The sequence below is a fragment of the Sunxiuqinia sp. sy24 genome (assembly GCF_052677165.1).
Map to the genome: position 1 here is coordinate 57,672 of NZ_JBQYLH010000019.1, position 55,488 is coordinate 113,159.

General features: G+C 44.0%; 55 protein-coding genes (1 of these 55 cut by a window edge). 13 read left to right on the forward strand and 42 right to left on the reverse strand.

From position 1 onward, the window contains the following. The 6 genes in view from ACUNWA_RS15820 to ACUNWA_RS15845 are tightly spaced (at most 20 nt apart) and all read left to right on the forward strand, a layout consistent with a single transcriptional unit that may run on beyond the window. Positions 1 to 1,382: the end of a 4Fe-4S dicluster domain-containing protein gene (locus ACUNWA_RS15820; protein WP_445592896.1), read on the forward strand. Its footprint begins 1,594 nt before the window's first position; only the last 1,382 of its 2,976 coding nucleotides appear in the window; its start codon lies beyond the left edge, outside the window; the stop codon is at positions 1,380 to 1,382. 16 nt (positions 1,383 to 1,398) lie between these two features. Further along, on the forward strand, positions 1,399 to 2,769 hold the full coding sequence (gene nrfD, locus ACUNWA_RS15825; protein ID WP_445592897.1) for an NrfD/PsrC family molybdoenzyme membrane anchor subunit: 1,371 nt from the start codon (positions 1,399 to 1,401) through the stop codon (positions 2,767 to 2,769). After that, positions 2,762 to 3,280: a DUF3341 domain-containing protein gene (locus ACUNWA_RS15830; protein WP_445592898.1), complete on the forward strand. Its 519-nt coding sequence runs from the start codon at positions 2,762 to 2,764 to the stop codon at positions 3,278 to 3,280. Before nrfD ends, ACUNWA_RS15830 begins: the two co-directional genes overlap by 8 nt. A 7-nt stretch (positions 3,281 to 3,287) precedes the next feature. Beyond that, positions 3,288 to 4,466, forward strand: a complete 1,179-nt coding sequence (locus ACUNWA_RS15835; protein WP_445592899.1) for a hypothetical protein — start codon at positions 3,288 to 3,290, stop codon at positions 4,464 to 4,466. Between the two features lie 2 nt (positions 4,467 to 4,468). Beyond that, positions 4,469 to 5,059, forward strand: coding sequence for a c-type cytochrome (locus ACUNWA_RS15840; protein ID WP_445592900.1), 591 nt, complete (start codon positions 4,469 to 4,471; stop codon positions 5,057 to 5,059). A gap of 20 nt (positions 5,060 to 5,079) precedes the next feature. Continuing rightward, positions 5,080 to 5,553, forward strand: coding sequence for an FKBP-type peptidyl-prolyl cis-trans isomerase (locus ACUNWA_RS15845; RefSeq protein WP_445592901.1), 474 nt, complete (start codon positions 5,080 to 5,082; stop codon positions 5,551 to 5,553). A gap of 73 nt (positions 5,554 to 5,626) precedes the next feature. On the opposite strand, the gene ACUNWA_RS15850 is transcribed toward ACUNWA_RS15845, so the two are convergent. The 17 genes from ACUNWA_RS15850 to ACUNWA_RS15930 form a co-directional block, all read right to left on the reverse strand. Next, positions 5,627 to 6,019: a carboxypeptidase-like regulatory domain-containing protein gene (locus ACUNWA_RS15850; protein ID WP_445592902.1), complete on the reverse strand. Its 393-nt coding sequence runs from the start codon at positions 6,017 to 6,019 to the stop codon at positions 5,627 to 5,629. A 475-nt stretch (positions 6,020 to 6,494) separates the two neighbouring features. After that, positions 6,495 to 6,800, reverse strand: a complete 306-nt coding sequence (locus ACUNWA_RS15855) for a heavy-metal-associated domain-containing protein (protein WP_445592903.1) — start codon at positions 6,798 to 6,800, stop codon at positions 6,495 to 6,497. A 27-nt stretch (positions 6,801 to 6,827) separates the two neighbouring features. After that, a complete protein-coding gene (locus tag ACUNWA_RS15860) occupies positions 6,828 to 7,304 on the reverse strand; it encodes a DUF302 domain-containing protein (RefSeq protein ID WP_445592904.1) in 477 nt (158 codons plus the stop codon). 57 nt (positions 7,305 to 7,361) lie between these two features. After that, on the reverse strand, positions 7,362 to 8,240 hold the full coding sequence (locus tag ACUNWA_RS15865) for a protoheme IX farnesyltransferase (protein ID WP_445592905.1): 879 nt from the start codon (positions 8,238 to 8,240) through the stop codon (positions 7,362 to 7,364). A gap of 1 nt (position 8,241) precedes the next feature. Beyond that, positions 8,242 to 9,186, reverse strand: coding sequence for a cytochrome c oxidase subunit II (gene coxB / locus ACUNWA_RS15870; protein ID WP_445592906.1), 945 nt, complete (start codon positions 9,184 to 9,186; stop codon positions 8,242 to 8,244). 6 nt (positions 9,187 to 9,192) lie between these two features. Continuing rightward, complete coding sequence (locus ACUNWA_RS15875) at positions 9,193 to 9,477, reverse strand: cytochrome C oxidase subunit IV family protein (RefSeq protein WP_445592907.1); 285 nt, start codon at positions 9,475 to 9,477, stop codon at positions 9,193 to 9,195. A 10-nt stretch (positions 9,478 to 9,487) separates the two neighbouring features. Then, the gene (locus ACUNWA_RS15880; RefSeq protein ID WP_445592908.1) at positions 9,488 to 10,102 is read right to left on the reverse strand and encodes a cytochrome c oxidase subunit 3 family protein; all 615 of its coding nucleotides are present in this window, start codon (positions 10,100 to 10,102) and stop codon (positions 9,488 to 9,490) included. An 11-nt stretch (positions 10,103 to 10,113) separates the two neighbouring features. Beyond that, positions 10,114 to 11,730 carry a cytochrome c oxidase subunit I gene (locus tag ACUNWA_RS15885; RefSeq protein ID WP_445592909.1) on the reverse strand — a complete coding sequence of 539 codons (1,617 nt, stop codon included), beginning with the start codon at positions 11,728 to 11,730 and terminating at the stop codon, positions 10,114 to 10,116. Between the two features lie 15 nt (positions 11,731 to 11,745). After that, complete coding sequence (locus tag ACUNWA_RS15890; protein WP_445592910.1) at positions 11,746 to 12,540, reverse strand: SCO family protein; 795 nt, start codon at positions 12,538 to 12,540, stop codon at positions 11,746 to 11,748. A gap of 224 nt (positions 12,541 to 12,764) precedes the next feature. Then, a complete protein-coding gene (locus ACUNWA_RS15895) occupies positions 12,765 to 13,487 on the reverse strand; it encodes a sulfite exporter TauE/SafE family protein (protein ID WP_445592911.1) in 723 nt (240 codons plus the stop codon). Next, positions 13,484 to 13,933: a FixH family protein gene (locus ACUNWA_RS15900; RefSeq protein WP_445592912.1), complete on the reverse strand. Its 450-nt coding sequence runs from the start codon at positions 13,931 to 13,933 to the stop codon at positions 13,484 to 13,486. Before ACUNWA_RS15900 ends, ACUNWA_RS15895 begins: the two co-directional genes overlap by 4 nt. Before the next feature lie 5 nt (positions 13,934 to 13,938). Beyond that, complete coding sequence (gene ccoG / locus ACUNWA_RS15905) at positions 13,939 to 15,354, reverse strand: cytochrome c oxidase accessory protein CcoG (RefSeq protein WP_445592913.1); 1,416 nt, start codon at positions 15,352 to 15,354, stop codon at positions 13,939 to 13,941. A 26-nt stretch (positions 15,355 to 15,380) separates the two neighbouring features. Continuing rightward, positions 15,381 to 16,016 carry a cbb3-type cytochrome c oxidase N-terminal domain-containing protein gene (locus tag ACUNWA_RS15910; RefSeq protein WP_445592914.1) on the reverse strand — a complete coding sequence of 212 codons (636 nt, stop codon included), beginning with the start codon at positions 16,014 to 16,016 and terminating at the stop codon, positions 15,381 to 15,383. Positions 16,017 to 16,033: 17 nt separating this feature from the next. Next, positions 16,034 to 16,213 carry a cbb3-type cytochrome c oxidase subunit 3 gene (locus tag ACUNWA_RS15915; RefSeq protein ID WP_445592915.1) on the reverse strand — a complete coding sequence of 60 codons (180 nt, stop codon included), beginning with the start codon at positions 16,211 to 16,213 and terminating at the stop codon, positions 16,034 to 16,036. A 3-nt stretch (positions 16,214 to 16,216) separates the two neighbouring features. Then, positions 16,217 to 18,373: a cytochrome-c oxidase, cbb3-type subunit I gene (gene ccoN, locus ACUNWA_RS15920; RefSeq protein WP_445592916.1), complete on the reverse strand. Its 2,157-nt coding sequence runs from the start codon at positions 18,371 to 18,373 to the stop codon at positions 16,217 to 16,219. A gap of 4 nt (positions 18,374 to 18,377) precedes the next feature. Next, positions 18,378 to 18,587 (reverse strand): cbb3-type cytochrome oxidase assembly protein CcoS, encoded by a 210-nt coding sequence (gene ccoS / locus ACUNWA_RS15925; RefSeq protein ID WP_445592917.1) that lies wholly within the window; start codon positions 18,585 to 18,587, stop codon positions 18,378 to 18,380. A 149-nt stretch (positions 18,588 to 18,736) separates the two neighbouring features. Continuing rightward, positions 18,737 to 21,136: a heavy metal translocating P-type ATPase gene (locus ACUNWA_RS15930; protein ID WP_445592918.1), complete on the reverse strand. Its 2,400-nt coding sequence runs from the start codon at positions 21,134 to 21,136 to the stop codon at positions 18,737 to 18,739. A gap of 347 nt (positions 21,137 to 21,483) precedes the next feature. On the opposite strand from ACUNWA_RS15930, the gene ACUNWA_RS15935 reads away from it, so the two are divergent. From ACUNWA_RS15935 to ACUNWA_RS15950, 4 genes are all read left to right on the forward strand, one after another. Next, positions 21,484 to 21,708 (forward strand): DUF4492 domain-containing protein, encoded by a 225-nt coding sequence (locus ACUNWA_RS15935; protein ID WP_445592919.1) that lies wholly within the window; start codon positions 21,484 to 21,486, stop codon positions 21,706 to 21,708. A gap of 6 nt (positions 21,709 to 21,714) precedes the next feature. Then, on the forward strand, positions 21,715 to 23,286 hold the full coding sequence (locus tag ACUNWA_RS15940) for a cytochrome ubiquinol oxidase subunit I (protein ID WP_445592920.1): 1,572 nt from the start codon (positions 21,715 to 21,717) through the stop codon (positions 23,284 to 23,286). After that, positions 23,286 to 24,413, forward strand: a complete 1,128-nt coding sequence (locus ACUNWA_RS15945) for a cytochrome d ubiquinol oxidase subunit II (protein ID WP_445592921.1) — start codon at positions 23,286 to 23,288, stop codon at positions 24,411 to 24,413. Before ACUNWA_RS15940 ends, ACUNWA_RS15945 begins: the two co-directional genes overlap by 1 nt. An 814-nt stretch (positions 24,414 to 25,227) precedes the next feature. Further along, positions 25,228 to 26,664 carry a TrkH family potassium uptake protein gene (locus tag ACUNWA_RS15950; RefSeq protein WP_445592922.1) on the forward strand — a complete coding sequence of 479 codons (1,437 nt, stop codon included), beginning with the start codon at positions 25,228 to 25,230 and terminating at the stop codon, positions 26,662 to 26,664. 379 nt (positions 26,665 to 27,043) lie between these two features. Here ACUNWA_RS15950 and ACUNWA_RS15955 read toward each other — a convergent pair whose 3' ends face one another. The 7 genes from ACUNWA_RS15955 to rsfS all read right to left on the reverse strand — a co-directional run bounded on the left by ACUNWA_RS15955 (position 27,044) and on the right by rsfS (position 32,723). Continuing rightward, positions 27,044 to 27,790, reverse strand: coding sequence for a CDP-alcohol phosphatidyltransferase family protein (locus ACUNWA_RS15955; RefSeq protein ID WP_445592923.1), 747 nt, complete (start codon positions 27,788 to 27,790; stop codon positions 27,044 to 27,046). After that, positions 27,790 to 28,446, reverse strand: coding sequence for a phosphatidylserine decarboxylase family protein (locus ACUNWA_RS15960; RefSeq protein WP_445592924.1), 657 nt, complete (start codon positions 28,444 to 28,446; stop codon positions 27,790 to 27,792). Before ACUNWA_RS15960 ends, ACUNWA_RS15955 begins: the two co-directional genes overlap by 1 nt. A gap of 191 nt (positions 28,447 to 28,637) precedes the next feature. After that, positions 28,638 to 29,453 (reverse strand): phosphatidate cytidylyltransferase, encoded by an 816-nt coding sequence (locus ACUNWA_RS15965; protein ID WP_445592925.1) that lies wholly within the window; start codon positions 29,451 to 29,453, stop codon positions 28,638 to 28,640. Next, the gene (locus ACUNWA_RS15970; RefSeq protein ID WP_445592926.1) at positions 29,450 to 29,656 is read right to left on the reverse strand and encodes a putative signal transducing protein; all 207 of its coding nucleotides are present in this window, start codon (positions 29,654 to 29,656) and stop codon (positions 29,450 to 29,452) included. The genes ACUNWA_RS15965 and ACUNWA_RS15970 overlap by 4 nt, the downstream gene beginning before the upstream one ends. Before the next feature lie 9 nt (positions 29,657 to 29,665). After that, positions 29,666 to 30,301 carry a LutC/YkgG family protein gene (locus ACUNWA_RS15975; protein WP_445592927.1) on the reverse strand — a complete coding sequence of 212 codons (636 nt, stop codon included), beginning with the start codon at positions 30,299 to 30,301 and terminating at the stop codon, positions 29,666 to 29,668. An 11-nt stretch (positions 30,302 to 30,312) separates the two neighbouring features. Next, complete coding sequence (gene ftsH / locus ACUNWA_RS15980) at positions 30,313 to 32,340, reverse strand: ATP-dependent zinc metalloprotease FtsH (protein WP_445592928.1); 2,028 nt, start codon at positions 32,338 to 32,340, stop codon at positions 30,313 to 30,315. 5 nt (positions 32,341 to 32,345) lie between these two features. After that, positions 32,346 to 32,723: a ribosome silencing factor gene (gene rsfS / locus ACUNWA_RS15985; protein WP_445592929.1), complete on the reverse strand. Its 378-nt coding sequence runs from the start codon at positions 32,721 to 32,723 to the stop codon at positions 32,346 to 32,348. Positions 32,724 to 33,035: 312 nt separating this feature from the next. On the opposite strand from rsfS, the gene ACUNWA_RS15990 reads away from it, so the two are divergent. Together ACUNWA_RS15990 and ACUNWA_RS15995 are read left to right on the forward strand one after the other, a co-directional pair. Then, entirely contained in the window at positions 33,036 to 33,779 is a 744-nt protein-coding gene (locus tag ACUNWA_RS15990) for a biotin--[acetyl-CoA-carboxylase] ligase (RefSeq protein WP_445592930.1), read from the forward strand. A gap of 55 nt (positions 33,780 to 33,834) precedes the next feature. Then, positions 33,835 to 35,190: a GntT/GntP/DsdX family permease gene (locus ACUNWA_RS15995; protein ID WP_445592931.1), complete on the forward strand. Its 1,356-nt coding sequence runs from the start codon at positions 33,835 to 33,837 to the stop codon at positions 35,188 to 35,190. 87 nt (positions 35,191 to 35,277) lie between these two features. Here the strand turns inward: ACUNWA_RS15995 and ACUNWA_RS16000 are convergent, their stop codons facing one another. The 7 genes from ACUNWA_RS16000 to pyrE all read right to left on the reverse strand — a co-directional run bounded on the left by ACUNWA_RS16000 (position 35,278) and on the right by pyrE (position 40,380). Continuing rightward, complete coding sequence (locus tag ACUNWA_RS16000; RefSeq protein ID WP_445592932.1) at positions 35,278 to 35,949, reverse strand: DUF2490 domain-containing protein; 672 nt, start codon at positions 35,947 to 35,949, stop codon at positions 35,278 to 35,280. Next, entirely contained in the window at positions 35,949 to 36,629 is a 681-nt protein-coding gene (locus ACUNWA_RS16005) for a DUF4956 domain-containing protein (protein ID WP_445592933.1), read from the reverse strand. The genes ACUNWA_RS16000 and ACUNWA_RS16005 overlap by 1 nt, the downstream gene beginning before the upstream one ends. 2 nt (positions 36,630 to 36,631) lie before the next feature. Then, complete coding sequence (locus ACUNWA_RS16010; RefSeq protein WP_445592934.1) at positions 36,632 to 37,378, reverse strand: polyphosphate polymerase domain-containing protein; 747 nt, start codon at positions 37,376 to 37,378, stop codon at positions 36,632 to 36,634. Positions 37,379 to 37,539: 161 nt separating this feature from the next. Then, the gene (locus ACUNWA_RS16015) at positions 37,540 to 38,142 is read right to left on the reverse strand and encodes a response regulator transcription factor (protein ID WP_445592935.1); all 603 of its coding nucleotides are present in this window, start codon (positions 38,140 to 38,142) and stop codon (positions 37,540 to 37,542) included. Beyond that, positions 38,139 to 38,837, reverse strand: coding sequence for a hemerythrin domain-containing protein (locus tag ACUNWA_RS16020; protein WP_445592936.1), 699 nt, complete (start codon positions 38,835 to 38,837; stop codon positions 38,139 to 38,141). Before ACUNWA_RS16020 ends, ACUNWA_RS16015 begins: the two co-directional genes overlap by 4 nt. Positions 38,838 to 39,231: 394 nt before the next feature. Beyond that, positions 39,232 to 39,681 carry a hypothetical protein gene (locus ACUNWA_RS16025; RefSeq protein WP_445592937.1) on the reverse strand — a complete coding sequence of 150 codons (450 nt, stop codon included), beginning with the start codon at positions 39,679 to 39,681 and terminating at the stop codon, positions 39,232 to 39,234. Between the two features lie 66 nt (positions 39,682 to 39,747). Then, positions 39,748 to 40,380 carry an orotate phosphoribosyltransferase gene (gene pyrE, locus ACUNWA_RS16030; protein WP_445592938.1) on the reverse strand — a complete coding sequence of 211 codons (633 nt, stop codon included), beginning with the start codon at positions 40,378 to 40,380 and terminating at the stop codon, positions 39,748 to 39,750. A gap of 33 nt (positions 40,381 to 40,413) precedes the next feature. Here pyrE and ACUNWA_RS16035 point away from each other — a divergent pair, with 33 nt between their 5' ends. After that, positions 40,414 to 41,040, forward strand: a complete 627-nt coding sequence (locus ACUNWA_RS16035) for an NUDIX hydrolase (RefSeq protein ID WP_445592939.1) — start codon at positions 40,414 to 40,416, stop codon at positions 41,038 to 41,040. Here ACUNWA_RS16035 and ACUNWA_RS16040 read toward each other — a convergent pair. The 11 genes from ACUNWA_RS16040 to ACUNWA_RS16090 all read right to left on the reverse strand — a co-directional run bounded on the left by ACUNWA_RS16040 (position 41,028) and on the right by ACUNWA_RS16090 (position 54,842). Further along, complete coding sequence (locus ACUNWA_RS16040) at positions 41,028 to 42,467, reverse strand: peroxiredoxin family protein (protein ID WP_445592940.1); 1,440 nt, start codon at positions 42,465 to 42,467, stop codon at positions 41,028 to 41,030. The genes ACUNWA_RS16035 and ACUNWA_RS16040 overlap by 13 nt on opposite strands. Then, entirely contained in the window at positions 42,442 to 42,924 is a 483-nt protein-coding gene (gene coaD, locus ACUNWA_RS16045) for a pantetheine-phosphate adenylyltransferase (protein WP_445592941.1), read from the reverse strand. The genes ACUNWA_RS16040 and coaD overlap by 26 nt, the downstream gene beginning before the upstream one ends. A 786-nt stretch (positions 42,925 to 43,710) precedes the next feature. Beyond that, positions 43,711 to 44,874, reverse strand: coding sequence for a sigma-54-dependent transcriptional regulator (locus ACUNWA_RS16050; RefSeq protein WP_445592942.1), 1,164 nt, complete (start codon positions 44,872 to 44,874; stop codon positions 43,711 to 43,713). A 31-nt stretch (positions 44,875 to 44,905) separates the two neighbouring features. Continuing rightward, the gene (locus ACUNWA_RS16055; protein ID WP_445592943.1) at positions 44,906 to 45,820 is read right to left on the reverse strand and encodes a Ppx/GppA phosphatase family protein; all 915 of its coding nucleotides are present in this window, start codon (positions 45,818 to 45,820) and stop codon (positions 44,906 to 44,908) included. A 58-nt stretch (positions 45,821 to 45,878) separates the two neighbouring features. Next, entirely contained in the window at positions 45,879 to 46,799 is a 921-nt protein-coding gene (locus ACUNWA_RS16060) for a hypothetical protein (protein WP_445592944.1), read from the reverse strand. 162 nt (positions 46,800 to 46,961) lie between these two features. After that, the gene (locus ACUNWA_RS16065; RefSeq protein ID WP_445592945.1) at positions 46,962 to 48,209 is read right to left on the reverse strand and encodes a methyltransferase domain-containing protein; all 1,248 of its coding nucleotides are present in this window, start codon (positions 48,207 to 48,209) and stop codon (positions 46,962 to 46,964) included. 972 nt (positions 48,210 to 49,181) lie between these two features. Next, positions 49,182 to 50,315 carry a GDP-L-fucose synthase family protein gene (locus ACUNWA_RS16070; RefSeq protein WP_445592946.1) on the reverse strand — a complete coding sequence of 378 codons (1,134 nt, stop codon included), beginning with the start codon at positions 50,313 to 50,315 and terminating at the stop codon, positions 49,182 to 49,184. A gap of 48 nt (positions 50,316 to 50,363) precedes the next feature. Continuing rightward, entirely contained in the window at positions 50,364 to 51,545 is a 1,182-nt protein-coding gene (locus tag ACUNWA_RS16075; RefSeq protein WP_445592947.1) for an adenylyltransferase/cytidyltransferase family protein, read from the reverse strand. A gap of 149 nt (positions 51,546 to 51,694) precedes the next feature. Beyond that, a complete protein-coding gene (gene gmd / locus ACUNWA_RS16080; protein WP_445592948.1) occupies positions 51,695 to 52,882 on the reverse strand; it encodes a GDP-mannose 4,6-dehydratase in 1,188 nt (395 codons plus the stop codon). A gap of 201 nt (positions 52,883 to 53,083) precedes the next feature. Next, positions 53,084 to 53,803 carry a hypothetical protein gene (locus ACUNWA_RS16085; RefSeq protein ID WP_445592949.1) on the reverse strand — a complete coding sequence of 240 codons (720 nt, stop codon included), beginning with the start codon at positions 53,801 to 53,803 and terminating at the stop codon, positions 53,084 to 53,086. A gap of 427 nt (positions 53,804 to 54,230) precedes the next feature. Then, positions 54,231 to 54,842, reverse strand: coding sequence for a hypothetical protein (locus ACUNWA_RS16090; RefSeq protein ID WP_445592950.1), 612 nt, complete (start codon positions 54,840 to 54,842; stop codon positions 54,231 to 54,233). Positions 54,843 to 55,488: the final 646 nt, after the last annotated feature.

The window sequence follows — 55,488 nt, forward strand, 5'->3', positions numbered from 1 at the left end:
ATGGTATCTTCGAAACGGATCAAAAAGAGAACGGTTCACTCTACAATGGGGAACCAGCAACGAAAGCTTTAGCTCAGGTTAAAAGTTCGGGGAATAATGACTCGCTGGAACTTTCTTTGTACACCAATGTGAGCGTGGGAACCGGAAAACAAGCCAACAACCCCTGGTTGCAGGAATTGCCTGATCCGGTATCCAAAGTTTGTTGGGATAATTATGCGGCTGTTTCGCCTAAGTTGGCTAAGGAATTAGAGCTGGAAGATGAGCAGCTGGTCATGATCAATGACTTTGGGCCGATTCCGGTGCTTGTTCAGCCCGGGCAGGAGCATCGAACCATCTCGATTGCGTTAGGCTATGGAAGAGTAAATCTGGGAACTCCGGAAGGAACAGTTGGAAAGAATGCTTACCCGCTTGTTTCATCCCAAAACGGAAGCTTCCGATATACACTGGATCAAGTCAACTTGAAAAAAGTTGAAGGAGAATATCAGCTGGCCAAAACGCAATCGCACCATTCGATGGAAGGCCGTAATTTGGTACGGGAAACCACGCTGGAAGATTATTTGACCAATCCGGCGTCGGGGAATGAAATGCGCGAGAAACTTAAATCGCACCTGAAATCATTGTACGCCCAACGGAAATTCGATGGTTTTCATTGGGGAATGGCCATCGATTTAAACTCCTGTACCGGATGTAATGCCTGTGTGGTGGCTTGTTCAGCGGAAAATAATGTGCCGGTTGTGGGCAAAGAACAGGTCATTATGGCGCGTGAAATGCACTGGATTAGGATTGACCGCTATTACAAAGGAGATCCTGATAATCCGGAACTCGTTCGTCAACCGGTGATGTGCCAGCATTGCGACAATGCGCCTTGTGAAAATGTTTGCCCGGTAGCGGCTACTACCCACAGCAATGAAGGGGTTAACCAAATGGCTTATAACCGTTGTATCGGAACGCGGTATTGCAATAACAACTGTCCGTATAAAGTCCGTCGTTTCAATTTCTTCGATTACACAGGTGCTGATGCCATGCCTGGAAATACAAAGGATGCGGCAGAAATGACCACGGATTTGCGTCGATTGGTGCTGAACCCAGATGTGACGGTTCGTGCGAAGGGAGTTATTGAAAAATGTTCGTTCTGTATTCAACGGATTCAAGAGAAAAAATTAACCGCCAAAAATGAAGGTCGACAATTGGAGGATGGGGAAGTAGTGCCGGCTTGTGCTCAGTCCTGTCCAGCTGATGCCATTGTTTTTGGTGATTTGAATAATAAAGAAAGCCGAATTTCGAATTTTTTTGAAGATGAGCGTAATTACCATTTGCTGGAAGAATTACATACGCTCCCTTCAGTAGGTTATCTAACTAAGGTGAAAAATAAAACCGTCTAACTAAAACGAATAAGGAATGTACACATCTCCGCTAAGAGAACCGTTAATTCGGGGAAATAAGAACTACAAGCAGGTGACCGATGATATTTTGTCGCCGATGGCTGGCAAACCCTCCAAATACTGGTACTTGGGGATAACCCTGGCGGGAATAGCTGCCCTGTTTGGGGGGTGGGCTACCTTCCGAACCGTGTTTTATGGTATCGGGGAATGGGGCCTGAACAAAACCATTGGCTGGGGCTGGGGAATCACCAACTTTGTGTGGTGGGTGGGTATTGGTCATGCCGGAACATTTATCTCCGCCATTCTGCTGCTTTTCCGCCAGAAATGGCGCACCAGTATTAACCGCTCAGCCGAGGCCATGACATTAATAGCCGTGATGTGTGCCGGTTTTTTTCCGCTAATCCATATGGGGCGGCTGTTGCTGGGCTTTTATATCTTTCCGTATCCAAATACCCGGGCTTTGTGGGTAAACTTTAACTCTCCGTTGCTTTGGGACGTTTTTGCCATCTCTACTTATTTTGCTGTTTCGCTGGTTTTCTGGTATGTTGGTCTTATTCCAGATTTGGGAACGGTACGCGACCGGGCAAAAACGAAAATCCGCAAGGCTATTTATGGTTTCCTGAGTTTCGGTTGGACTGGATCGACTAAACATTGGTCGCGTCATGAAACAGTCAGTTTGATTTTAGCCGGGCTGGCAGCACCTCTAGTGCTTTCGGTACATACCATTGTAAGTTTTGACTTTGCTACTTCGGTTATTCCCGGATGGCATACCACTATTTTCCCACCGTATTTTGTCTCCGGAGCGATTTTTTCCGGCTTTGCCATGGTGCTGACCCTGATGATTGTTACGCGAAAGGCTTTGAATCTGGAAGAGTATATTACGATTAACCACATTGAATCGATGAATAAAGTCATCATTCTGACCGGGTCGATTGTGGGAATTGCCTATTTGACTGAGTTTTTTATGGCTTGGTACTCCGGCGTTGAATTTGAAACTTACGCCTTTTTTAACCGGGCTTTTGGTCCGTATGCCTGGGCTTATTGGATTATGATGACTTGTAATGTGATCACACCCCAGCTTTTCTGGTTTAGGAAGTTGCGGCGGAATGTGATGTTTACTTTTGTCATCTCCATTTTTGTGAATATTGGCATGTGGTTCGAACGTTTTGTTATCGTAGTCACTTCCTTGCATCGCGACTTTCTGCCTTCCAGCTGGACGATGTATAAACCAAGTCTTGTTGAGGTGGGACTATATGTCGGCACACTGGGATTATTTTTTACGTTATTCCTGCTGTTTATCCGCGTGTTTCCGGTTATTGCAGTTGCCGAGGTTAAAGGAGTTTTGAAATCATCTGGAGAAAATCAAAAAAATGCTGGCCATGAGTAAATATGTTACCGCTTATTATTTGGATGAGGAAGATTTGCTGAAAGGCATTGGCAAAATAAAGGCAGATGGACTGAAAGTACTGGATGTGCTTACGCCTTTTCCGGTGCATGGTCTTGACAAGGCCTTAAATATTCGGCGCTCGCGCCTGACTCGTGTAGCTTTCATTGGTGGTGCCGTAGGTGCTGTGGTGGGCTTTGGTTTTCAAGCCTGGGTTTTCACCATTGATTACCCATTAAACATTGGCGGTAAACCGTTTTTTGCTGTGCCATCTTTTATGCCTGTCGCCTTCGAGTTGACTGTTCTTTTCTCTGCCTTTGCCATGGTCATTGCTTTTTTTGTGAGTAACAAACTTGGCCCTGGTGCAAAAACAGTGATTCATGATGAACGAGCAACTGATGATCGCTTTTTAGTGATTATTGAAGTAGAAGAGAATAGTCCGGAGGAGCGGATCGGCCAAATAGAACAAGCTCTTGCTGATGCCGGAGCTGAAGGAATAACATTAAAAGTCTAGACGAGTTATGGAGAATCAAAAATTTATATTTCCCCGGAAAATATCCAACATCACTTTAGGGATGATCGGTATTGGTGTTCTTGCTTTGGTGGCCAGCTATTTTATGGGAGTGGGAGCCGAGCGTATTGCTGCTAACCTCTTGCTTAATTCCTATTATTTTATGGCTCTTGGACTGATTGGTTTGTTTTTGGTTACTGTACATACCATTGCGGAATCGGGCTGGCATACCAGCATTCAACGAGTCGCTGAGGCCATGAGCTCTTTTATCCCTGTAGCAGGAGTGCTGCTTTTATTGCTTTTTGCGTTGGGAGGAATGCACCTGCTTTATCATTGGACACACGCTGATCATTTAGATGAAATTTTACTGAAAAAGGTCGCTTACCTCAATACACCTTTCTTTTTTGGGCGTCTGCTTGTTTACTTAATGCTTTGGATTGGTCTAGCTTATTTTATTCGGAAAAATTCTCTTTTGCTTGACCAAACAGGCGATCTGAAGTTTTATCGAAAGTTCAGAACCCTTTCTGCCGTTTTTGTTGTGGTGCTGGCTATAACCAGTGTCACTTCGTCCTGGGATTGGCTCATGTCGATTGATGCCCATTGGTTTAGCACCTTGTACGGATGGTATGTTTTTTCGAGTATGCTGGCTAGTGGAACGGCGGTTCTGATTCTTTTGGTTATTGCTTTAAAGCGAATGGGCTATATGACACATGTGAATCAGGAGCATATTCATGATTTGGGAAAATACCTGTTTGGCTTCAGTATTTTTTGGGCTTACCTGTGGTTTTCCCAGTACATGTTGATTTGGTATGCTAATATCCCGGAGGAGACCATTTATTTTTATGAACGTCACAAGCATTTTAGCGACGTATTCTATGTCAACCTGATTTTGAATTTTGTCGTTCCGTTTTTTGCCTTGATGACCCGAAATTCCAAACGAGGTTCGTTAATTATGGTTCCTGTGGCATTAATTGTTTTTATTGGGCACTGGGTCGATCTTTATCAGTTGATTATGCCTGGAGTCGTTGGTGGTGAAAATTCAGGAATTGGCATCGCCGAAATAGGGATTACAATAGGCTATGCCGGCTTATTCTTGTTTGTTGTTTTTCGCTCACTGGCCAAAGCACCGTTGGTGCCGGAGAATCACCCATTTTATAAAGAAAGTCTTGAATATCATACGCATTATTGATTATGAAACGAACTGTAAAAATATACCTTTTGCTTTTTGTCGTAGGTCTTTCTGTGGCATGTACAAAAAGTAAGAATAAGCCGGGGCATACTTTCTTCCCGGATATGGCCTATTCGCCAGCCTATAAAACCTATTCTGAAAATCCGGTTTTTGAAGATGGGCAAACCATGCGTTTGCCTGCTGAAGGAACCATTCCTCGTGGATTTAAACCCTATCCTTATGAGGGACGGTCGATGGAAGAACAGGTTCGGGCAGGACAGGAACTGGAAAACCCGTTAAAAGCGAGTCCTGAGGTCTTGGCTGAGGGAAAACGTCAGTATGAAATATTTTGTGTTAGTTGTCACGGCGATATGGGGGATGGCAATGGACATCTTTTTACCAGCCGAGTGTTTCCGGCTAAACCTCGTTCGTTGATTGACGATTATTTAAAAGGAAAACCAGATGGTGAAATTTTTCATGTGATTACCAAGGGATCTTTTTCTGGTTTGATGGGGCCGCATGGAGGACAGATTGCACCGGAAAACCGATGGAAGATTGTTCATTATGTCCGTAGCTTAGCCCAAGAGCAAAACATCGCGTTAAGCGAAAATTAACTATTCAATTCACGATAGCTTTGAAGATTAGGAAGAATACCATTGCAACGATTCAATATTCGGTGAGCAATGCAGCCGATGGAAAAGTGCTGCAGAAAGTCTCGGGAGAGGATCAGCAGGAGCTTTTGTTTGGAAACCAGCTACTACTGGAAGTGTTTGAGCAAAATCTGCAAGGGCTTTCAGCGGGCGATGAGTTTCATTTCTATGCGGGGCACAATGACGCTTATGGCCCGGTAGATCGCAAGGCAATCGTTGATTTACCAATCAATGCATTTGCCGAGGAAGATGGCAGGATTGATGATGACGTGGTTCAGATTGGTCATGTTTTTCCGATGGGAGATCAGCAGGGTAACCAGTTTTACGGTAAAATCATCAAGAAAGAGGGAGCGTGGGTCACCATGGATTTTAATCATCCGATGGCAGGGAAAGATCTTAAATTCTCCGGAAGAATTCTGGCCGTAAGAGAAGCTAGTTCGGAGGAAATTCCAGACTAATCCAGCACTGTTTGGTTCTTGAAAAGGGAAATTCTGCCTTTTTTATCACGAATTAAAACTGATGGAAAACTCGTTATTTTCGATGTGCCTTTTTTATCGCTTGTAATTTGGCTGTGGCTTGTTTTAGCTCGCCAGCCGACTGCGGCACCATGTAAATGACGTTTATTTCTTTTGATGTTTGATCAATTGTGCTAAGATCGATAACATAGGTTTCATATCCCTCGCAGCGAATCATAATATTGATAGTGTCTGAAGGCAAATTCCAGAGCCTAAAATCTCCATCCTCATTGGTAATGGTACCAATTCCAAGTTGCTCGTCTTCTGTGCAGACGCTTACGCCGTAAAGTGGTTTTTGAGTCTCTTTATCAACTACACGACCATAAACGTTTGTGTTTTGAATGTTACCTGCTGTTGAAAACAGATAGGATAGCATGACTAAGCTAAATACAATATGTGGTGTTTTCATACGCTAATATTTTCGAGGTACGTATGGAACTCACTTTAATAGTTTCACTTTTGTTTTCGTGTTTTTCTCAACTTATTGAAATGAAATTTTAAAGTTTGTTTCCTTTTTCCTGGCTTGTAATTCGTGTTTCTATTAATTACTACAAATAGGAGGCCTAAGAGTTCTCTGCAGATGTTAAAAAAAATCAAATTTTCAACGATCCTTTGGGCACGCCTGGTATCGTATCAGTTGAGGCAAAATTCCGGTCAACTGGGTATTAATAATGCTATGTGCAGTTTCTAGCTATTTTCTCATTTTGAGAGTAATATCAGTTTGATATCGGCTGAATGATATCTTGTTGATTATTTCTGTGCTGTGAGTATGGATTCTGCAGGAAGCAATTGTATTCAATAGTTTTCAAATTCATTGCATTCATGCAATCAGGTAGCAAGCTTGAAATCTACAATTTCTGATTTTATCGAACCCAGCTCAGCTGCTATTCTACAACAGAATAACCTCTCTTTTCAATAGCTTTTACAATTTCATCTTTGTTTGTTTTGGCCGGATCAAATACAACGCGGGTTGTTGAATCTTCGTGGTTGGCTTCAACCGAGGCTATTCCTTCAAGTTCTTTGACGCCTTTTTGAATCGACATCTCGCAATGATCACAGGTCATTCCTTCAACATGGTATACCAATTCGGTTTTGGCAGCAACTTGTTCGGTTTTTGGTTGCGTGTTTTTTTGAGTACACGTAACGGTAGCCAGATTGAAGAGTAGTAGTAATAAGATGGATGTTTTCATTTGTTGTGATTTATTAAGTTTAAAGTGTTAGTTGAAAAGTGACTGCAGAATTTGTTCGCTACCTTCTTCTGCATCTCCCATAGCTGTTTTTGCATTGCTACCAAGCAGCTTGGATAGTAGGGCGGCATTCATTCGTGCGATGTAAGTTTTTCCGTCACTTTTTTCAAATACAGCGACTCGGCATGGCATCATGGCTGATAGTTGCCGATCAGTATCGCTGGATAGGATTCGCACGGCGATATCGGGCTTACAGATGGAAAAGACCGTTACGGGCTTCACTTCAAATCCATGCTTTGCCAAGGTGCCTTGCAGATTATACTGATGGGGCATGCTCCAGTTATTTTCCTGGATTGATTGTTCGATCTGTTCAAGCGTTTGAGCAAAATTATACTTGCTTTCGTTTACTGTAAATAACATTTTCGGAGCTAAAAGGAAGATCACTAAAACAGTCACAAGAATTCCGGTGACTAATCCGCTTAGAAACATGATTGGTTTTTTTTGCATCGCTAAAATATTTAGAAATCTAGATGTGCTGGTATAACATCTGGTTTTTTTATTTGTTCAAAAGCGATACAAGAGACTATCGATGATCAAGGCAATCATCATAAACAGGTAGAGGAAGTTAAGTTTGAAGAAAGTTGGTCGGACAGGTAAGTTGTGTTGAATGAGTATTTGGCGGGTAGTGGTAAAAAGCAGGTAAAAAATATAAAGCAATAAAACAGCAATAACAATCGGACTGATCATGATTTTTAAGGCGATGATCAGGGCTGCTGCAATGGTCGATAAGATCCAGGTATAGCTTAGCCGTTTGATCTGATTCTCGTTGAAAAGATCATTTAGGCTGGGATAGCCGACCAATTTGTATTGTTCTCCAAAGAGAAGCAACAATAGCCAAAAATGAGGAATCTGTCCGATGAAAAAGAAAATGGCCACCCAAAAGATCGTTGGATCCAGAATATATCCACCAGCAGCAAGCCAACCAATGTATGGGGGTAAGGCGCCAACGAGCGAGCCGGGGACTACGGCAAAAGCCGTGTGCTTTTTTAGTGGGGTGTAAAACCCATTGTAAGAAATGAGAGTAACCATGCTTGCAATCAATGCGATGGGAGCAAAATGTTGGCTAAGAATCAGTGCTCCGGAAGCAAAATGGACTAAAGCCACGATGGCCGCAAATTTTGGGGAAATCTTGCCGGATGGGATTGGACGGTTTTGGGTCCTCGGCATGTGCTTGTCTATCTTGTGTTCTTGCCAATGATTAATGGCGCTTGAGCTACATGACACCAAGAAGACTCCAAGCGCCAGGTAGAATCCTTCAAGGCCAAAGCTTCCTGTTTGCAGCACATAGCCGGTTACCGCTGATAATGAAATGGGCAAAGAAATACGTACTTTGCCCAGTTGAAGAATAACTTTAAGATAGGAGCCTGGTATTTGTGGGCCCATATTATTTCAGTGTTTTCAAGTATTCAATTATATTCGCGATATCATCATCACTTAACTGCCCTTGGTAGCTTTGCATCAGCCCTTTGTTAAATCCATCCACAATATCTGCTTCGGGATCGTATATCGAGCGTTTGATATATTCGTCATCTACCACAAGCGTTCGTTCCTCTCCTTTCGTTTTAACTGTTACTTCATGGCCGTATATTCCTTTAAACGAAGGACCAATAATTTTAGATCCGTCGACCGAGTGGCAGGCAAAACAGCCGATATTGTTCATGATGCGCTTTCCGGTAGCTGCTGGTGACTCAATGGCAGCGCTCGCTACCTGTTGAGTGGTGTCGGCGTACCAGTTGTTAAAATCGTCCTGGGGCATCACCTTCACCCAATTGTACATGTAGGAATGTTGCAGACCACAATATTCGGTACAGAATAGTTCATAAATCCCTTCGTTTTGGGCCGTAAACCACATGAATTTGTCACTACCTGGCACGACGTCCTCTTTCACCCGGAAGGATGGAATGTACAGCGAGTGAATAACATCCATCGATCGCAGATTTAATTTAACAGGTTGGTTTTTGGGGACAAACAGCGTATCGGTTCGACGGCCGTTTTCATATTCAAAAGTAAAGTTCCACATCCGGGCAATCACGGTAATTTCAAAGCTGTCATCTGGGGCTGTTTTCATCGGTTTCCAACCAGCCCATCCATAATAAAACATGATCAAAACCAAGATGGTTGGAATGATCGTCCAAATCAATTCCAGCAAGTTGCTTCCCTTGATTTGAGTGGCTTTGGGATGTCGCTTTTTATTGTATTTAAAAATAAAGTAAATCATAACTGCTGTCAGTGCAATCAAAAAGAAAAAACTTACAGCAAGAATGAATAAGAATGCCCGGTCGACATCGGCAACAAAATTAGAGGCTTGTGTTGATGCTAAAATATACATAGTTTTTTATCTGAAGGAGTAGTCAAAAAATGTAACAATAACCACAGCGATAAATACTGCTAAAACAAATCCGACCATGATGCGAATATAGGGCTGATCAAATTTTAGGTGCATAAAATAGGTAAGCACTAAACTTGATTTTATCGAGGCCAATAGTAAGGCTCCGATAACCGTGTAACTTCCTAATTCGATATCGGTTATGGCTATCGAAAGAAAGGTGAGTAACACTAAAACCAGCAAGATGATGGCGTAAACACGGTACGGTACGATATGATGTTTTTCATTTTCCATAGGTCAGAAGTTAGGTGATTAAGTAAAATAATGGGAAAAGGAAAATCCAGATTAAATCAACCAAGTGCCAGTAAAGTCCTGCATTTTCCAGCAAGGTGGGTCGTTCTGCGTGAACCGTTCCTTTCTGTACACGGGCTAAAGCAAATCCCATGATAACCAATCCGGCTATAATGTGTAAGGCATGTAGGCCGGTCATCACAAAATATAAGCCGAAGAACAAGACTTCACCCTGGCTCATTTCCTCTTTCATGTATTCAGAACCGGGAAAGATGCCATGGTCAAATTTTACTCCCCATTCGAAATACTTGTTTATCAAAAATATGATTGCCAGTATAAAGGTGACTTCCAATAAAACAATGGTTGTTGCTTTTTGCTTTTTCTGGAGTGCTGTGGTTGACATGGCAATGGTCATACTACTTACTAACAGAATAATCGTATTCAGAGCACCAACCGTACCGTTTAGTTCTTCGGCTGCCATGTGGAAAGCATCGTGATTCAAATAGCGGTAAACGGAGTAAATAATGAAAAGCCCACCAAATAGTAGCAGTTCACTGAAAATGAAGAGCCACATCCCGATCTTTGATCCCTCGGGGTCATAGTGCTCATGTTGAATAACTTGTGACATAAGTATAGCGTTTATTGATATTCGTAAGGTCCGTCGTTTTCTTTATATTCAGGAATTTGATCAAAGTTTTCCAATGGAGGTGGCGATGGAACTGTCCACTCCAGCGTTTTCCCTTTCCATGGATCTTTGGGCGCAATGGGGCCACTTTTAGCTGATCGGAATAAGTTGATCAGGATAATAATCAAGCCCAGAGTCATCACCCACGAACCGAGTGTAGAAAGGATGTTGGCGGCATGAAATTCTTCCAGATAATCGTAATACCGACGTGGCATTCCTTGCATTCCGAGATAGAACATGGGCGAATATAAGGCCAGGAAACCGGTGGTGAAGATCAACCAACCAATGTTGGCCCAAGTGGCATCGTACATCCGTCCAAACATTTTGGGGAACCAATAATGGATGGCTCCAAAAAAGGCAAAACCAACGCCTCCAAAAACGATAAAGTGGAAGTGAGCAACCACAAACGCAGTGTCATGCAAATAAACATTGGTCGCCAGTGCGCCAACCACTAAGCCTGACAATCCACCGATCATAAAGACAAAGATAAAGGAGGCTGCCCAGTAAAAGGGGGTTTGTAAGTTGATGGATCCTTTATACATGGTCGAAATCCAGTTGAAAACTTTGATAGCACTAGGAATGGCAACCAGAAAGGTCAGAATAGAAAAGGTGTATTGTGCAGTTCCACTCATCCCTGAGGTAAACATGTGGTGCCCCCATACAAAGTAACCAACAAAGGCAATGGCAAGGGTTGACACCACAATGGCTTTATAACCGAAAATATGTTTTTGTGAGAAGGTCGGAATAATTTCAGAAATGGCTCCCATGGCAGGTAGAATCATCACATAGACAGCCGGATGCGAATAAATCCAGAACAGGTGCTGGTACAAAATCGGGTCACCACCTAAAGCGGGGTCAAATACGCCAATTCCGAAAATACGTTCGAGGGCTACCAGCACCAGGGTAATTCCAACAACAGGCGTTGCCAGCAACTGAATCCAGGCGGTACCATAAAGAGTCCACGGAAACAAGGGCATCTTGGTCCAGGTCATTCCGGGAGCACGCATCCGGTGGATGGTAACAATGAAGTTTAAGCCGGTCAAAATCGACGAAAAACCGAGCACAAAAGCTCCGAATATGGCCGGCAACATGTTTGATCCTGTTTTGAAACTGTAGGGGGCGTAAAAGGTCCATCCGGTGTCGGGCGAGCCATCGCCAAACAAAACGGATGAAATGACCAATATGGCTCCGGCAATGTACACCCACCAGGATAGTAGATTCAACTTGGGAAAAGCCACATCTTTAGCTCCAATCATGATGGGAAGCATAAAGTTTCCAAAAACAGCCGGCAATCCGGGAATCACAATCATAAAGATCATAATCACACCATGAACCGTGAATACTGCATTGTAGTCTTTGGCTTCCATAATGGTTTTACCCGGAGCAATCAGCTCAAGTTTCATGGCTAATCCCAGGGTAACGCCAACTAAAAATAAGGTCATCATCGAATACAGGTACAGCAGGCCGATACGCTTGTGGTCGGTGGACAAAATCCAAGCCCGCAGTCCTTTGTGCTTGCCTTCGTATTCTAAATAACTTACATCATTAGGGGTTTTAGAACTTGCTTGCATAGGAATGTTCGTTTGTTAAACTTCTTTTCGTTTAGGTTTGAGTATCAAAAACAGGAAAACAACAAGTGCAAAAAAGATAATGACCGTTCCGGCAACTTTGGTCACATTTAAGACATAGGTTTGTCCTTGCGGGTCATACGAATAACAGAATTGCAATATTTTATTGATTGTCGGGCCGGATTGCCCTTTGTTGGCTTCGATAATAGCCATTTTAAATTCAAACGGCAGGAAATATATTCCGTTGAGGTAGCGGGTAATTTTTCCATCGGGGCTAATCACCATGACAGAGGCTGCATGTAAAAAATCGTTGCCTGTTTTTTTGTATTGAAAGCCAACGGCTTTTGTGGCTTTGGCAATGCTGGCACTATCGGAAATAAAAAACTTCCATCCGGCAGCAATGGCTTCTTTTTTCTTGACCAGGTTGAGGTAGTTACTCTTCTTGCGTTGCGCCAACTCCAGTGTTTCGGTTGGGTCAAAGCTGATGGTGAGTACCTGATAGTCTTCGTTTGGTTTCAAGTCCGATCGATTCATCACTTCGGCCAGCCCTTCCATCAGCGGACTGCAAATGCCGGGACAGCGGTAGTAAACGAAGTTTAAAACAGTCGGTTTGTCAATTAAATCAGAAAGTAAAACCCGCTGCGAATCCAGTCCGGTAAGGTAAATGCCTTCTGGCAGGTAGTCGTCTAAATGTTCAACCACTCCAATCTCAGGACTGCTCTCAGCTTTTGATACGGGGTTGATTTGCCCAAAGGAATTAAGTTGTAATAAAGCGGCAATAAATAACAGCACTTGTTTAGGAATTAACCTCATATAGTTTAGCCTCTTGATTTTTGATTTTCTACAAGATAGAAAGACCTATTTACTTTATCACCATAAGAAACCCAAAACCACTACCGAATGTTTATGAAAAAAGTGATAAATACATTATTTTCTTCAGATTCTATAAGGTGTTTCAGACTTGTAAATAATATTTTGCTTATTCTGTCCGGTTCAATTTGTTCAACTTCAGGTAGTAGGCGTTGGATGAGCTGAAATCAATGACAGCAGCTATCTTCCATAACCCGTTCTGCAGGAACCAGTTTTTCGGCCTTGGGACTGACATAAGGAATGCCCAGTGACAGGCCACGAAGAATAAAGAGAATTCCCAGCAGGACAATAAAGTAGGGGACAACCCGACGCATGCCAGAACGTAAGCTCGAACTGATCATATTTCCGGTTAGCGATAAAAGCAGCATCATGGGAATGGTGCCCAAGCCAAATAAAACCATAAACAAGGCTCCGGAGAACAGTTGGTTGGTGTTGATGGCTCCGGCGATGGCTACATATACCAGGCCGCAGGGGAGCAGCCCATTGAGCAGGCCAATGCTAAACAATGACTGGAATGAATGATTGGCAAACAGCTGGCGTAATTTTGAAATCAGTCGTCCGGCATAACCTGTAAAAAGGTTGTTCAGACTAATACGTTGTTTAAAAAAATACGGAAAAAGGACGCTTAGAATCATTACAATTCCCAGCAGGATTGACGTCCATTGCTGAAACCCGGCGAGCTGAATGCCCTGTCCGAGCAGTCCAAAGAGCAAGCCTAACACGGCATAGGTTAGCGTGCGCCCCAGGTTATAGATCAGGCTGCCGACAATTTTAGCTACTGGCTTATGGCTTTTTAAGGGCAGTGCAACGGCAATGGGGCCGCACATGCCAATGCAGTGAAAGCTTCCGACTAATCCAATGGTTAAAGGTGTAATGAGCTCAAACATCATGGTAATTGAATTTCCAGTTCTTGAAAATAGGGTTTTTCATTAGCTGTCCAGTCCAGCTTGACAATGTAACGCCCTTTCGGGAGATTTTTCACTGAAACGGATTGACTTAATTTCGCATCCAATTGAATGGGCAGGCTCAGGTCATTTTTCTCGCTCATCGGACTATAGAGGTGAATGGTTCCCTCCAGCAGTTCATCCTGAAAAAGTTGAGGAAAATTGATTTGAATCGCATGGGTGGATTGAACCAGCTTCACGCGTTCGGGCAGCTGGTTGACATTTTGGATCTTGTCAATCTGAGTCTGGTAATTGACTGATTTCTGGTAATAATCTTTTTCTACCAAATAGTAATCTTGTCTAACAGCAATGGATACCAGGTAAAGCATACCCGAAATCATAATCAGAAGGGCGATGACAATACCTGTTCCCCAGTTTATTTTTAGTTTCATATCTGTTATTTGTTATAGTCTAAAGCATTGGGTCCCACAAAGGTTGAGCGAATGGTTTCGATCAGCTCTCCGTTTTCGTAGACACCAATGCTCAAATGGGTATTGGAGCTTTTTACATCCTCTTTTTTCAAAATAATCATCAGATTACGTTTGGCAACTTCGCCTACGTTTACGTTTAGCTCATCTCCCAGTATTTTTAATTCACCTTCAGGCTCTAACAGTTCAAGTTGGAGCCAGGCAGCTTCACTCGTTTTATTCAGCATTTGTAGGTTGTAGAGGTTGCTGTAGGCATCGGCTCCATATTCCTGAAACATGCTGCCTTGCATGCGGGTGATGGTCGTTTCAATGTCGCCCCGGTTGATGAAAGAATAACTTAGCACACTCAGTAAAAGGGCCAAAACCACAGAATAAGCGATGGCCCGTAGATTAAGCGCGTGCTTTTTTCCTTCAGAAATGGAATGTTCCGAGGCATAGCGGATCAGACCTTTGGGTTTGTTGACGGTGTACATCACCGAGTTGCAGGCATCAATACATGCGGTGCAATTGATGCACTCCATTTGCGTTCCATTACGGATATCGATACCGGTAGGGCACACATCAACACAGCGCTTGCAATCAATACAATCGCCTTTATCTTCATTTCGACCCCGCCCACGCGGTTCGCCACGAATGTAATCGTAAGCTACTACAATTGAGTTGTTGTCGAGCATTACGCCTTGTAATCGACCATAAGGACATACCAGGGTGCAAACTTGTTCGCGAAACCAAGCAAACACAAAATAATGCATTCCGGTAAAAGCCAGTACCACGAAAAGAGCAGTAACGTTGGTTACTGGCAGTTTGCTGAAATAGGCATGCACTTCAGGATAACCAACCAAGTATGACCAAAAGGTCAGGATAGTCCAAAAGGAAATGCACAGAAAAAGGGCGTGTTTTACGATTCGTTTGACGAATTTTTCAAGATCCATCTCCTGTTGGGCAAGAACTTGCTGTTTACGGCGGTCGCCGTCGATGATGTATTCAATGGGGCGGTACAAGAACTCCATGAAAACGGTTTGCGGACAGACCCAGCCGCAAAAGATTCGACCATAAACCACGGTGAATAAAATAACAAAGACAAGTAGTGTTATGAACGACAATACCAGCAGATGAAAGTCCTGTGGATAAAACGGGTTCCCAAAAAGAATGAATTTTCGCTGAACGAAATTCAATAGAATAAGAGGCTCACCTTTTCGTGTCAGATAGGGGGCCAGGTAAAAAAACAGTAGTAGCGTGTAGGCAACAATTCGGCGATAATTGTAAAGCGTACCCTTGGGCATTTTGGGGAAAAGCCAAACGCGTTTCCCCTCGGTATCAATGGTTGCCATTTGATCGCGAAAGCTGGCTTGTTGATTGTCAGTGTTTTTTATTTCTGGATCCATTGTTGCTTCTTTTTTAATGAATCAACTTAGCTTGCCGTTTCATCTTCCGATTCCGGAACATATTTTTCGCCCTCCGGTGCTTTTTGGTTGGGAGGGTTGGTGCTTTCTAGGCTTCGAATGTAGGTGATGACATCCTGGATTTGGTTTTCTGTCAGGATATTTTTGTACGAAATCATCCCTTTTTCAATCACTCCGGTAGTGATCACCTCGTGCATGTTTTCTCGCGTTCCACCATGGATCCAGTATTCATCCGTGAAGTTGGGGCCAACCAGCCCTTCTCCGAATTTACCATGACAGACCGAGCAAATCTTGGAGAAGGTGGCTTGTCCGCTGGCCATGATTTCTTCTTCGGTTCGAATGACGGGTACGGCCGTTTCATCCTCTTCGGCAGCTTCTTCTTCCTCCATGAAAGCGGCCATTTCATTTTGATATTCTTTTGCTTGAATCACACTTTCGTCTTCAAATACAAAAACAAGCGTAAGGTAGGACGCTGCAAAAATGATACTGCCATAAAACAAATATTTTAGCCAGGGCGGAAGCTGGTTGTCCAGTTCCCGTATCCCGTCAAATTCGTGACCTTCAAGTAACTTATCATTGGTCAATGCATCATATTCGTGCTGCGACTTTGGTTGATCCTTTTTTTTGTCGTCTATCGTACTCATAAGATTAATAGTTTAGGCTAGTCCTGGTTCGTATTGAATTCATCTTCCAGCGGAATCTCACTTAGCTTTCTGACTCGCATTTTATCCATCCGAATCGTATGAATAGTGATCAGAATGAAAAATACAAAAAAGATCAGAAAGCCGATAATGGCGTAGAGCTCGACTCCAATGATGCTTTGTAAATGTTCTTTTATCATGATTTACTCCTCCTCTTTTGCTGGTTCTTCCTGTGGTTTCATGATGTCGGTTCCCAGGCGTTGCATGTAGGCAATCAGCGCAATAATCTCCTTGGTACTTTCGGTTTCAATACCGGCTTCACGCAGATTTTGGGCAATTGCTTCGGCTTGTTTTAGCAGGTCGTCATTGGCCTGGTGTTCATAGTTTTCGGGGTAGGGAACTCCCAGTTTTTTCATAGCTCTGATTTTGGGAGCTGTCGATTTCAGGTTGATGTCCTTTTCCGCCAACCACGGGTATTTGGGCATGATAGACTCTTCATTCATCTTTTGTGGATCGATGAAGTGGTTGTAATGCCAGGCGTTTGGTTTGTATATTCTGCCGGTTTTAACGCCTTCGCGCGCCAAGTCAGGGCCCGTGCGTTTGGAGCCGAACTGGAAAGGATGATCGTAAATGAACTCACCGGCTTTTGAATATTCGCCGTAGCGCTCGGTTTCCGAACGGAAAGGGCGGATCATCTGCGAGTGACAGTTGTAGCAGCCTTCGCGAACGTAAATGTCGCGTCCCTGTAATTCCAGCGGAGTGTAAGGTTTTACGCTCGATATGATCGGCACATTCGAATTGATCAGGTAGGTTGGGATAATTTCAAACACACCTCCAATGAGAATGGCAATGGTGGCAAAAATCAGAAACCGGATGGGTTTACGTTCCAAAAAGCTATGCCAGCTTTCGGATGATGTTTTAACGGTAGACTGAGTTTGCAGCGCAGGAGCTTGTACCTCTTCCTCTTCAATCAGCTGCCCCTGTTTCGCTGTTTTTGCAATATTGAAAATCAACAGCAACATACCCACTACATACATGCCTCCTCCAAAGGCGCGAATCGCATACATCGGAATTAGCTGGGTAACAGTTTCCAGGAAGTTAGGGTAGGCCAGAAACCCTTCCGGGGTAAATTCTTTCCACATCAATGCCTGGGTGATTCCGCCAATATAAAGTGGCACCGCGTAGAAAATGATAGCTAGCGTGGCAATCCAGAAGTGCACATTGGCCAGTTTGGTAGAGTAGAGCTTGGTATTGTAAAGACGCGGAACCAGCCAGTAAAGCATGCCAAAGGTAAGCATACCGTTCCAACCCAGCGCACCAATATGAACGTGCCCAACAGTCCAGTCGGTAAAGTGACTGATGGCATTCACCGTTTTCAACGACAACATGGGGCCTTCAAAGGTGGCCATACCGTAGGCGGTAATTCCAACGACAAACATTTTCAGAACGGGGTCTCTGCGCACCTTGTCCCATGCACCGCGTAAGGTGAGCAAGCCATTGATCATACCGCCCCAGCTCGGAGCAATCAGCATAATGGAAAAGGAAGTTCCCAGCGCTTGAAGCCAGTCGGGCAAGGAGCTGTATAGTAAGTGGTGTGGTCCGGCCCAGATATAAATGAAAATAAGTGACCAAAAGTGAACAATCGATAATTTATAGGAATAAACAGGGCGGTTAGCGGCTTTGGGGACAAAGTAATACATCAGCCCCAGAAAAGGTGTTGTCAGGAAAAAGGCGACGGCATTGTGTCCGTACCACCACTGTACCAAGGCATCCTGAATACCTGCATAAACCGGATAACTTTTTAAAAGACTGTATGGAATTTCGATGGAATTGATGATGTGAAGCACGGCGACCGTTACCCAAGTTGCAATGTAAAACCAAATGGCTACGTAAATGTGGCTGACCCGGCGTTGGAGAATGGTACCAAACATGTTGATTCCGAAAATCACCCAGATGATCGTGATTGCTAAGTCGATGGGCCATTCTAATTCGGCGTATTCTTTTCCGGAGGTGTAACCGGCAAGCAGGGTAATGGCTCCGGCAACAATAATTAATTGCCATCCCCAAAAATGAATTTTACCCAGTAGCTTGCTGAACATGCTTGTTTTTAGCAAGCGAGGCATCGAATAGTAAACGGCTGTGAAAATGGCATTGCCTACAAAAGCAAAAATGACTGCATTGGTATGCACTGGCCTTGTTCGTCCAAAGGTGGTGTATTCCAGGCTGAAATTCATTTCCGGAATGAAAATTTGCAAGGCTACCAATAAGCCAACTAACATACCTATAACGCCCCACACAATTGTTGCCACAGCAAAATCGCGTGTAATCTTGTTGTCATAGGTGAACTTCTGTAATTCCATATAGCTATGATTTAATAGATTGCTTTTTTTGCGGCTTGTCATTATCCAAGTCGCTATCGGTTTCTTCTTTGGAAACCGGATCATCAAATAAAATGCGAACAGATGGGGTGTATGAATCGTCGAATTGACCGTTTCGGACGGCCCAGATAAAAGCCAGGAGGAAGGCGGATGCCACTAATATTCCAATAATAATCAATACAAATACTACTGACATACCTTTTCAAGTTAACGATTTAGTTTTTTCTTTTGCTTCAGTGCCGCGGGTCACAACACGTATCCACAAATCAATTTCAAACAACAAGCCGAGGTGAACTTTGTTTTCTAAAATAAGCAATTTTTTCCGAAGAGTTTTTAACAATAACGTTAAAGCTCTTTTTTCTTACCCATTAGGTTGACCGAAAACGTGGCGAAAGCTACAACGGTAACCGAACTCAGCGGCATGAGGATGGCTGCAATAATGGGTGATAAGTTACCCTGAACGGCAAACAAAATACCCACAATATTATAAAGGAATGAGATTAAAAACGAAAGCCATACAATGGTCATACTCGTTTTGGTAAACTGAATGAAGCGATGTAGCGAGGCAAATTTATCGGCTTGCAAAATCGCGTCACAGGCCGGCGTAAAATTGTAAATGTTGTCGGCAATAACCAGACCGACCTGGCTTTCGTTGAGTGCGCCGGCATCGTTCAGTCCGTCGCCAATCATCATTGCCGGCTTGCCATTTTGCTGCAGGTTCTGAATGTATTGGAGCTTGTCGGTGGGCGATTGATTAAAGTTGAGGCGGGTGTGATCTTTAAACAGCGGCACCAGGGTTTCACGTTCCGACTCGTTATCGCCACTAATCAAATGCAATTCATAGCTGGATTCCAAATTCGAAATGGTGTCTGGCAGCCCTTCGCGGTAGGTGTTTTCAAACTGGAAGTAACCCAGAATTTTATTTTCAATAAACACCCAAACCTGGGTTTTCAGTTCCTTGTTGCTCGACTGATCACCAGTGACAAAATATTTTGACCCCATGGTGATGGTTTTGTTGTTCACCTTTCCGGTGATTCCCATGGATGGAATTTCTTTGAAGTCTGCAAGCTCGAAAGCTTTGATATTTTTAAACGATTCGTAAATCGTTTTGCTCAAGGGGTGAGTGGAGTGAAACACCAGTGATTTGATCAATTGTCGCTGTTCATCCGATAGTGGTTCTCCCTTAAATTCAATGCGGGAAGACTGGGCGTGGGTGATGGTGCCGGTTTTATCGAAAACAACGGTTTTTATATGGTACAGCTTTTCAATGACCTCTGTATTTTTTAAGTAGAATCCTTTGCGTCCAAATTGGCGCATGGTACTTCCAAAGGTAAACGGAATGGTGAGTGCCAAAGCACAAGGGCAGGCAATAATCAATACCGATGTAAAGGCAAACAGTGCTTTTTGTGGGGCGGCGAAATTCCAGTAAATGGCCGAACTCAGGGCAATGCTAATAATGATGAGCGTAAAATATTGGCTTACTTTATTGATGGTGCTTGCCATGGGAGCTTCCTTGGCGCTCTGTTGCCCTTCCTGGTTCCAAAGTTGGGTGAGGTAGCTCTGTTCCACTTCTTTTTGTATTAGAAGTTCAATGGCGCTGCCTTGTTGCCGTCCTCCAGCAAAAACAAAATCCCCTGGGTTTTTACTTACCGGGATCGATTCGCCGGTAACAAAACTGTAGTCAATGTTGGCATTTCCTTTTTCGATGGTGGCATCGGCCGGAATAAGCTCTTGATTACGAACCAGAATCCGGTCGCCCGCTTTTAGCTCATTCAGCGGAATGGTGGTATTTCCTTCTAAACTTACTTTGGTGACCGCAACGGGGAAATACGATTTGTAGTTACGTTCAAAGGTCAGCGCTTCGTAGGTAATGCTTTGGTACCATTTGCCAATCAGCAGGAAGAAAACCAGGCCGGTTAGCGAATCAAAATAGCCAATCCCTTGGTCGGTAATTAGTTCAATCGAGCTCTGAACAAAAAGTGTAATCAAACCAAGAGCAATGGGCAGGTCGATGCTGATGATTTTTCGACGCAGACTTTTGTAGGCCGACAAAAAATAGTCGCTGGCACAGTAAAAAAGCACGGGCAGACTTAATAGGAAGCTGAGCCAGCCAAATACAATGCGAAATTCGGCTTCCAGACTTTCGCTGCCGGGCAGGTATTGTGGAAAGTGATATAGCATGGCATTCAAAAAACTGAATCCGGCAATCCCGATTTTAACGAGCAGGGTTTTGCTGCTTTTCCCTTTCTCATCTTTTTCCATGCTTTGCTGACTGATTTCGGGCACATAGTGAATCGATGCCAGCAGTTCAACCAGTTGGCGGAGGCTAATGTCTCCATCCCGAAAGGTGATGCTCACTTCTTTTTTCGGGAAATTAACCGACGATTGGATAATGCCCCAGTGAAGGGTATGTAGATTCTCGAGCAACCAAATGCACGAGGCACAATGGATGGAGGGAACGAAAAAACGCACCTTGGAAACCCCGGCATCTGAAAAATCGAGCAAGCGGTCTTGAATTTCCTTTAAGTCGAGGTAGGCGAATTTATCATCGGCGGGCAGTTGGTCGGTCTTTATTTTTATTCCGGGGGCGGTCTGAATTTGATAGTATTGCCCCATCTGCTTGTCATTCAGAAGCTGGTAAACCGTTTGGCAGCCTTGGCAACAAAAGGGCTTGTTGTCCCAAATAATTGGTGCTGGTCCGCAATCTTCTCCGCAGTGGATGCATGCTTGGTGATCTTGTTTCAAGGCAAAAGTTTTTAGTCGTTGATTTTAGTTATCAGTACAACACCGATCGCATTTAAAGGTTGAAAAAAAATAGGACAATCAAGCAGTTTTTTGCCCAGTCAATCATCGGTTTCTATAAAGTAATATAAAGATCATAAGTTCTATTTGTAGTGGAGTTAAGAGAGTTTTTGAAATAAAAGACAATATAACGATGTCGGCTTCAGTGAATTACATAATTGACGACATGGGAGTGTGTATTTTGCTGGTTGGTTTGCTCTGAATGGCTTAAATGAATTGAGTAGGAACTTGTTTGGGTTTTTGGTATTTTCGAGAGGTATTTCATTTGTTGAACAAAATAGGAAGTCGTTATGTCGAAAAACGTGTGGCCCGGATTGTGGCGTTTTTATTACGATGGATTTAAAAATATGAGTGGGTGGGGGAAACAAGTTTGGCTGATCATCCTGATCAAGCTCTTTATCCTGTTTTTTGTGCTGAGGTTGTTTTTCTTTCCCAACTTTCTGAATACCAATTTTGAAACGGATGAGGAGCGGGGGAATCATGTGCTGGAAAATTTAGTAGAACCGATAAAATAAATGATCATGTTAGAAACGATCGACTTATCATTAGTTAACTGGTCGCGGGCGCAATTTGCACTGACAGCCATGTACCATTGGATTTTTGTGCCGCTGACACTGGGATTGGCTGTGATTATTGCCATCATGGAAACCTTGTATGTGAAAACAGGCGATCCGCAGTGGAAGAAAATCACCAAATTTTGGATGACCTTATTTGGAATTAACTTTGCCATTGGCGTGGCCACCGGCATTATTCTGGAATTTGAATTTGGAACCAACTGGTCGAACTATTCCTGGTTTGTGGGCGATATTTTTGGAGCTCCTTTAGCCATCGAGGGCATTTTTGCCTTTTTCATGGAATCGACTTTCATCGCCGTCATGTTTTTTGGCTGGAACAAGGTTAGTAAAAAGGTTCACCTTACGGCTACCTGGCTGACGGCCTTTGGTGCCAGTTTGTCAGCGCTTTGGATATTGGTAGCTAATGCCTGGATGCAAAATCCGGTTGGTATGCAGTTTAACCCAGAGACCGTTCGGAATGAAATGGTTAACTTTTGGGAAGTGTTGTTTTCGCCAACAGCAATTTATAAGTTTTTACATACCATAACATCGGGTTTTGTGCTGGCTGGTGTTTTTGTTATTGGCATTTCTGCTTGGTTTTTATTAAAGAAGCGCGAAGTGGTATTTGCCCGGAAAAGTATTGTGGTGGCTGCCATTTTTGGAATCGTTTCGTCTATTTATCTGGCGTTTTCCGGCGATAGCTCAGCACGCGACATTGCCCAAAACCAGCCGATGAAGTTTGCAGCTTTTGAAGGCTTATACAATGGAAGTGAGGGAGCCGGATTGATCGCGATGGGATTTATGTCGACTAGCGAAACCGATCCTTCCAACGAAAACCTGCTGGATTTCAACATGAAACTTGAAATACCAAACATTCTTTCGTATATGGCTTACATGGACTGGAATGCTTTTGTTCCGGGGATTAACGACCTGATTAACGGGAATGAGAAATACGGTTACCTATCAGCCGATGAAAAAATTGAGCGGGGGAAAGTAGCCATGACTAAGTTGAAAGCTTTTAAAGATGCTGAAAATAAAGGCGATGAGCAGTTGGCCGCGCGCTTGAAGACGGAATTTATGGATCCCGATTTTCAGGAAAACTATTTCAGTTACTTTGGATATGGCTACCTCACGGATAAAAACATGCTCATTCCCAATGTGCCCTTGTCTTTTTATAGTTTTCATGTGATGGTGGGGCTTGGGTTTTACTTTATTGTGTTTTTCTGTTTGTCTTTATTTTATGCTCTCAAAGGAAAACTAGAGCAGAAAAGAACGTTCTTACGGCTCGCCATTTGGTCGATACCACTGGCCTATCTGGCATCGCAGGCCGGTTGGATTGTGGCTGAGGTGGGGCGCCAACCCTGGGTGATTCAAGACCTGATGCCGACAGTTGCTGCGGTAACGAAGATAAGCACCAGTGCGGTGCAAACCACCTTTTGGCTGTTTGCGACCATCTTCACACTCCTGCTTATAGCAGAATTAAAAATCATGTTTCGGCAAATAAAAATTGGACCTAAAATGGATGGAGGGCAGCACTAATGTTTGAAAATTTATCACATCTGGCTTTACAGCAATACTGGTGGGTGATTATCTCCCTGCTGGGCGCGTTTCTTGTTTTTTTATGCTTTGTGCAAGGCGGACAGACCTTACTTTATACCATCGGTAAAACGCCCAACGAACGTACCATGTTGGTCAATACGCTTGGGCGGAAATGGGAATTTACCTTTACCACGCTGGTAACTTTTGGCGGAGCTTTTTTTGCCTCTTTTCCACTTTTTTATGCCACCTCGTTTGGCGGAGCTTACTGGGTGTGGATCGCTATTTTATTGTTTTTTGTGATTCAGGCGGTTTCCTATGAGTTTCGGACCAAGCCCGCCAACTTGTTGGGAAGGAAAACTTACGAAGTGTTCTTATTTCTGAATGGTGCTTTTGGAACCATTTTGATTGGAACAGCCGTTGGTACTTTTTTCAATGGAGCGCAATTCAGCCTCAATGATATGAACAATGTCAACTGGGAAACGCCATACCGCGGGTTGGAAGCTGTATTGACTTTTCACAATGTGGCACTGGGCTTGTCCGTTTTCTTTCTGGCACGGGTGCTCGGAGCTCTGTACTTTATGAACTCGGTGGATAGCCCAATCGTTTTTGAACGTTCGAAAAGACAAGTGCTTGTAAATAGCGTACCCTTCTTGATATTCTTCCTGTATTTCTTAATTCGCTTGCTTCTGAAAGACGGTTTCGCGTACGACTCGGGTGCAGTGTTTATGGAAAAATACAAATACCTGAATAATCTGGTTGACATGCCGCTGGTGGCTGTTCTTTCGATACTGGGCGTGCTGGGTGTGCTTTATGGTATTGGTATTTCGCTGCTGCAAAGTCGGACATCGGGCATTTGGTTTGCTGGTGGCGGAACGGTACTTACCGTTTTTTCCTTATTTCTGATGGCAGGCCTGAATGGAACAGCTTTCTATCCGTCTGCTTTTTACCTGCAAGATTCGCTGACTATCGAAAATGCTTCATCCAGCCATTTCACCCTGACAATCATGAGCTATGTTTCTTTGGGTGTACCCCTTGTGATTGCTTACATTTGGTGGGTGTGGAAGGTGATGAATGCCAAAAAAATTGATGAGGCAGAAATGCAGGAGGAAGATTTACATGCGTATTAAGAATGGGCTAGGCATTGTTGGTGGCCGATCTTAATGACTTATTTTCAAGCTTGAATCATTTAGCCAGATAGCTAGTTATTATTTAATCATTTAAATGTTGATACTATGTACTGGAATTCAATTATATATTTAATTTCCTGGCCGGCCTTGATTTTATTATCGTACGTTTTGGTCAAGTGGGTAATCAAAAAATACACACCTATTCTGGAAACAGTAGAAGAGGACCTATCATCAAATTAGCATCTTCTGACTGGGGCATTTTTCTCGAAAAAGGTCTGTTTTGTAGGTACTATTTGCGATTTTTCAGTTGGCTTTTCTCATTGCCCCAAGGAGTTGTTTTTGCGGCATGATACTGTTTGCCATTTTCTTTTATTCGCTCAGTCGTATAGCCGGATGATGAAAATTTGTATGCTAAACAGTGAATGCGATGCTTGCAATAGCAGTGGTATCCAGCTGCTAGCGTGGGCTGGTTTGCTGGTTCTCCACGTCACCATTTCTATGTGGCCTCAAAATAGAAAGAGCAGGACGAGATCATTCTCTGTCAGACGCCACGAGAGCATAATAGAATAACGTCTATTCCTTGCGGATTAAGGTTTTCTTTACTTAGCCAACTTTCGGGGAATCAATTCGGCATGCAAGTAAATGATATCCTATATTTGTCGGGATTTTCCCAGTCAAGTTTGTTGCAACCATTATTAACGAAGAGAAATTGTCGAAAGAGTATGCTTGATCGATATAGTGATCAGTTAGTTAAGGTAGTGGGAGTAATTGTTAAACTCGGCAGGAAATTCTCATAGAAATTAGCAGCTAGAAAATGGATTTAAGACCAGTCTTGCATATTTTAATGCGAATCGTATTGATCACGGCCGTTTCGCTTCTGATGTGTGTGCCCGTAGCCTTGATTTATCATGAGCCGGTGTCCCCGTTTTTATATACTTCTCTTATCGCAACCGTCTTAGCTGCATGTGCCTACGGAGTCAGGGGGACACACGAGCTAACAACTTTTAAACGCCGGGAAGCTTATTTATCCGTTACTTTATCGTGGCTAGTTGTTTCGCTGATTGGTGCTTTGCTTTATTTATTTAGCGGGGCCATTCCCGGTATTACGGATGCTTTTTTCGAGTCGGTTTCCGGATTTACCACCACCGGATCGTCTATTTTAACCGATATTGAAAGTTTACCCAAGTCGGTTTTGTTTTGGCGAAGCATGACTCACTGGGTTGGCGGCTTGGGAATTATTGTTTTGGTCGTTATCATCATGCCTTCACTCAATATTGGCAGTTACAATTTATTTACGCTCGAGTCTTCTTTTCAGGAGAAAATTCATCCCAAAATCAGGTCGGTGGGGCGGCGGTTGTTATACATTTATTTGTCGCTCACCTTTATTGAAACGTTTTTTCTGCTTCTTGGAGGAATGAATCTGTACGAAAGCCTTTGCCATTCGTTTGGTACGGTGGCTACGGGGGGATTTTCACCCAAAAACACCAGCATTGGTGACTATTCGCCCTACATCCAATATGTTATTACCATTTTTATGCTTCTGGCCGGAACCAACTTTGTGGTTCACTATTACGCTGTGAAAGGGCAATTTCGAAAGATAAAGCAGAATGAAGAGTTGAGGTTTTACTACACGGTAACTTTTGTTGCCGGGATTCTCATTACGGCAATCTTGTTTTTTCAAACCGACCGCTCCTTAGAAACAGCCTTTCGTGAGTCTTTTTTCCAGGTTGCCTCCATCATTACCTGTACCGGCTTTGCAACAGCCGATTATTTACTCTGGCCATCGGTTGGCTGGGTAATTATCTTTTTCCTCATGTTTTTTGGTGGCAGCACTGGTTCCACTGCCGGAGGAATAAAAATGGCCCGCCATCTGGTTGCCCTAAAAAATGTCAAGCATCATTTTCGTATTCTGAATGCACCCAATGCCATTATTCCGCTGCGGATCAATTCGAAACCGGTAAGTGCGCAGGACAACAATGGCATCCTGACTTTTGTTTTATGGTATTTTATGCTTTTCTTGGGCGGAAGCCTGGTGATGGCCTGGCTGGGATCTGATGTGCCCACCTCTTTAAGTTCTGTGGCTACAGCCATGGGCGGAATTGGCCCTGGGCTGGGATCGGTTGGGCCTGCCGGTAATTTTGCACACTTGTCGGATAGCTCTAAATTCGTGCTCTGCGGAATGATGCTTCTGGGACGACTGGAAATCTACACCATGGTCATGCTCTTTACGCCTTGGTTCTGGAAGAACTAAAGGGATCGGCTCTCGAAATTTATAAATCTATGAAAATAGCAACTCTTAAGGTAAAGCAAAGAGGGCTTCGTTAATCTAATCTTGTGTAGATGAATAAAGGATTCTTAGATCTAATGGACTAATCACTCAGCGGGACTTCTTGATTAACCTGAGTACGATCTAGGGCTTAAGCATAAACCTCAATATTTCTTTGTTTAAATGAAAAGAGCTTGAAACTGATGGAATGCCATTGGAAACTGTCGAATACAATTGTTTACAACGACATCCAATGGGCTTCAACTGTCTTTATATAATGACGATTTAAATGCTGCCAGAAATCGAAAATAATAATCGTCTGATTATATATTGCACGAACATTGATTAAGCGTACCCCGTTGACTTAAGCAATCATTTTTTGAAGCAGGGAGATCAATATATAACCTGCGATAATCAAAGGGAGTGCATAAAAATGAAGCAAGACTGCCAGCACAAGGCACAAGGCGATAAATACAAAGCGTACCTCATTACCCGTCCATTTCAGGTGTTTGAATTTTAGTGAGAACATGGGAATTTCAGATAGCATCAGTGCTGAGAGTATAATCATGGCTGTTAGCAGGTTGAAGCGGTTTAAAATGATGTTGGTCACCACTTCATTTGATCCCAGTTCTAATATCAATCCCAGCGAAGCGTAGAAAATGGCATTGGCCGGAATGGGTAAGCCCAAAAAGCTTTCGGTTTGTCGGGTGTCAACATTGAATTTGGCCAGACGAAAAGCTCCGGAAATAGGAACTAGCAGCACCGAAAGCAAGAAAATCCATTGCAGGGAAGTGGCTTCAATTTCAAAGATGGCTTGATTCTTTCCAAATATGGCAAGTTCGAGCATGGTAAACAGCATGGCAGCCGGAGCCAACCCAAATGAAACAAGGTCGGACAATGAATCCATTTGTTTGCCAATTTCGGAATAACTATTGAGCAGTCGGGCAGCAAAGCCGTCCAAAAAGTCAAAAACAGAAGCGGCCAGAATGAATATGGCAGCCCAGCCCAGTTGTCCTTCGATACCAAAAAATACGGCTAAGCTGCCGGATGCCAGATTCAAGGCTGTGATGAAGTTGGGAACCCAGAAAAAAAGTTCGCTGATTCGTTTCATTATTTCAATTTTCCAATGATGGTTTGTGATCCGGTAACTTTTTCACCTAGCTTCACCTGGATGTCAGTATCCAGCGGAAGGTACAGGTCAACGCGGCTTCCAAAGCGGATGAAGCCCATTTCCATATCTTGCGTAACCACTTGCCCGACATGCAAGAAGTTTAAAATCCGTCGGGCCATGGCACCAGCTACCTGGTTGGCCATTATTTCGCGACCGTCTTTCATTTTTACAGCCATGCAGGTGCGTTCGTTTTCATCGGCCGACTTGTCTTTAAAGGCGGCGTAGAATTTACCTTTTCGGTGTTCCAGAAAACTAACGGTTCCCGGTACAGGAGCCCAGTTGATGTGTACGTTGAAAGGCGACATGAAAATGGAAACCTTCTTACAAGGCTTATTTAGATAGTCTTTTTCTTTACATTCTTCAATGACACAGATCGTTCCATCAGCTGGTGCAATAACATTTTTGTCATTGAGGGCAACCGTCCGGTTAGGGTAGCGGAAAAATTGCAAGACTAAAATTAAAACAACCAGTGTTGCCACTGAAATCACTGTGTTGATAATCAGACAGGAACTCAATAGCCAGGCAGCTAAATTCAATAAAAGAACGATCAGGATCGTGTTCCGAATGATCGATTTTCCCGCGGGATGAAATTTCATAATGTCAAGTATCAAATGTAATAATACACGTTTTAATTTCCGGGATGCAGCCTCCGGCGTTCACCTCCCGAATTAATTAGTGCAAAAGTAAGGAAATTAATTGTAGTCCCGTAAATCGAAGTGTTTTTAGCCCCTTTTTTATTGAATTTTGAGTATAGAATGAGCTTACTTTTTAGCTTTGCCGCTTGGGCTTAAACAAATAGCTTGAAGTACAGCACGACCGATGGTACCGCAAAAAACAGGCTGTCGAATCGATCCAGAATACCACCATGTCCGGGTAAAAAGTTACTACTGTCTTTCAGTTTGAATTGGCGTTTGAATAAGGATTCGGTCAGATCGCCAAAAGTTGCTGAAACGACGGTTATTGCTGCAAGGATTAACCAATGGTGCAAGGCAATTTCTGGAATGAAGTAGTGACCAATAAGTCCGGCGGCAACAAGAGCCAAGAAAGCTCCGCCAATCGCTCCTTCCCATGACTTTTTAGGAGAAATGCGCTCAAACAGGCGATTCTTGCCCAAGCTCATGCCAAACAGGTAAGCCCCCGAGTCATAGGTCCAGATAATGATAAAAAGAGCCAAAAGAAGGGATGGATTGTAGCTATGGTCAGCTTTAAATACCAACAGACTGATCATGCTTAGCGGTAGGGCGATGTAGATTAGCCCCAGGATACCCGCTGCCATATTCTCAAAAGGGAGCTGTTTTTTTCGATATAATTCAGCAATGAAAACTAATAGGAAAATCGGGATCAGACAATAAAAACTTTTGGGCGGAAAAATGCCTGCGCCAACCAAAAAGAAGGTGATAAAAAAAATGCAGCCAATGGCTGTTGCCAACAAGTGATTGGGTGATATATCCGCGTTTTTAAAGAAACTGAAGAATTCCTTTAGCCCGATAATGAGGATAAAAAGAAAGAGGATACCAAAGGTGTATTCACTTAGTAAAAGACTACCGATGACAACCCCTGTGAAAGCTATTCCGGTAAGTGTTCTGACAAAAAGGTTTTTCAACGTTTTAGCTTTTTGAGGATTTTTTCTGCGGCTTGTTGATCTTTTATGTTCACATAAAGTTCAATAAGTCCGATTGTTGGGATGACTGAGTCGTGCTGATTTAGCGTGAAAGATTCAATGTCGTTCTCATCCAGCAATTCTTTGGCAATCTGGATCTGATAATCCTGATCGGAAGAATAAACAATGATTAAATCCTTTTCCATGGTTGGGTTTTAAAACGGTTCGTCAGCTAAAAGTACGAATAATTTTTTTGGTCCGTGCATTCCCATGACCAATGTTTTTTCAATATCTGCCGTTCGACTTGGACCAGTAATGTTGGTGATCATGCTCGGAAGTCTATCCGGATACTTGGCGTCAAGTTGCTCTAGCGCATCATCAAGGAAGTTGACAAGCTGCCCCGTGTGGGCGACAACAATGTGGGTTTCAGGGAATACATGTAGACGCCGACCAGCCACAGAGGCTGAACTTACGAGGATTGATCCCAGGTGTGCAATCAGAAATTCGCAACTGGTAATGCCAACCCCAATGTTTTTTAAATCATGCAATGATTTTTCAAAAGGAAGCTGTCCGTCAAGTACCTTTTGCAAGTGTGGTTCCAAGCATATCAGGTTCGACAGATTTTCAGCTTGCACAAGCTTCTTTAATTCGGTCAGGGCTTCCTCCAGGTTCTTTACTTGCAGAACCTGTCCGCCAATCAGCTCAAGATTGTCTTTAAAGCTGTCTGTTGCCTGTTTTTCAAAATCCAGGTAGATAGGCGATTCAAAGTCGGGGCGGGCTTTTGCTTTCCCACCCCTTTTATTTTGAGCTTCTTTTAAGCGATTGAGTATGTTCTCTTTGGATGAACTCATACTAATTTGACTTAGGCTGATGTGGCTTGGTCAGTTGTTTCATCAGCTGGCTTTGCCGTGATAACGGTTTGCTTTTCAGCCGTTAGTTCTTCACGAACCCATGGACGTTTCCCGAAGATCTCTTCCAGATCTTCTCCGAAGATAACCTCTTTTTCGAGTAAGCGTTCGCCGAGTTTCCGGTGGCCTTCTGCGTTCTCTTTCAACACTTGAACGGCCCGCTGATATTGTGAGTCAATCAATACTTTAGCTTCGGCATCGATCAGTTCTGCGGTTTTTTCACTGTAAGGTTTGGTGAAGCCATACTCGTTTTGACCGCTTGAATCGTAAAAACTTACATTACCAACTTTCTCACTCATTCCAAAAATGCTGATCATGGCATAGGCCTGCTTGGTAATTTTCTCCAAGTCGTTTTGCGCACCAGAGGAGATGGTTCCAAAAATGATCTCTTCTGCTGCACGTCCGCCAAGTGCCGAGCACATTTCGTCCAGCAACTGTTCTTTGGTTGTTAATGAACGTTCTTCTGGTAAATACCAGGCAGCGCCCAGTGCTTTCCCACGCGGAACAATGGTTACTTTAACCAGCGGATGGGCGTGTTCAAGCAGCCAGCTAATTGTTGCGTGCCCGGCTTCGTGAAAGGCGATCCGTTGTTTTTCGTCTTTTGAAATGATTTTATTTTTCTTTTCCAGTCCACCAATGATTCGGTCAACGGCATCCAGAAAATCCTGACGGCCTACTTTGTCTTTATCTTTACGGGCGGCGATGAGTGCCGCCTCATTACATACGTTAGCGATATCAGCGCCTGAAAAACCAGGAGTTTGTTTGGCCAGGAAATTGGCATCGACATCGTCGGATAATTTGATCGGACGCAGGTGTACCTGAAAAATCTCCCGACGTTCGTTCAGATCGGGCAATTCAACATGAATCTGGCGGTCGAAGCGTCCGGCACGCATCAAGGCGCGGTCAAGCATATCAGCCCGGTTAGTCGCTGCTAAAATGATCACACCAGAGTTGGTATCAAAACCATCCATTTCGGTTAACAGCTGGTTCAGTGTGTTTTCTCTTTCATCGTTCGATCCCATGTTGGGGTTTCGTCCCCGGGCACGACCAATGGCATCAATTTCGTCAATAAAAACAATACAAGGGGCTTTTTCTTTCGCTTGCTTAAACAAGTCACGAACCCGTGATGCTCCTACACCGACGAACATTTCAACAAAATCGGAACCAGACATAGAGAAAAACGGAACATTCGCTTCGCCTGCAACGGCTTTGGCCAACAAGGTTTTTCCTGTTCCCGGAGGTCCTACAAGTAGAGCTCCCTTTGGGATTTTACCACCAAGCTTGGTGTATTTGGCCGGGCTTTTTAAGAAAGCCACAACTTCTTCAATTTCCTGTTTGGCCTCTGCCAATCCCGCAACATCTTTAAAGCTGGTGCTTACTCGCGAGTCTTTATCGAACACTTTGGCTTGCGATTTTCCAACGTTGAAAATATTCCCGGCACCTCCACCGCCTCCGGATCCTTTGCTCATGCGACGGAAAATCCACCACCAAATAGCAATAATGATCAGGAAGGGAAGAATCCAGCTGAGGAGTTCTCCAAAATAATCATGCACGGTTGAATATTCTACCGGAACCTTATCCGAATCGTTAAAGTTAGCTTGCGCTTCCTGAAGATTGCTCTCAAAGGTTTCAACTGAACCAATGGTATATACGAAGTGAGGACCAAATTTGGATGGAGCTCCAAATCCTGTATTTAACTTATCGGCATAGGCGTCATAGCTGTCTTCTTTCAGGTAGACCTGTGCTTCATCGCGGTTGACAACTACGATGCGTTTAATGTCATGGTTTACCAGCATGGTGTTTTTCACCTCGTTCCAGGTGGTTTTTACCGGCCCCCCTCCAAAACTGAAAAATTGGATGGCCAGAAAAATGATGATCACAATTCCGTAAATCCAGTAAGGGTTAAATTTTGGCGGTTTCCCCCCTGTCTTAAAATTCCCCAGGTTGGGCCGCTGTTTATTTTTGTTGTTATTTTCTGCCATTTCGTCTAATTTTCTGTTTGTATGTATTCGATGGCTGCATCAGCCCAAAGATTTTCCAAATCGTAAAACTTGCGTGATTCATGTTGAAAGATGTGTACCATGACATCAGCATAGTCCAATAGGATCCAGACTGAATTTTGGTAGCCGTCCTTGTGCCAAACTGTTTCTCCAACCATCTCTTCAACCGTATTCTCTACTGAACGAGCAATAGCGTCAACTTGTGTGGTGGAGTTTCCGTGGCAGATAATGAAATAATTACATTCTGAATGATTAATTTTTGTTAAGTCTATTTTTACAATGTCCATTCCCTTTATCCTCTGAATCCCTTCCAGAATGGCATCAGTTAATTGCTTACTATTGTTTCCTATTGGTGTTTTTTGCATAGATTTTATTTAGAACTACAAAGATAAATTTTTTCACTTATTTTGATGGAAATACTTTCATCTGATTCAATGTGTTTATGTCAGCGTCCTTTTTTATAAAGTTTAATGATTTTTGTTTATTCTTGAATTCTGGTTTTAACATCAAAATTTCTCTGTTTAAAGTGTGCTGAAATGGCCATGAAGACATAAACACAACAAGATCATTATTGTTTTTTTAGCTGTAAATAACAGCTGTTCTGTTCGAACGATTAAAGATAAACACTTGAATCAAAAAAAAATAGTTTATTGTGAGCTTATTAATACTTAAAACGCATGGGTCAACATATCGGTCAATCTATTAAAACAATTGAACGCACAGCAAGTACCAATAACTATGCCACCAGTCAAGTGCGTGAGAATGACATAGAAACGGGGACTGTCTTTTTGGCATACGATCAAACGGCAGGCCGTGGGCAGCTTGAAAGTCGTTGGGAGAGTGAAGCCGGCAAGAACCTGACATTCTCGCTTGTACTGCGTCCGGCCTTTCTGGAGATTTATAAACAGTATATGCTTTCGAAGGCAGTTTGCCTTGGCTTGGAGCGTTTTTTAAGTTCCTGTACCGAAGGGGTTAAGATAAAATGGCCTAATGATATTTATGTGCACGACCGGAAGGTATGTGGTATGCTGATTGAAAACTCCATTATGAGCGGGCAACTCAGCCAGTCCATCATTGGTATTGGGTTGAACGTGAATCAAACCGTTTTTCTGTCTGATGCGCCGAACCCCGTTTCATTAAAAATGGTTACCGGAAATGAGTATCCACTGGAGGCAACGCTGCAAGAGCTTTTAACGCACCTCGACTATTATTATCAGCAACTGGTTCAGGGGCAGTTTGATGAGTTGGATGAGGAATTCGAACAAAAGCTTTACCGACTGGAAGAGTGGCATCCTTTTCAGGATGAAAACCACCATTATACCGGCAAAATCATTGGGGTAAATGACATTGGACAGCTCCGAATCGAAGAAAAAGATGGTCCCATTCATGAATATCATTTCAAAGAGGTGAGCTATTTGTAAGGGGCGTTTTGTTTCGGTTGAAAATCAGGTGATAAGGTAATCAAAACCAATAACGATGAATGAACTGTTGCTCCTTGCTGGAATTGTTTTTGCCATTCTTTTACTGTTGTTTCTTGTTCTGAAGTTAAAAATCCATGCCTTTATTTCTTTGTTGATTGTCAGCCTGCTTGTTGGCCTCGTAACCGGAATGGATTTTTCCCTGATTATTAAAAGTATGCAGGATGGTATGGGGAATACCTTGGGGTTTGTAGCGACGGTGGTGGGGCTAGGGGCCATTTTTGGACAGATGCTTGAAGCTTCTGGTGGTGCCGAATCGATTGCTCAAAGTTTATTGAAATATTTTGGCGAGAAACGAGCTTCTTGGGCTTTGATGCTAACCGGGTTTATTGTTGCCATTCCGGTTTTTCTTGATGTGGGCTTTATCATCCTTATTCCGATCATTTATGAGCTGACTAAGCAGGCTAAGCGGTCAGTATTGTATTATGCTATTCCTTTGCTGGCAGGACTGGCTGTTACTCATGCCTTTATTCCTCCCACACCCGGGCCGGTTGCTGTGGCCGAAATTCTGGATGTTCAGCTGGGGTGGATCATTGTCATGGGCTTTATTGTTGGGGTGCCAACCGCCATTATTGCCGGCCCTGTTTTTGGGCGTTACATCAGCCGAAAAATTAAGATTAAGGCTCCGGATTTTTTTTCAGAACGGAAACCGGAAAATGAACAGGGAGGACTTCCCTCGTTTAGGACCATCCTGTTAATCATTGCCTTGCCTTTGCTTCTCATTGTGGCTAGTTCGATGGCTGAAGTGCTCCATGATAAAGCGATTCTTAAAAATGAGCAGGTGTATCAAACCATTGGCTTGCTGGGGCATCCGTTTACTGCGTTGATTATTTCGACCCTGCTGGCTATCTATGTATTGGGGATTAAGCGAGGGTTCAACAAAGACCAGATCATGAGGTTGTCGAACAAAGCGCTGGGGCCTGCCGGCCTGATTATTCTGGTGACAGGTGCGGGTGGCGTTTTTAAGCAAATTTTAATTGATAGCGGTGTGGGAGCAATGTTGGCCGAACGGCTGGCCGAATCAGCTATGCCTCCTATTGTGCTGGCTTATTTGATTGCAGTGGTGGTCCGTGTGGTTCAAGGGTCGGCAACGGTGTCGATGATTACTGCAGCCGGAATTATGGCACCCTTGATTACGTTTTTTGATCTGTCGCAGATCGACAAAGCCTTACTTGTTTTAGCCATCGCTGCCGGATCAACGATTCTGTCACATGTTAATGACAGTGGTTTTTGGTTGGTTGGGAAATATCTGGGAATGAATGAAAAGGAAACTCTTCGTTCGTGGACCGTGATGGAAACCATCATTTCGGTGGTGGGGTTTACTTTTGTGTTGCTGCTGAGCTATGTGGTGTGAGTCTTATTTTCGAAGACAAAAAACACCAAAAGCATTTACAGACAAGCCTTTTGGTGTTTCTGTTATTTTCTCCCCAATAACCCATTTCTAGAAGTCAATTTTGTATTCCAATGCCAAGATATTGGTATGGCCGTCTTTAAGTGGATAAGTATGTAAGAGATAGTCGAGTTCTACTTTATGCTTTTTGTTGATTTTATAGGCAGCCCCGAGGATGTATCTTATTTTGTTGATTTCCTTGTTTTCCAGCTGGTGAAAAAATTCAACTCCAACGGCAGGGGTGAGTTTCATGTTCGGAATGTCATATTCTGATTTTAAGCGGTAGCGCAGGGTGGCGTCATTAAACCCTTCGTTGTTATCCAGCTCGTCGTAGTTGGTATAGCGGGTGCGCAAGGCAAACTCCAGTCGGTTGATCTCATACTTTCCGGTCAAGTCAAAAGCAATGCGATGAAAATATTCTGTAGACTTGGTTTTTCGCTCATTAACCAGGTAGCGGTAGTTTCCACTCACTTCCAAAAAGTTGAAAAGATCGTATTTCACGCCGGTTTCCAGGAAGTATTCATCTACTCCATCTTTGTTGGCGAAGCGGATTTGTGGAGAAAGATATGCTTTAAATTTATCTCCAAAGTCTTTTGTCAACTCCAGGGAGGCCCAGGTGTTCCATTCAGAGGCTTGGGCATACGAACGATTCGTTGAAAAGAAGAGCAGACTCAGGCAAGCGATAGCCAAAACAGCTTTGAAATGTTTTTCGCGAATGATCATTATTGTTTTATTTGGTAGCGTGAGTTTTCAATCGGATCAAAATAAATGGTGATGTTGGCAATATCTCGAAGAAAATCAATTTTATTGATTTCATAGCGTTTGATTTCAATTCCGGTTCGCTCCCGCAAATCGTTGATTAGTTCTTCTTCTTTCAAACGGTGGATGTTTTCAATTCGCTCATAGCGGATTTCAAGCGAGTACTCCTGTCGAAGCATCAGAATCCGCTCTAAAAAATACAGGCCGCCAACAAGCACGCCATTGGTAACCACCAATTCGATGTAACTGACTTTTTTGTTAGCCAGTGCGTTAATGACCGAAACGCCAATGACTACAAACAAGTAGGTCATTTCCTTGATGGGAATAGGGTCGGTGCGGTAGCGAATGATGCCAAAGATGGCAAACAGGCCCAAGGCGAAGCCCAGCTCCAGTTTTACACTTTCGAGCAGAAAACAGAGCAGAAAAACGGTGATGCCCACGGCAAAGTAGCTGAAAAAGAAATCTTTTCGTTTGCTGTTTCGGGCGTAGAGGTACCGAATGATAAGCAACAGAACAAACCCGTTGAAAAGAAATCGGACCAGTAACTCGATAAAATCTTCAACATTGATGAGCTTGATGTCGAGAAAGCGGATTTCTTCAATCCATTCAATTAGCTGTGCTGATAATAAGACCGATGATAGCATAGTTAGTTTTGAATTAGTTTAGTCAGCGTTCTGATCTTGGGTTTAAAGGTATTTTTTTTTATGTTATCTTCGACAAGGACTCGTCCAATGCAATATTTGCTAAATCCCATGGGCTTGATCCGGTTTTCAAACAGGCAATTCGTAAGCATGGATGACCGGGAAAAGCGGTCTTGTTTTACTTCGATTATGGCGAATTCCTCCAACGTGACAATTCGGCTGTCACTTTTAACCTGAAGATTGAAATCGATGGTGCACCGTTCAGTAAGTTGCTTGTCGGCCAGGGTTAGACGCTGAAACTGATTGGCCGATTTGGGAAGTAACTTGTCGGGATTGATGGGGGAGACCCGGCGTATGAATTCTTTTTCCTGTTCATTCAAAGCCGGATGATTTTCCTCTATTGGAAGACGTTGCTTAATGGTTTTTCCTTTGTTGGTTTTTTGTTTGACTTCCAGAAAGCTGGCTTGGGTGTCGACATAGGTTCGCTTGCGAACTTTGTAGCGATTGAGTTTACCGTTGTGGTGGTTACTGTAAAGCAGGTCATCAGCGGTATCAAAATAGTGGGTATGATACTGCTGAAGCCGTTTGGCATTAATTTCCAAAATGAAATAATGAAGCTCTATTTCCTGGAGAATGCTTGGCAGCATTGTTACAGGAACCAAAAATTTTTTATCCGTCCGTTCCATCAATTGAACCTGCTCCAAGTCTTCCAGTCCAATCGTTTCGAAACGTGAAGCATGTTTCGCATTCATCGTTAGCTTACTTTAGTTGAGCGGTTTGGCAATATAATAGAATTCGACTTGAATTACTACAAATTAAACTGATATTGTTTGTTGCATAAAGCGAAATACATCATCAGGCTGATTTATCAACCAGTCGCTAGTTTTATGATTTTCCCAGATAGTACGATTCTTTAAATTAGTTCCTCGGGATTGATATCCTGAAGATCCAGCAAGTTGTTCATAATGGCATATACCGTAAGCCCCGAAATGGATTTGATGCCCAGCTTTTCGGTAATGTTTTTCCGGTGCGAAATGACGGTATGGATGCTGATGAACAGTTTATCAGCAATTTCTTTATTGGCCAGTCCCAATGCAATTAACTTGATGACATCTTTTTCCCGGATGGTCAGCTCACCACTTTCTATCATCGTACTTTTATTCTTGCTGCCCGATTGCCGGATAACCTGAATCAGTGTCTGAATTTGGATGGGTGAAGCATAAAGCGTTAATTGATAGTCGAACATTTCTGCTAAACGTTCCTCTTCGTTTTCCCCATAAATACCAACAAGCGAAACATCATTGTTCTTTTTTAGTAAGTCAATGGCTTCCTGGTTCCTATCTGACTGAGCCTCCAGCATTAAAATCATGGTGCTGTTGCTTATGCCTGAAAAGGAATTGAGGTCTTTGGCGGACGTGAGTTGGGTGATTTCCATCTTGAAATATTCCTGAAGAATAAGAGTCAGTCCTTTTCTGATGATCTCAGAACGATGAACGATGAAGACGTTTTCTTTCATTTTTTCAGTTCTTTTTCATACTCAACAACCTGAGTAATTAAGATGTGGTCTTCAATGCGCGCATGATCATTCAAATCGTTTTCAAACTGAAGCAGCGCGGTTAAAAATTCGTTCATCGCATTGTCTTCGTAATTGGGACTCAAGTGACGAATAATCAGGTTCTCCAAATCGCTCAGTTTAACTTCAACATTGGTGTGCTCATTCTCGATCACTTCCAGGAAAGAGCCCTCGGAGGGTAGCTTTTTATTTTTGTATAAATGGATGATATAAGGAAAAACCTTTTCATCTTCAAGCTTGAGGTGAAGCAGCAGTTCTGTTTTGTATTTCAGGTAAAAAGTGTTGATCATTTTCAGGCTTGAGCAATTGTCTTTGCAGCTCAGCAAAACCTGGTTTAGCAAACGTTCAATCTTCGGAAGTACATAATTGATGTAATATTGGTGGGTGTTTTTCAGATAGTCAATCAGAAGGAGGGGCGAAAAAGATAAAAATTCGGCTTCCGGGAAATAACTATCATCGGTATAGGTGTTGACGATGGCCAGAAAGAAGTCGACATTGATTTGTTTTTCCGTACAAATCTCTCCAATGGTTTTTTCCTTGAATCCGAGCTGAATGCCAAAGCGGTTGATGACCGGCAGCAGGTTGTAGTTTCGGGTAATTAAGGAGGACATCTTATCTTCTTTCCTGAATAATTCCATAGGTATTGTGTTTTATGTATTGTACTATAAACAGCCGTTCGAGTGTTTAGATTAAACTTTTTTTTAAGAATTTGAATAAAATTGCCAATAAGTCAGTTTGTGATTATGAATGTATCTCTAAACCAATCGGTTTTGCCTTTTTCGAAAATCGCCTAATAATCGTGTTCGGCCGGAAGGGGAAATACGATAACATGCGATCAATTGGAGATTCAAACAGCAATTGGTTGAAGATAAAAAGAAGATGATGGGAAACCGTAGCATTCGATTGTTCAACTGTTTTCCATCACCTTCGGGGCTGCTTTTCTGTGAAATGAGCAAAGTCGTGCGATCAACCTCTGAGTAAACCGAGCTTTTACTTTTTGGCAAATGGATCTATGGCTTTGCGACTAAAGTTCTAGCGATAAGGTAGTTTGCTCAGCACGTCGGCTAGCTGATTGATTCCTTCCTTTAGCTTTTTGCCCGCCATCATCTTGATCATCATCCCCATTTCGGCATGCAAGGTCAGCTTCATCTTTGTTTGGTAGGGGCTGACCGGCAACAATTGAATCCAAAAAATGATTTCGATTGGCAGACTACCAGAGCTTTCTATCTTGATGGTTCTGAAAGGCTCTCGGTTGACGATTCGAATTTCAGCCTGCCCCATGCCGCTAATGTTAAAACGGCACGAATCATTGTCCGACTCAAAGTCGGTAACCTTGATTTGCGGAACTTGTTCACTGACCTTTTGCAATAAACTTTCGTTCACGTACTGCGACAGATTTTCAAAGTTCGAAAGAAAATTGAAGATCACTTCTTCATTGTGGTCAACAAATTTAATTTCGCTGGTATATTTACTTAGTGCCATAAATTTTTTATTCAAAAAAAATCCCCGGAATGTAGTCCGGGGAATAACTATAAATTGTTTTATTTCTTATCTACCCCAATTGGCTGGATCTTGACGCCATTGGTTTAACGATTCAACTTGCGATTCTTTAACTTCGCCAGATTCCAACGCCACATCGATCAATGTTTTGTACCGGCTTAAAGTTGTCAGCTCAATTCCTGCTTGCTCAAAGTTTTCTTTAGCAATTGGGAAGTTGTAGGTGAAAATTGCCATCATGCCCAAAATATCGCCACCAAAGTTAGCAATTGCTTCGGCTGCTTTCAGGCTGCTAACTCCTGTTGAAACCAGGTCTTCAATGATAACTACTTTTTGTCCGGCTTTTAGGTCGCCTTCAATCAGGTTTTCCAAACCATGATCTTTTGGTTTCGCACGAACATAGATGAAGGGTAAGCCGAGTTCTTGAGCAACCAACATTCCGTGAGCGATAGCTCCGGTGGCAACTCCGGCAATTACCTCCGCCTCAGGATATTTTTCGCGAATTAGTTTAACAAACTGATCACGGATAAAAGTACGCGCTTCGGGGTGAGATAAAATTTTGCGGTTGTCGCAGTAGATTGGAGCTTTCCATCCTGAAGCCCAGGTAAATGGGCTTGATGGTTGAATTTTTATTGTGTTTATTTGTACGAGTTTTTTCGTAACCTCAACATGAATATCTTGCATAATCAAAAAATGTTTAATCTGTTTTCGGGACAAATGTACAAAGTTTTTTTCAATGAGCACCAGCTGCTTTGGGGAGCTGAAATCAACAATTCACCTAAAGATAACATTATTCAAGCTGTTGAAATTGAGCGATTTGCTGATTTTCGTGAACTTCTTCTAAGTTTAGAAAGAAGCAAACATGTTGTAAAGCTGTTAATTGTCAGTAAACAGCGGTTAGACCTGATGGAAATGTTGGGCGAGAATATGGCCTTAATTCCGGCAGCAGGTGGTCTGGTAACTAAGGCCGAAAGAGATTATTTATTCATCAGACGATTGGATAAATGGGATCTTCCTAAAGGAAAAATTGAAGAGGGGGAGAGTCCGGCAGTGGCCGCTATCCGAGAAGTAGAGGAAGAATGTGGGATCTCGGGGATGACTATTGATAAGAAGCTGTCTTCAACGTTTCATCTGTATCGATCACCTTATCTTCCAACGGAGAATAATTGGGTATTGAAGGAAACACATTGGTTTAAGATGGATTATACAGGCTCTGAACGTTTGGTACCACAAGTGGAAGAGCAAATTCAGGAGGTGCGTTGGGTTTCAAAGACTGACCTTCCAGCGATTTGCCGTGACACTTATGGAAACTTAAAGGATTTGCTTGCGTCTTACTTGGATTGATTGCGAAGCTCGTTTAGTTTTTTTTGCTTCAATAGCTTGAGAAAATGCTGCTCGAAACCATCGAGTGGGTTGGGGGCTGGCGATAGAGCCAGGCGTCCGCTTCGATCTACCAGGTAGGCAATTGGGAAACCCGAGATACGGTATTTGTCTGCCGTCTGTTCATCAATCACATAAAAGGTTCCGGGCCAGTTTTGTTGGCCGATCAAGGCTTTCTTATTTGCTTCATCGGGCATGATCAGGTTCAGAATGTGTAGTTCCTGCTGAAGGGGGGCAGCCAATGTTTTCAGCTGATCCAAATGTTGACGGCAAATGGGATTGGCCACCCGCGTGAAATTCAGATAAACATACTTCCCGGTAAAATCGCTTAACTGGTGCTGCTGCCCGCTGAAATCGGTCATCGAAAAATTAGGCGCCAAACTGCCCTGCTTCAGGTACGTTAATTTGGCTTTCAGGCGGCTGGCGATGTCTTTTTGGCTTTGAGCCCACGAACTTGCCTCAATTTGAGTTAGGAGTCGAAGTAAGCTGCGTTGCGAGAACTTTCCCTGGAAATAAGCATCGTTAATAGATTGGAGGATAACCAGCCGGCTTAGTTCGCTGTTCCATCCATTTTGGGTTATCAGGTAAGCTTCAATGCCTGTTAAGTTTGCTTGAGCCACCAGTCGTTTAAATTCATGGCCCCGGATTTTATTTCCTTCAAAATCAAAATGGTTGGAAAATAGTTGTTTAAATAACTGTGCGCAAGGTGGTATATCTAAATTGGGCTTCTGGTCAATGAAATAGTTTTGGATGAATTCACTCGATTTTCCTTGGTGCAGCGCAAATTGGGCAAAAGCCATCCGGTAAAATTTGTAGCGCTCAAAATAGGCATTGGACGTTTGCGGGAAAGCTTGTTGCAAATGTTTTTCTAAAGAGTCAACAGCGGCTTGCGATTGCTGATGATAGATTTGGTTGAAGTAGCGGCTTTCTTCCTTCAGGTACGCTAGCTCAAATTGTTCAATCTGCCGGTTGAGCTCCTGGGCGTTGCTGTTTTGTATGGCGAAGGCAATTTCGTCAGCCTCAAAAAACGGACTGCGTTTTTGGCTGGCCGGCACCTGCTTTAGCGGAGGTAAAATCAATTCGTAGTGTTCGCCCGGAACCAGATACAGGGAAGCCCGGTAGGCATCAAACGAGGTAAAGACAAAGGTCGTTTCCTGCAAGTTGAAGCTTGACTGAAAACGGCCATCCGAAGCAATCGACAATCGGGTGAGCAATTGCTTCTCTTCGGATATCGGATCTGAGTAGCTGTATAGGTCAATGAGATATCCGCTGTATTCCGGTGCCTTGCCCGACAGCACAACGGTTTGCTGTGCCTGCGAAAGCTGGAAAAAGACAAGGGTGAAAACGAAAAAAAGAAGGAGGTTTTTAAGCTTCATCTTTTTTAAATTCATCCATGTTTAACTTTTTGGGTAAAAACATGCTGGCATCGCCACCATGCAAAATAATGTCGCGTACAATGGAGGAGTTAACCGGCGTATGCTCGGGTTTGGTCAATAGAAAAACTGTTTCAATTTGCGGATGCATTTTTTTGTTGACCTGTGCAATAGCACGCTCGTACTCAAAGTCAGCCGACGTGCGCAAGCCCCTGAGGATGTAGTTGGCGTTTACCTTTTTGCAAAAGTCAACAGTCAGTCCTTCATGGGTTTGTACCTCTACCTTGGCTTCATCGTCAAAAATCTGGTTGATCCATTTCATCCGTTTTTCAATGGGAAAGAAGGATTGCTTGTTGGTGTTATAACCAATCATGATGATGATTTTATCAAACATAGGCAAGGCCCTTCTTACAATACTTTCATGTCCAATTGTAAACGGATCAAACGAACCGGGAAATATGGCGACACGTTTCATAGTTTGCGTGTTTTTATATTTTTAGCGTTCAAATATAACGGTATTTCTTTGCAATTATTCGATAAGCGAAGGCTTATTGCGATTGACTGATCTGAGGGTGGGGGGTAAAACTCAGGAGAGGGACTGTCATTCGGCAATTATTTAGCTCGTTATGGGGCTTTTTTTTGCTCGGGATAAAACGAACTTACGACAGCATGGAGGGCTATCTGATTTTGGGGATTGATTGCTTGCCGTTGACTATTTCAAAGTGCAAAGCGATTGGCCTAACAGTTGAGAGGCAGTGAATGTCATGTTGTTTTTTGAACGTAATAAATGGGAGGCGAGCATGCTTAAAGAAAAAAGGAAACCCTTGAAATTCGGTCCGTTCCCCGGGAAACAATAAACCACGGGGTGAAGTGTTTAAATACGCCATGACAACAACAAAAACATTCCGGTTTCAGAGGGTCTCCTTAATTTCTCCTATGTCTTTCTACGGTCGGTAATCTTTCGTTCTGTTATAACAATAAATGGTAGAAGAAGTTTGATCATTCCTGAAAAACATGTTGTATGGCTTTTAAAAAAGGCAAACCCGACGGAGGGCATGTTCCCTCCCGAAATGGAGTTTCTTTCCATGTTTGAATGCCCTTTTAGCCACAAGGCAAACACGTGATCCAGACTTTTTTCTACAAGCCAGAAAATGGAAATCACTACCGAGTGATTGTTGTCGTGATTTTCAGACCCGGGTGCCGGTTTTTTCAAGTCTTCCAGAGATGATTTGCATCCACTCTATTTGTGTTTAAGGTGTAGCTATTTGAAGGGAGCCGCAAAGGTTTCAACATCACTGTCAGTAATGGGGTTATTGCCCAAAATGATCAGACGTTCAATGACATTTCGAAATTCACGAATATTACCGGTCCAATTAATTTGTTGTAATTTAACCAGGGCCTCATCGGTAATGGTTTTTTCGGGCATACCATATTCGCCGCAAATTTGTTTGATAAAGTGGTTGGCGAGTTCCGGAATATCTTCGTCCCGTTCGTTCAGTGTTGGTACTTGAATCAGAATCACGCTCAGTCGGTGGTACAAGTCTTCGCGAAAGTTGTTATTGTCAATCTCTTCGCTCAGGTTTTTGTTGGTTGCCGCCACCACACGCACATCTACTCTTATGGGTTTATCACCTCCCACACGGGTGATGACGTTTTCTTGCAAGGCACGTAACACCTTGGCCTGGGCAGAGAGGCTCATGTCGCCAATCTCGTCTAAAAAGAGTGTTCCACCCGATGCTTGCTCAAACTTTCCTTTGCGTTGTTTAACGGCCGAAGTAAAGGCTCCTTTTTCATGTCCGAAGAGCTCACTTTCAATCAATTCTGAAGGAATAGCGGCACAGTTGACCTCGATGAACGGGCCGGAAGAACGATTGCTTTGGTCATGTAGTCTACGGGCTACCAGCTCTTTGCCCGTTCCGTTGGCTCCGGTAATGAGCACGCGGGCATCAGTTGTGGCCACCTTATCGGCCATCTCAATGATTCTCGTCATGGCTTTGGATTGCCCGACAATTTCATATTTCTTGTTGACTCTTTTTTTCAACACCTTGGTTTCGGTAATCAGGTTCGATTTGTCCATGGCATTGCGGATGGTGATTAGCAGGCGATTGAGGTCGAGCGGTTTTTCAATGTAGTCAAACGCTCCTTTTTTGATCGATTCTACCGCGGTATCGATATTTCCATGGCCTGAGATCATCACCACGGGTACATCGGGTGCCAGTATTTGGATCTTTTCAAGGACTTCAATGCCATCCATGCCCGGCATTTTGATGTCGCACAAAACAATATCGTATTCATTCTTCCGGATCAGATCAATTCCTTTTTGACCATCTTCAGCCAGGTCGACCTGGTATTTTTCAAACTCCAGAATATCCTTCAGCGTATTTCTGATACTGCGCTCATCGTCGATTACTAATATTTTTGACATGGGTGTGCTTTTTATTTTAGTTCTTTCAAAATTAATCATTAATCCATTCGAACAAAACGCCCTCGCGAAGTGCATAATCGGTTTGGAGGATTTCGCGTATGCCCAGCCGCTGAATGCTCAGTCGAATAAGGATGAGTGCCGGCACAATCATTTCCACGCGCAGCGGTTCCATCCCAATCATTTGATCGCGCTGTGCTTTGGTTGAATAGATGACCTGGTCGGCTATCCGGTTAAAATCATGAAGAGGAATGACTTGTTGTTGACGGGTTTTTACGCCGGGAGGTGTTTCATCCAGTAAGTCAGCCAAGGTGTCGAAGGCGCCTGAGCATCCTATGAGCTGATTCACTGGCTTGGCATCCAGCTGCTCCCAAAGTTCTTCCAAGCCATTCTGAAACCAGCTTTCCACGGCTTCCAACTCATCGGGCTTGATAGGGTCTGAAATGGGGAGTTGCTCTAACACACGGGCCATGCCCAGCGGAAAACTTGCCTTCCAGAAAATTTTATCATTCCGGGGTTCGATAAATTCGTTGCTTCCGCCACCAATATCCATGATAAGGCTGTGGTCGGGAAGCTTGCCTAAGGCCAGTTGGACACCTTCGAATATCAGCTGAGCTTCCCGTTCCCCGGAGATGGTTTCCAGGGTAAGGCCGGTTTCGATAAGCAGGTGTTGGGTGAACTCAGCTTGATTGGTAGCATCGCGTACCGCTGAGGTTGCCAGTGTCAGTGTTTTATCGGCCGAATAGCGGGCGATCGTCTGTTTGTGTGCGTGTAGCGCGGCAGTTGCCCGATCAAAAGCTTCGGGGGGCAGCGTGTTTTGGTTGATACCTCCTTTGCCCAGCTTCACCCCAACTTTTCCTTGGTGTAGAAGGGTATAGCTTTTTCCGGTGATTTCGGCTATCAGCAGGTTGCAGGTATTCGTTCCCAGATCAATTATGGCGAGTTTCATGGTATGACTAAATTATATGCTGGCAAAGATAAAAATTGTGAGTGAAAGGGAGTATCCTTTAGTGGCCGTCTAAACGGAATGGCGACAGCGGGTGCCAGGTAAGGCCCAGGTTGAAGGAACTGTAGTAATAATCCTGCAGGCCGGTTTTGTATTCTATAAAATAGTTGATCTGCGGATTGTTGATGACTAGTCTGCTTTTCAGTTGGATGGGGCGGTCTTCTCCGTACCACTTCCAGCCATTGTAGCCCGATGCTCCCACGCCTAGCTCAAGTTTGCCGTAGTTGAATTGACTTTCCAGCCCCCAGAGGAAGCCTTCATTTTGTTCCAGATCTGATTGATTGGTCTGCCACGTGTAAAAACCGGCCATGGCATTGAGTCGATACTGAAACCGGCCGTAATTCAATAACTGCTTGCCCAGACTGAAATAATGCCAATGAGCAGGCAGGTCGGTTGCCCGCCCATCGTTGATGCTTCCGCTGGTGGTTTTTACAGCATTCACTAGCAGAATGGCTGGCCAAAACGAGCGTTCCTTTATTAATTGGATGTAGGTGCTTAAAATAATGTCTCCCTTGACGCTTGTCCATCCTGGGTCATCCTTATAAAGTTGAAGAATATCCCGCACTTCATTGGTAGTATGGAAATACTCCAATAGGTTCCATTGCAGCTCAAAAGCCATGAAGTTTTGCACCACCGGAAATCGAACGTTGAGCATCAGGCTGTGTCCGTTGTCGCCTCCGCCATCGCGAAAATAGTAATCGGTGGAGAGGCGAAACAGGTTATCAGTACCTACTTTGCCATTCAAAATAGCAGGAATGGGCAGTGCATTGGGGCCAAGAGCTCCCGGAGCAATTAAAATGTTTTTGTAGTCTTTAAGCCCCGGGTAATAGGGAACAAAATTGTTAGTCGATTCCCGTTGGGCCAATAGGCTATTCCAACTGATCATCAGGAGCAAAAGAAGTACAACGGGTTTTGTCATCATGTAAAAATATGGGTTTCCCTTTAGGCATGCAAAAATATGGGGGAGTCATGCTGGGGTTGTGAGAGTCAAGAGCCCGGAATCAAGAACGAAGAATGAAGAGGGGACTTGTCTGTTGGGCCAGCCTTTCTCAAGGAGGTTCTCTTTTTTTCAAAGTGACCCGGGTTAGTCGATGATTGTCAGCTCCGGAATGGGAATGACAAACTTTCCTCCCCATTCGCGTATGTAGCTGTTGTAGGTGATGATCTCTTCTTTCAAATTCCAAGGGAGGATCAATACATAATCTGGTTTTGTTCGCTTGATCTTATCGGGGTGGTTGATGGGGATGTGGCTTCCGGGTAGAAAATTGCCTTGTTTATGGGGATTTCGGTCTACGGTATAGTCGATGAAATCGGTTCTCACCCCACAGTAATTGAGCAGGGTGTTTCCTTTTCCTGGAGCGCCGTATCCAATTACTTGTTTGCCTTTTCGTTTCGCTTCAATCAGGAATTCAAGTATTTTACGCTTGGTTTCTTTTACTTTTTCATTGAACTGATTGTAATAAGTCAGGCTGTCCATGCCTATTTCGTGTTCATGCTTTAAGAGTTCATGTACCGTTTTACAGATGGGTCTGGATTTGTCTCCCTTGTGGCAGGCGTGAATTCTGATTGAGCCGCCATGTGTTTTAAGTTTTTGCACATCGAAAAGGGACAGATTGTAACGGTCGAAAATATTTTTTACCGTTGTGAACGAGAAATAGGAAAAATGTTCATGGTAAATCGTGTCAAACTGATTGTCGGCAATAAGCCGTTCAAGGTGCGGGAATTCCATGGTGATTGCCCCGCCTTCTTTCAGGAAATGTTTCATTCCCCTAACAAAGTCATTGATATCGGGGACGTGAGCCAGGATGTTATTGCCAATGAGCAGGTCGGCCTGTCCGTAAGTCTCAACCAAGTACTGCGCCGTTTGATAGCCAAAAAATTTAATTTCCGTTTTTATGCCCTTTTCTCTCTCTGCGTATTGGGCGATTTCGTAGGATGGGTCAATTCCTAAAACCGGAATTCCTTTGCTTGCAAAGTATTGAAGCAGGTAACCATCATTGCTGGCGATTTCAGCAACCAGCTTATCCGTATTGATCTCAAATCGTTTGATTGCGTAATCAACGTATTTTTTTGCGTGGGCAAGCCAAGTGTCCGAGTAGGAGGAATAGTAGGCGTAGTCCCGATAGATGATCTCCGGGGAGACGACCGGGGGAGCCTGCACTAAAAAACACTTTTCACAAACATAGACTTTGAGCGGGAAGTGAGGCTCCATCTTGTAGAGGTCTTGTTGTCGGATTTTATCCTCGCAAAGCGGTTGCATGCCTAGATCAGTAACAAGGTGACGAAGATGATGTTGGCAGAAGTTACATGTTCCCGATGATTGATTTTTCATGTGGTTCTAATTTATTTTGAATAAATTTTCCCATTTTGGTCTGCCGGGACGCCTGAATAAAAGGCGAAGGAGCACACGAAAAATAGATGTTCTAAAAACAAATGAACAGATGTTATGCTGATGATACGATTGTTTTTGCTTAATAGATTCACGTTTGGAGCTCTTCGGTCTGAATTTATTTTGCAGGGCGCGGCGGTTTCCTTGCCGCCGATTCGTATTGAATAGTTTTACCATAAGCTTTCATTGTTGATGCTTGGGCTTTGCCCTGATGCCAGTCCCTTTTCTCCTTAGATGAGAAAAGGAACCAAAAGAATCAAGGCTGACAATGCTTTTGAACGAAAACGACGGATCAGTCACTCCCCGAAAACCAACTCCTCCCGCTGGTCGTCAAACAGGGTTTTCTTAGCGCGTGCCCGCGCAGATTCCTTTCCTGGTTTTCTATTTCAAAACCCTCGTAGGCCGTTCTTTTCGCCTGTCGGCGAAGTGGGGGAAGCAGGTCTTGCTGGTCATCGATTCGTACCTTCGTACATTCGTGGCCTCGTATTTTTGCTCAACACGAAAGGGAGGTGGTTGTTTTGTTGGTCAATGCGTTATCCCAGCGGTACTTTTCATTTCTTTTCCGATGAAAAGAAACGAAACAAAGAAAAATCTAGAAAATTTCATCCTTCCGCCCGCAATGCTCCCGCTGGCCCGGGCCAAATTTTCGCCCAACGCGCTTTTCGCCTGTCGGCGAAGTGGGGGAAGCAGGTCTTGCTGGTCATCGATTCGCGCGTTCGTACGTTCATAAGCTCGTACGTTCGTACCCGCGCGGATTCCTTCCCTGGTTTACTATTTCAAAACCCTCGTAGGCCGTTCTTTTCGCCTGTTGGCGAAGTGGGGGACTTATCGGTTGTAGGTTGAGTGCGCTTGTTATTTTAGCGCTATGCCCTTCGCCCTATGCTCCCTGCCCTTTGCCCTTTGTCCTTTGTCCTGCTACTCCAAATAATGTTGATACATCAGGCGAACGCCTTCTTCCAGTTCTATTTTATGCTTCCATCCCAAGCTGTGCAGTTTGGAAGGATCGGTTAGCTTGCGAAGGGTTCCGTCGGGTTTGGTGCGGTCAAAGTCAATATTTCCCTGAAAACCGATTGTCTTTTGGATGGTTTCCGCCAGCTGGCTGATGGATATCTCTTTTCCGGTGCCGATGTTGATGTGGGTGTTTCGTACCTCGTCGCCACTTGTTGCTTTGATATCTTCAAAGTCCCGGTTTTCCAACAAGAACACACAGGCGTCGGCCATATCTTCCGACCAGAGGAACTCGCGCATGGGTTTGCCGCTTCCCCATAAATCGAGGGATACGGGTTGTAGTTGAGCTGCTGAAGGCGTGAAGAGTCGTGTTTCCTCTTCAGCATTTGACTGGTGCAAATGGATACCATACTTTTTCAGCAGATAGAGGATGTCTTCATCGGAGGCTGTTCCATCCATCCCTTCCACCGGGCGTTTATTCAGGTCGTCGCGGATGGCATTCCAATTGCGATCTTCCAGGCACTTGGATAAATGAATTTTCCGAACCATAGCGGGCAAGACGTGCGATGTTTCCAGGTTGAAATTGTCATTGGGGCCATACAGGTTGGTAGGCATAACCGAAATGAAGTTCGTCCCATACTGCATGTTGTAGGCTTCACACATTTTGAGTCCGGCAATCTTGGCGATGGCGTAGGGTTCGTTGGTGTATTCCAGTACATCGTTCAACAGGCAGTCTTCGGGCATGGGTTGTGGCGCGTTCTTCGGGTAGATGCACGTGGAGCCAAGAAACAGGAGTTTTTTTACCCTATGCACATACGACTGGTGAATAACGTTGTTCTGTATTTGCAAGTTCTCGTAGATGAACTGACCCCGATAAGTGTTGTTGGCGACAATGCCTCCCACTTTCGCAGCTGCCAGAATTACGTATTCGGGCTTTTCCGATTCAAAGAAATGGGCTACGGCTGTCTGGTCCATCAAGTCCAGTTCTTCCAGTGAGCGTCCAATCAGATTCGTGTAGCCTTTATTCTGAAGGGTTTTCCAGAGGGCAGAACCCACGAGTCCTTTATGACCGGCAACATATATTTTGCTATCTCTTTTCATATTGAATACATTCATTCGGATGATTATATTGGTGAACGAGGGCAAGGACTAAATCCCGGTTTCTTTCCGGCGGACTTTAATGCGCATTGCACCTTTTATGGGTTCTTCAGATAATAGAATCAGGTAACCACCACCACCGGCTCCAGCCAGTTTCCAAGCCAAAGCCTGTGACTTGTAGCTCTCAATCACCTGATTAATTTCCTCGCTAATCATGGCCGGGAACATGCTTGTCTGAGCCTGAAATGAATCCCGGAAAGCTTTGGCAAAAGCAGGTAGATCTTTCTGCATAATGGCTGACCAGGCTTGTTCTGAGGCAGTGGCCAATCGTTTTACATTGTCGGTATTGATGTAGGTTTCTTTTAACAAATCGAGTCCATTGCGGCGGGGCCACAACAGAACCATATAAAGATGGTCTTCGAGCCAGTTCAGAATTTCTTCATCGTTTACCGATTCGAACTGTTTGGGCCAGTAGGCCGCATCGTAGTAATGTCTGACCAGTCCGGGCATGCAAATTCCAATGGCATCCTGAGCTCCTGATATGAGTTCGGACCCGGGATCATTTTCAAACTTAAAGAGGATCTCTGCCAGGCGTTCGGGCTTTTCAAGCGGGAGTGTGTAGGGCCATATTTTCTTGGCCGCATTACGTGTTGAGGTGCTCATGCCACAGCGTTCATTGTATTCAATGATGGGCTCCAGCGAAAGGGTGATGGCCCAGCCGGGATGGTATTTCGAAACATACGGCTGGTCGATCCACGTTCCTGCCAGGTCAATTCGGTAGGGCAGGGTGCAGTTATCCGAAGAGCGGATGGCTGTTGTTGAGCGTGCTGGCAAGCCAGCATCCGGAATTCGTTCCAGTACCTTGAGTTCGATTCCCAATTCGGCACACATCTTTTTCTTGGCAGGAGAGTAGCCATCTTCGTTAACCACAAAGTAGTCGGGCTCCAGGTCTTTTAGTTCCTGTTCGAAGTCCATAATTCCGTTGCCTGAATTGATGAAGGCATCGGTTACGTGGCGGACCGACTTTACCATGTATAGGCGCTCTTGTTCGCTGTTGATGGTATGACGTCCTTTTAAGTCCTCGATGGTTTTATCGGAGCCAATCCCTACGTAGAGATCGCCAAATTGAGAGGCTTCCTTAAAAAATGCGACATGCCCCGAATGCAGCAGGTCGTAACAACCGGATACGAATACCTTTTTTTGCGTAGTATTGTTTTTTTGTAGTTTCTCCATACGTGTTTATTTTTTAGCAATTGGATATTGGGCACTGGGACTGTGAGAGTGTGAGCGCTGGGACTGTGAGAATTTGAGCACTGAGACATTGAGCACCTCATTTATAATATCTCATCTTATCACCGTCTCACCCTCTCATTTTCACCTTGCTACTCGAAGTAATTTAACGTTCGGTAACCTCCGTCGCGCAGCAAAGCATCTTTCTGCATGAGCTTAATATCCGATTGCATCATGTCTTGTACCAATCCGTTGAGGTCATATTCAGGCTTCCAGCCTAAGACCGTTTGGGATTTGGTTGGATCGCCAATCAGCAGATCAACCTCGGTTGGACGGAAATAGGCCGGATCGACAGCCACAACAGCATGAAGGTCCTGCGCAGTGCCCGATTGAATGTCTGTTGCGATTCGGGCTTTGATACCTTCCAGGTATTGTTCGCCTACTTTTTCACAGAATACAGCTTCATCAATGGCCGTGAGGTATCCCTTTTCTGCTTCTCCTTCACCTCGAAAAGTAACTTCCAGCCCAATCTCGGCAACGGCCAGTTTAATAAAGTCGCGAATGGTGGTGGTAATGCCGGTGGCAATCACATAGTCATCGGCTTTTTCTTGTTGCAGTATGAGGTACATGGCTTTGATGTAATCTTTGGCATGCCCCCAGTCGCGTTTAGCCGACAGGTTCCCCAGGTACACCTTGTCTTGCATGCCCAGCGCAATGCGGCTGATCGCTCGCGTGATTTTGCGGGTAACGAAGGTTTCCCCACGAATAGGCGATTCATGATTAAACAGGATCCCGTTGCTGGCGTGCATCTTATACGCTTCACGGTAGTTGACCGTGATCCAATAGGCATACATCTTGGCTACCGCGTAAGGCGAGCGTGGGTAAAACGGTGTGGTTTCCTTTTGCGGAACTTCCTGAACCATGCCATAGAGCTCGCTGGTTGAGGCTTGATAAATTCGTGTTTTCTGGGTGAGCCCCAGCAGACGAACAGCCTCCAGCAGGCGCAGTGTCCCGATACCATCGGCATTGGCGGTGTATTCGGGCGTTTCGAAACTTACGGCTACATGGCTCATGGCTGCCAGATTGTAGATCTCATCGGGCTGCACTTCCTGCACAATGCGCGTTAAGTTCATGCTATCGGTCATATCTCCGTAATGGAGCACCAAATTGCGGTTTTCGACATGCGGATCCTGATACAGGTGGTCGATCCGGTCGGTATTAAACAAGGATGAACGTCGTTTGATGCCATGAACGAGATACCCTTTTTTTAGCAGGTATTCGGCCAGATAGGCTCCGTCTTGTCCGGTGATTCCGGTAATTAAGGCTACTTTTTGTGTCATATTATGTGATGTTGTCAGTTATCAGTTATCAGTTATCAGTTGTCTCGCTCGGCGCAATACTGCGGTTAAATCTTTTTTCTGGATGCTAAGATACACGATTTTAATACTCGAGACTCACGATTTGCTGCTCAAATCAGTTGGCAGTTTCGTTCTGTCTGTATTTAGCCCATGCCCCATGCTCTCTGCCTTTTTCCTCATGTGCTAGTTGATCCAGAACGCCAGCAGCTTGAGCCACAGGTAGGCCAGGATGATGGCGATGAGGAAAATGCCGGTGTGCCCGATCAAGGGCAAGGGTTTCTTCTTATACCGGGCATAGCGGCTATAGATCAGTATGCCGGACAGACTGCCCGAGAGTGCCAGAGCTAACAACATTCCGGTAAAGGCTGCGAGGGTAAAACCTTTTATCAATACAAAAAACAGGGCATGAACCAGCGCCAGCAAAAGCATGGTCATTTTACGGTACAGCGCCAGTTCGTGAAAGACATACATAAAGGCAACTACAAAAGTTATTTGTATAAGGGCGTCCAGTGTGGCATGCAGCCCGGGGATCAATATTCCCTGGGTGCCGCGGGCATGAAGAACGAGCACTGCCGCAGCCAGTAATTTAGCCAGTTGACGAATGTATCGAAACGTCATGTTGGTATCCAGTAGTAAGCCCGAGAAGAAGAGGATTACCATGGCCGCAATAAGCGGGTGTAAGCTGCCAAATCCTTTACCGCTGCTACAAAGTGCTAGCGACAGGTTGATGCCAATGAACATGGAAACACCTCCCATGGTCAAGAGAGGAAGCTTCGGGAAGTTCTTTTCTGGTGCTGCCGTGAGGTTCTTGGCCAGTCCCACCTGGGCAACAGAAGGCTGAACCAAAAATACGCTCACGAAGGCGATACCGAAGCTTAGCCCGGCAAGTACTAATTCGTTCATAGTCGACGTTGAATCGTTTATTTTTTGTCTGATAAGTAGCCAAAACTAGCTTTCACGATGCAAAGAAAAGAGTTTTGTTCTTGCGATACAAGATTATATTCAACAAAAGTGGTGGATCGGTTGTCAGTTGTCAGGTTAAAGTGTCAAGGTTAAAGTTGTCAGTCCTGCAAAATGCTCTGGATGTCAACTTCACAGGATAGATTATTCGTGCGTTCGTGGCGAGCAGAGGGCATGGGGCTCAGAGCATGGGGCAGCCTGTGCCTGTGCCTTACTCTTTGTGTAACTCCGTGCGAGTCCGTTGTTAAATCTTGTTAGGTGATGAAAAGATACTCACGACTCAATTCCGTTACCTTATCGCTATGCTCCACGAACTTTGCTGTCGGTGTATTCTGTTGGTTGAGCTGCGGTCGCTTCCGATCCAATGTCCTTAGATAGACAGAAAACGGTCGGGAGAAAAGGCTTTCCTGTCAGATGATGCAAAAAACAGGTAAAGTCCTGTGCAGGCTTCAGTCCCGGATAAGCTAAGCATGCCACCTTCCATGCCACGGGTCAAATCACTTTTGAAAGGGCCATTAATGTTTTCCGATGAGCTCGTCATATACCATAACTCATCACTGTGTCGTGTTGTTGTGAGTTTTGAGTCATTCAGCCAGCTCAGTTCCAGTTGATCTTGTTGAATGCTTGCACGTAACTTAAACGGAAGGGGCAAGGGGCCTTCGGAGAAATGAAGCATGGATGGATCTTCCAGCTCTCCCTGGCTATCAAAGGCAGCTATATTTGCTTTCAGAAATTGATGGTACCCACTGGAATTTCCAGGCAGCTGATTCCAAATAGGGATAATAACCTGTTGCTGATGTTGCCGGCAAAAGGCATTTACCGCCTTAAAACGTTGCCGGTTTTGTATCTGTCGTTCCGACCAGGAATCTTTCGAATAAGTTGGAGCCGCCCGCACATACGAACGCTCTCCTCGTTTTACCACGACCAACGGTCCCAGTTTTCCTGATATTGATCCCAATAGTCCATCTTCTATTTTTGCCATAGCATCCTCGAATATTAAAAGTTACTACTACGTATATTCAATGTATCTTCTCTGTATAAATATACGGAATATACGCAGAAGTAACGCAGAAGATACCCAGAAAATAGGGAGATGGTATGAATGATTATTCGTTTTGTATCGAGAAAAGATGGTTTTGACTGTTGTGGCTGGCTTTGAGTAGGCGGTAGTTGGGGCTGTAAGTTTCCCTTTTGATGAGGCTAAAGCCTTGGGCGGTGCAGTTCTCCTGTCCCGTTGGCTAAAGCCGAAAGGTAATGGAACTTTAAGCTATAGCGGTTTTCGATCCGCGATTTGGGGGGCTTTTTGACGCTGTCAGGGAACTCTCCCCAAGCCAGCTTCGCAGGCTTTGCCCCTCTCTTCGAAAAGCGAGGGGAGGAGTTGGTGTAATCGGACTGGAGTTTTGGGTCTTTCCGAATGTGTTTCGGAATCCTGCTGCGAATTGGAATTGCTGCGGGGGGGGGCGTGATTGCTTGTTTCTTTTAGCTGATGGACAGGTAGCTGTATTGTTGTCGTAGCAAACGACGGGCAATTAGCCGCTCGTTTTTGTTGCTCTTAAACGATCGGCAGGGAACTCTCCCCAAGCCAGCTTCGCAGGCTTTGCCCCTCTCTTCGAAAAGCGAGGGGAGGA

What these genes read in the sequence shown, in the direction of transcription:
- ACUNWA_RS16060 (WP_445592944.1), bottom strand. Translation starts at nt 46,799, where the DNA reads ATGATGACAAAACCCGTTGTACTTCTTTTGCTCCTGATGATCAGTTGG.
- ACUNWA_RS16050 (WP_445592942.1), bottom strand. Translation starts at nt 44,874, where the DNA reads ATGTCAAAAATATTAGTAATCGACGATGAGCGCAGTATCAGAAATACG.
- ACUNWA_RS15885 (WP_445592909.1), bottom strand. Translation starts at nt 11,730, where the DNA reads ATGCAAGCAAGTTCTAAAACCCCTAATGATGTAAGTTATTTAGAATAC.
- coaD (WP_445592941.1), bottom strand. Translation starts at nt 42,924, where the DNA reads ATGAAACGTGTCGCCATATTTCCCGGTTCGTTTGATCCGTTTACAATT.
- ccoN (WP_445592916.1), bottom strand. Translation starts at nt 18,373, where the DNA reads ATGGAATTACAGAAGTTCACCTATGACAACAAGATTACACGCGATTTT.
- ACUNWA_RS15915 (WP_445592915.1), bottom strand. Translation starts at nt 16,213, where the DNA reads ATGATAAAAGAACATTTACAAAGCATCATTGGAGTCGAGCTCTACGCC.
- ACUNWA_RS15835 (WP_445592899.1), top strand. Translation starts at nt 3,288, where the DNA reads ATGGAGAATCAAAAATTTATATTTCCCCGGAAAATATCCAACATCACT.
- ACUNWA_RS15875 (WP_445592907.1), bottom strand. Translation starts at nt 9,477, where the DNA reads ATGGAAAATGAAAAACATCATATCGTACCGTACCGTGTTTACGCCATC.
- ACUNWA_RS15860 (WP_445592904.1), bottom strand. Translation starts at nt 7,304, where the DNA reads ATGCAAAAAAAACCAATCATGTTTCTAAGCGGATTAGTCACCGGAATT.
- ACUNWA_RS16005 (WP_445592933.1), bottom strand. Translation starts at nt 36,629, where the DNA reads ATGCTATCATCGGTCTTATTATCAGCACAGCTAATTGAATGGATTGAA.
- ACUNWA_RS16055 (WP_445592943.1), bottom strand. Translation starts at nt 45,820, where the DNA reads ATGAAACTCGCCATAATTGATCTGGGAACGAATACCTGCAACCTGCTG.
- ACUNWA_RS15910 (WP_445592914.1), bottom strand. Translation starts at nt 16,016, where the DNA reads ATGAGTACGATAGACGACAAAAAAAAGGATCAACCAAAGTCGCAGCAC.
- ACUNWA_RS15945 (WP_445592921.1), top strand. Translation starts at nt 23,286, where the DNA reads ATGTTTGAAAATTTATCACATCTGGCTTTACAGCAATACTGGTGGGTG.
- ACUNWA_RS16090 (WP_445592950.1), bottom strand. Translation starts at nt 54,842, where the DNA reads ATGGCAAAAATAGAAGATGGACTATTGGGATCAATATCAGGAAAACTG.
- ACUNWA_RS16025 (WP_445592937.1), bottom strand. Translation starts at nt 39,681, where the DNA reads ATGGCACTAAGTAAATATACCAGCGAAATTAAATTTGTTGACCACAAT.
- ACUNWA_RS15830 (WP_445592898.1), top strand. Translation starts at nt 2,762, where the DNA reads ATGAGTAAATATGTTACCGCTTATTATTTGGATGAGGAAGATTTGCTG.
- ACUNWA_RS15995 (WP_445592931.1), top strand. Translation starts at nt 33,835, where the DNA reads ATGAATGAACTGTTGCTCCTTGCTGGAATTGTTTTTGCCATTCTTTTA.
- ACUNWA_RS16010 (WP_445592934.1), bottom strand. Translation starts at nt 37,378, where the DNA reads ATGAATGCGAAACATGCTTCACGTTTCGAAACGATTGGACTGGAAGAC.
- ACUNWA_RS15900 (WP_445592912.1), bottom strand. Translation starts at nt 13,933, where the DNA reads ATGAAACTAAAAATAAACTGGGGAACAGGTATTGTCATCGCCCTTCTG.
- ACUNWA_RS16075 (WP_445592947.1), bottom strand. Translation starts at nt 51,545, where the DNA reads ATGGAGAAACTACAAAAAAACAATACTACGCAAAAAAAGGTATTCGTA.
- rsfS (WP_445592929.1), bottom strand. Translation starts at nt 32,723, where the DNA reads ATGCAAAAAACACCAATAGGAAACAATAGTAAGCAATTAACTGATGCC.
- ACUNWA_RS15960 (WP_445592924.1), bottom strand. Translation starts at nt 28,446, where the DNA reads ATGAAATTTCATCCCGCGGGAAAATCGATCATTCGGAACACGATCCTG.
- gmd (WP_445592948.1), bottom strand. Translation starts at nt 52,882, where the DNA reads ATGACACAAAAAGTAGCCTTAATTACCGGAATCACCGGACAAGACGGA.
- ACUNWA_RS15970 (WP_445592926.1), bottom strand. Translation starts at nt 29,656, where the DNA reads ATGGAAAAGGATTTAATCATTGTTTATTCTTCCGATCAGGATTATCAG.
- ACUNWA_RS16085 (WP_445592949.1), bottom strand. Translation starts at nt 53,803, where the DNA reads ATGAACGAATTAGTACTTGCCGGGCTAAGCTTCGGTATCGCCTTCGTG.
- pyrE (WP_445592938.1), bottom strand. Translation starts at nt 40,380, where the DNA reads ATGCAAGATATTCATGTTGAGGTTACGAAAAAACTCGTACAAATAAAC.
- ftsH (WP_445592928.1), bottom strand. Translation starts at nt 32,340, where the DNA reads ATGGCAGAAAATAACAACAAAAATAAACAGCGGCCCAACCTGGGGAAT.
- ACUNWA_RS15865 (WP_445592905.1), bottom strand. Translation starts at nt 8,240, where the DNA reads ATGGGCCCACAAATACCAGGCTCCTATCTTAAAGTTATTCTTCAACTG.
- ACUNWA_RS16070 (WP_445592946.1), bottom strand. Translation starts at nt 50,315, where the DNA reads ATGAAAAGAGATAGCAAAATATATGTTGCCGGTCATAAAGGACTCGTG.
- ACUNWA_RS15935 (WP_445592919.1), top strand. Translation starts at nt 21,484, where the DNA reads ATGTCGAAAAACGTGTGGCCCGGATTGTGGCGTTTTTATTACGATGGA.
- ACUNWA_RS16040 (WP_445592940.1), bottom strand. Translation starts at nt 42,467, where the DNA reads ATGAATTTAAAAAAGATGAAGCTTAAAAACCTCCTTCTTTTTTTCGTT.
- ACUNWA_RS15855 (WP_445592903.1), bottom strand. Translation starts at nt 6,800, where the DNA reads ATGAAAACATCCATCTTATTACTACTACTCTTCAATCTGGCTACCGTT.
- nrfD (WP_445592897.1), top strand. Translation starts at nt 1,399, where the DNA reads ATGTACACATCTCCGCTAAGAGAACCGTTAATTCGGGGAAATAAGAAC.
- ACUNWA_RS15950 (WP_445592922.1), top strand. Translation starts at nt 25,228, where the DNA reads ATGGATTTAAGACCAGTCTTGCATATTTTAATGCGAATCGTATTGATC.
- ACUNWA_RS16015 (WP_445592935.1), bottom strand. Translation starts at nt 38,142, where the DNA reads ATGAAAGAAAACGTCTTCATCGTTCATCGTTCTGAGATCATCAGAAAA.
- ACUNWA_RS15850 (WP_445592902.1), bottom strand. Translation starts at nt 6,019, where the DNA reads ATGAAAACACCACATATTGTATTTAGCTTAGTCATGCTATCCTATCTG.
- ACUNWA_RS15840 (WP_445592900.1), top strand. Translation starts at nt 4,469, where the DNA reads ATGAAACGAACTGTAAAAATATACCTTTTGCTTTTTGTCGTAGGTCTT.
- ACUNWA_RS15880 (WP_445592908.1), bottom strand. Translation starts at nt 10,102, where the DNA reads ATGTCACAAGTTATTCAACATGAGCACTATGACCCCGAGGGATCAAAG.
- ACUNWA_RS16065 (WP_445592945.1), bottom strand. Translation starts at nt 48,209, where the DNA reads ATGAAAAATCAATCATCGGGAACATGTAACTTCTGCCAACATCATCTT.
- ccoS (WP_445592917.1), bottom strand. Translation starts at nt 18,587, where the DNA reads ATGTCAGTAGTATTTGTATTGATTATTATTGGAATATTAGTGGCATCC.
- ACUNWA_RS15895 (WP_445592911.1), bottom strand. Translation starts at nt 13,487, where the DNA reads ATGATGTTTGAGCTCATTACACCTTTAACCATTGGATTAGTCGGAAGC.
- ACUNWA_RS15955 (WP_445592923.1), bottom strand. Translation starts at nt 27,790, where the DNA reads ATGAAACGAATCAGCGAACTTTTTTTCTGGGTTCCCAACTTCATCACA.
- ccoG (WP_445592913.1), bottom strand. Translation starts at nt 15,354, where the DNA reads ATGGATCCAGAAATAAAAAACACTGACAATCAACAAGCCAGCTTTCGC.
- ACUNWA_RS15940 (WP_445592920.1), top strand. Translation starts at nt 21,715, where the DNA reads ATGTTAGAAACGATCGACTTATCATTAGTTAACTGGTCGCGGGCGCAA.
- ACUNWA_RS15990 (WP_445592930.1), top strand. Translation starts at nt 33,036, where the DNA reads ATGGGTCAACATATCGGTCAATCTATTAAAACAATTGAACGCACAGCA.
- ACUNWA_RS15975 (WP_445592927.1), bottom strand. Translation starts at nt 30,301, where the DNA reads ATGAGTTCATCCAAAGAGAACATACTCAATCGCTTAAAAGAAGCTCAA.
- ACUNWA_RS16000 (WP_445592932.1), bottom strand. Translation starts at nt 35,949, where the DNA reads ATGATCATTCGCGAAAAACATTTCAAAGCTGTTTTGGCTATCGCTTGC.
- ACUNWA_RS15890 (WP_445592910.1), bottom strand. Translation starts at nt 12,540, where the DNA reads ATGAGGTTAATTCCTAAACAAGTGCTGTTATTTATTGCCGCTTTATTA.
- ACUNWA_RS16020 (WP_445592936.1), bottom strand. Translation starts at nt 38,837, where the DNA reads ATGGAATTATTCAGGAAAGAAGATAAGATGTCCTCCTTAATTACCCGA.
- ACUNWA_RS16035 (WP_445592939.1), top strand. Translation starts at nt 40,414, where the DNA reads ATGTACAAAGTTTTTTTCAATGAGCACCAGCTGCTTTGGGGAGCTGAA.
- coxB (WP_445592906.1), bottom strand. Translation starts at nt 9,186, where the DNA reads ATGTATATTTTAGCATCAACACAAGCCTCTAATTTTGTTGCCGATGTC.